The sequence below is a fragment of the Clostridium sp. UBA1652 genome (assembly GCF_002320975.1).
GTDB lineage: Bacteria > Bacillota > Clostridia > Clostridiales > Clostridiaceae > Clostridium_T > Clostridium_T intestinale.
On sequence record NZ_DCLI01000048.1, the window covers coordinates 124477 to 171581 of the forward strand.

General features: G+C 29.8%; 54 protein-coding genes (1 of these 54 running past the window's edge). 4 read left to right on the top strand and 50 right to left on the bottom strand.

Annotated features, from left to right (window positions below; genetic code table 11):
* The 20 genes from B3N22_RS08815 to pta form a co-directional block, all read right to left on the bottom strand.
* Window positions 1–201, bottom strand: partial view of a ribonuclease HII gene (locus B3N22_RS08815; RefSeq protein ID WP_286906374.1) — the 5' end (the start) only. Its footprint begins 618 nt before the window's first position; 201 of the gene's 819 nt are visible here — the first part of the coding sequence; its start codon is at window positions 199–201; the stop codon falls past the left edge of the window.
* A 10-nt stretch (window positions 202–211) separates the two neighbouring features.
* On the bottom strand, window positions 212–1054 hold the full coding sequence (gene ylqF, locus B3N22_RS08820; RefSeq protein ID WP_021802121.1) for a ribosome biogenesis GTPase YlqF: 843 nt from the start codon (window positions 1052–1054) through the stop codon (window positions 212–214).
* Window positions 1055–1319: 265 nt separating this feature from the next.
* The gene (gene rplS / locus B3N22_RS08825; protein ID WP_021802122.1) at window positions 1320–1670 is read right to left on the bottom strand and encodes a 50S ribosomal protein L19; all 351 of its coding nucleotides are present in this window, start codon (window positions 1668–1670) and stop codon (window positions 1320–1322) included.
* Between the two features lie 122 nt (window positions 1671–1792).
* Window positions 1793–2503, bottom strand: coding sequence for a tRNA (guanosine(37)-N1)-methyltransferase TrmD (trmD, locus tag B3N22_RS08830; protein ID WP_073015967.1), 711 nt, complete (start codon window positions 2501–2503; stop codon window positions 1793–1795).
* Complete coding sequence (rimM, locus tag B3N22_RS08835) at window positions 2493–2990, bottom strand: ribosome maturation factor RimM (RefSeq protein ID WP_286906378.1); 498 nt, start codon at window positions 2988–2990, stop codon at window positions 2493–2495. The genes trmD and rimM overlap by 11 nt, the downstream gene beginning before the upstream one ends.
* Before the next feature lie 52 nt (window positions 2991–3042).
* Window positions 3043–3270 carry a KH domain-containing protein gene (locus B3N22_RS08840; protein ID WP_021802125.1) on the bottom strand — a complete coding sequence of 76 codons (228 nt, stop codon included), beginning with the start codon at window positions 3268–3270 and terminating at the stop codon, window positions 3043–3045.
* Window positions 3271–3314: 44 nt separating this feature from the next.
* Window positions 3315–3563, bottom strand: a complete 249-nt coding sequence (gene rpsP, locus B3N22_RS08845; protein ID WP_021802126.1) for a 30S ribosomal protein S16 — start codon at window positions 3561–3563, stop codon at window positions 3315–3317.
* A gap of 31 nt (window positions 3564–3594) precedes the next feature.
* A complete protein-coding gene (gene ffh, locus B3N22_RS08850) occupies window positions 3595–4968 on the bottom strand; it encodes a signal recognition particle protein (RefSeq protein ID WP_073015965.1) in 1374 nt (457 codons plus the stop codon).
* A gap of 10 nt (window positions 4969–4978) precedes the next feature.
* Window positions 4979–5317, bottom strand: coding sequence for a putative DNA-binding protein (locus B3N22_RS08855; protein ID WP_073015964.1), 339 nt, complete (start codon window positions 5315–5317; stop codon window positions 4979–4981).
* A 78-nt stretch (window positions 5318–5395) separates the two neighbouring features.
* Window positions 5396–6304 (bottom strand): signal recognition particle-docking protein FtsY, encoded by a 909-nt coding sequence (ftsY, locus tag B3N22_RS08860; RefSeq protein WP_286906382.1) that lies wholly within the window; start codon window positions 6302–6304, stop codon window positions 5396–5398.
* A gap of 11 nt (window positions 6305–6315) precedes the next feature.
* A complete protein-coding gene (smc, locus tag B3N22_RS08865) occupies window positions 6316–9876 on the bottom strand; it encodes a chromosome segregation protein SMC (protein WP_286906384.1) in 3561 nt (1186 codons plus the stop codon).
* Window positions 9877–9886: 10 nt separating this feature from the next.
* On the bottom strand, window positions 9887–9982 hold the full coding sequence (locus B3N22_RS08870) for a DUF4044 domain-containing protein (protein ID WP_197283172.1): 96 nt from the start codon (window positions 9980–9982) through the stop codon (window positions 9887–9889).
* Window positions 9983–10124: 142 nt separating this feature from the next.
* Window positions 10125–11156, bottom strand: a complete 1032-nt coding sequence (locus tag B3N22_RS08875; RefSeq protein WP_286906386.1) for an elongator complex protein 3 — start codon at window positions 11154–11156, stop codon at window positions 10125–10127.
* Window positions 11149–11838, bottom strand: a complete 690-nt coding sequence (gene rnc, locus B3N22_RS08880; RefSeq protein WP_286906387.1) for a ribonuclease III — start codon at window positions 11836–11838, stop codon at window positions 11149–11151. Before rnc ends, B3N22_RS08875 begins: the two co-directional genes overlap by 8 nt.
* 98 nt (window positions 11839–11936) lie before the next feature.
* The gene (acpP, locus tag B3N22_RS08885; protein ID WP_021802133.1) at window positions 11937–12170 is read right to left on the bottom strand and encodes an acyl carrier protein; all 234 of its coding nucleotides are present in this window, start codon (window positions 12168–12170) and stop codon (window positions 11937–11939) included.
* 112 nt (window positions 12171–12282) lie between these two features.
* Window positions 12283–13275: a phosphate acyltransferase PlsX gene (gene plsX, locus B3N22_RS08890; RefSeq protein WP_286906390.1), complete on the bottom strand. Its 993-nt coding sequence runs from the start codon at window positions 13273–13275 to the stop codon at window positions 12283–12285.
* Between the two features lie 53 nt (window positions 13276–13328).
* Window positions 13329–13511, bottom strand: coding sequence for a 50S ribosomal protein L32 (gene rpmF / locus B3N22_RS08895; RefSeq protein WP_021802135.1), 183 nt, complete (start codon window positions 13509–13511; stop codon window positions 13329–13331).
* A gap of 2 nt (window positions 13512–13513) precedes the next feature.
* Window positions 13514–14020 carry a YceD family protein gene (locus B3N22_RS08900; RefSeq protein ID WP_286906392.1) on the bottom strand — a complete coding sequence of 169 codons (507 nt, stop codon included), beginning with the start codon at window positions 14018–14020 and terminating at the stop codon, window positions 13514–13516.
* Between the two features lie 96 nt (window positions 14021–14116).
* Window positions 14117–15307, bottom strand: a complete 1191-nt coding sequence (locus B3N22_RS08905) for an acetate kinase (RefSeq protein WP_286906394.1) — start codon at window positions 15305–15307, stop codon at window positions 14117–14119.
* A 23-nt stretch (window positions 15308–15330) separates the two neighbouring features.
* Window positions 15331–16332, bottom strand: coding sequence for a phosphate acetyltransferase (gene pta, locus B3N22_RS08910; protein ID WP_073015957.1), 1002 nt, complete (start codon window positions 16330–16332; stop codon window positions 15331–15333).
* A gap of 209 nt (window positions 16333–16541) precedes the next feature.
* Here pta and B3N22_RS08915 point away from each other — a divergent pair, with 209 nt between their 5' ends.
* Entirely contained in the window at window positions 16542–17774 is a 1233-nt protein-coding gene (locus B3N22_RS08915; RefSeq protein ID WP_286906403.1) for a nucleotidyltransferase, read from the top strand.
* A 40-nt stretch (window positions 17775–17814) separates the two neighbouring features.
* The gene (gene ylbJ, locus B3N22_RS08920) at window positions 17815–18852 is read left to right on the top strand and encodes a sporulation integral membrane protein YlbJ (protein ID WP_238904464.1); all 1038 of its coding nucleotides are present in this window, start codon (window positions 17815–17817) and stop codon (window positions 18850–18852) included.
* On the opposite strand, the gene B3N22_RS08925 is transcribed toward ylbJ, so the two are convergent.
* The 6 genes from B3N22_RS08925 to B3N22_RS08950 form a co-directional block, all read right to left on the bottom strand.
* Window positions 18842–19381 (bottom strand): ATP synthase subunit B family protein, encoded by a 540-nt coding sequence (locus B3N22_RS08925; RefSeq protein WP_073015954.1) that lies wholly within the window; start codon window positions 19379–19381, stop codon window positions 18842–18844. The two genes, ylbJ and B3N22_RS08925, sit on opposite strands and share 11 nt — an antisense overlap.
* Before the next feature lie 12 nt (window positions 19382–19393).
* Window positions 19394–19876 carry a pantetheine-phosphate adenylyltransferase gene (coaD, locus tag B3N22_RS08930; protein ID WP_073015953.1) on the bottom strand — a complete coding sequence of 161 codons (483 nt, stop codon included), beginning with the start codon at window positions 19874–19876 and terminating at the stop codon, window positions 19394–19396.
* Between the two features lies 1 nt (window position 19877).
* Entirely contained in the window at window positions 19878–20435 is a 558-nt protein-coding gene (rsmD, locus tag B3N22_RS08935) for a 16S rRNA (guanine(966)-N(2))-methyltransferase RsmD (protein ID WP_073015952.1), read from the bottom strand.
* A 66-nt stretch (window positions 20436–20501) separates the two neighbouring features.
* Entirely contained in the window at window positions 20502–22535 is a 2034-nt protein-coding gene (recG, locus tag B3N22_RS08940) for an ATP-dependent DNA helicase RecG (protein ID WP_286906405.1), read from the bottom strand.
* 45 nt (window positions 22536–22580) lie between these two features.
* On the bottom strand, window positions 22581–24215 hold the full coding sequence (locus tag B3N22_RS08945; RefSeq protein ID WP_286906406.1) for a DAK2 domain-containing protein: 1635 nt from the start codon (window positions 24213–24215) through the stop codon (window positions 22581–22583).
* 14 nt (window positions 24216–24229) lie between these two features.
* Window positions 24230–24577, bottom strand: coding sequence for an Asp23/Gls24 family envelope stress response protein (locus B3N22_RS08950; protein WP_021802146.1), 348 nt, complete (start codon window positions 24575–24577; stop codon window positions 24230–24232).
* A 192-nt stretch (window positions 24578–24769) separates the two neighbouring features.
* Between B3N22_RS08950 and rpmB the strand changes: the two genes are divergently transcribed.
* Window positions 24770–24961, top strand: coding sequence for a 50S ribosomal protein L28 (rpmB, locus tag B3N22_RS08955; protein ID WP_021802147.1), 192 nt, complete (start codon window positions 24770–24772; stop codon window positions 24959–24961).
* Between the two features lie 81 nt (window positions 24962–25042).
* Here rpmB and spoVM read toward each other — a convergent pair whose 3' ends face one another.
* The 23 genes from spoVM to B3N22_RS09065 all read right to left on the bottom strand — a co-directional run bounded on the left by spoVM (window position 25043) and on the right by B3N22_RS09065 (window position 45288).
* Window positions 25043–25126: a stage V sporulation protein SpoVM gene (spoVM, locus tag B3N22_RS23700; protein WP_139259290.1), complete on the bottom strand. Its 84-nt coding sequence runs from the start codon at window positions 25124–25126 to the stop codon at window positions 25043–25045.
* A gap of 49 nt (window positions 25127–25175) precedes the next feature.
* A complete protein-coding gene (locus B3N22_RS08960; RefSeq protein WP_286906407.1) occupies window positions 25176–25811 on the bottom strand; it encodes a thiamine diphosphokinase in 636 nt (211 codons plus the stop codon).
* Window positions 25811–26464 carry a ribulose-phosphate 3-epimerase gene (rpe, locus tag B3N22_RS08965; protein WP_286906408.1) on the bottom strand — a complete coding sequence of 218 codons (654 nt, stop codon included), beginning with the start codon at window positions 26462–26464 and terminating at the stop codon, window positions 25811–25813. Before rpe ends, B3N22_RS08960 begins: the two co-directional genes overlap by 1 nt.
* On the bottom strand, window positions 26458–27327 hold the full coding sequence (gene rsgA / locus B3N22_RS08970; RefSeq protein WP_073015947.1) for a ribosome small subunit-dependent GTPase A: 870 nt from the start codon (window positions 27325–27327) through the stop codon (window positions 26458–26460). Before rsgA ends, rpe begins: the two co-directional genes overlap by 7 nt.
* 373 nt (window positions 27328–27700) lie before the next feature.
* A complete protein-coding gene (pknB, locus tag B3N22_RS08975; RefSeq protein ID WP_286906409.1) occupies window positions 27701–29614 on the bottom strand; it encodes a Stk1 family PASTA domain-containing Ser/Thr kinase in 1914 nt (637 codons plus the stop codon).
* Between the two features lies 1 nt (window position 29615).
* Complete coding sequence (locus B3N22_RS08980; protein WP_286906410.1) at window positions 29616–30332, bottom strand: Stp1/IreP family PP2C-type Ser/Thr phosphatase; 717 nt, start codon at window positions 30330–30332, stop codon at window positions 29616–29618.
* 17 nt (window positions 30333–30349) lie between these two features.
* The gene (rlmN, locus tag B3N22_RS08985; RefSeq protein ID WP_286906412.1) at window positions 30350–31381 is read right to left on the bottom strand and encodes a dual-specificity RNA methyltransferase RlmN; all 1032 of its coding nucleotides are present in this window, start codon (window positions 31379–31381) and stop codon (window positions 30350–30352) included.
* Window positions 31382–31389: 8 nt separating this feature from the next.
* On the bottom strand, window positions 31390–32706 hold the full coding sequence (gene rsmB, locus B3N22_RS08990; protein ID WP_286906414.1) for a 16S rRNA (cytosine(967)-C(5))-methyltransferase RsmB: 1317 nt from the start codon (window positions 32704–32706) through the stop codon (window positions 31390–31392).
* A gap of 7 nt (window positions 32707–32713) precedes the next feature.
* Window positions 32714–33397 (bottom strand): zinc metallopeptidase, encoded by a 684-nt coding sequence (locus tag B3N22_RS08995; RefSeq protein ID WP_073015942.1) that lies wholly within the window; start codon window positions 33395–33397, stop codon window positions 32714–32716.
* Window positions 33398–33409: 12 nt separating this feature from the next.
* A complete protein-coding gene (gene fmt, locus B3N22_RS09000; RefSeq protein WP_286906417.1) occupies window positions 33410–34345 on the bottom strand; it encodes a methionyl-tRNA formyltransferase in 936 nt (311 codons plus the stop codon).
* A gap of 11 nt (window positions 34346–34356) precedes the next feature.
* Window positions 34357–34800, bottom strand: a complete 444-nt coding sequence (gene def / locus B3N22_RS09005) for a peptide deformylase (RefSeq protein WP_021802156.1) — start codon at window positions 34798–34800, stop codon at window positions 34357–34359.
* A gap of 9 nt (window positions 34801–34809) precedes the next feature.
* Window positions 34810–37011 (bottom strand): primosomal protein N', encoded by a 2202-nt coding sequence (priA, locus tag B3N22_RS09010; protein ID WP_286906438.1) that lies wholly within the window; start codon window positions 37009–37011, stop codon window positions 34810–34812.
* Between the two features lie 51 nt (window positions 37012–37062).
* A complete protein-coding gene (gene coaBC / locus B3N22_RS09015; RefSeq protein WP_286906420.1) occupies window positions 37063–38253 on the bottom strand; it encodes a bifunctional phosphopantothenoylcysteine decarboxylase/phosphopantothenate--cysteine ligase CoaBC in 1191 nt (396 codons plus the stop codon).
* A 2-nt stretch (window positions 38254–38255) separates the two neighbouring features.
* On the bottom strand, window positions 38256–38474 hold the full coding sequence (gene rpoZ / locus B3N22_RS09020) for a DNA-directed RNA polymerase subunit omega (protein ID WP_073015937.1): 219 nt from the start codon (window positions 38472–38474) through the stop codon (window positions 38256–38258).
* Window positions 38455–39093: a guanylate kinase gene (gmk, locus tag B3N22_RS09025; protein WP_073015936.1), complete on the bottom strand. Its 639-nt coding sequence runs from the start codon at window positions 39091–39093 to the stop codon at window positions 38455–38457. The genes rpoZ and gmk overlap by 20 nt, the downstream gene beginning before the upstream one ends.
* Window positions 39093–39362 carry an extracellular matrix/biofilm regulator RemA gene (gene remA, locus B3N22_RS09030; RefSeq protein WP_021802161.1) on the bottom strand — a complete coding sequence of 90 codons (270 nt, stop codon included), beginning with the start codon at window positions 39360–39362 and terminating at the stop codon, window positions 39093–39095. Before remA ends, gmk begins: the two co-directional genes overlap by 1 nt.
* A 14-nt stretch (window positions 39363–39376) precedes the next feature.
* Complete coding sequence (locus B3N22_RS09035) at window positions 39377–40258, bottom strand: YicC/YloC family endoribonuclease (RefSeq protein WP_238904622.1); 882 nt, start codon at window positions 40256–40258, stop codon at window positions 39377–39379.
* Window positions 40259–40417: 159 nt separating this feature from the next.
* The gene (locus B3N22_RS09040; protein ID WP_286906423.1) at window positions 40418–41800 is read right to left on the bottom strand and encodes an NCS2 family permease; all 1383 of its coding nucleotides are present in this window, start codon (window positions 41798–41800) and stop codon (window positions 40418–40420) included.
* 283 nt (window positions 41801–42083) lie between these two features.
* Complete coding sequence (locus tag B3N22_RS09045; protein WP_286906424.1) at window positions 42084–43694, bottom strand: putative bifunctional diguanylate cyclase/phosphodiesterase; 1611 nt, start codon at window positions 43692–43694, stop codon at window positions 42084–42086.
* Between the two features lie 18 nt (window positions 43695–43712).
* A complete protein-coding gene (locus B3N22_RS09050; protein ID WP_021802165.1) occupies window positions 43713–43886 on the bottom strand; it encodes a Spo0E family sporulation regulatory protein-aspartic acid phosphatase in 174 nt (57 codons plus the stop codon).
* A gap of 131 nt (window positions 43887–44017) precedes the next feature.
* The gene (locus B3N22_RS09055; RefSeq protein WP_286906426.1) at window positions 44018–44572 is read right to left on the bottom strand and encodes a hypothetical protein; all 555 of its coding nucleotides are present in this window, start codon (window positions 44570–44572) and stop codon (window positions 44018–44020) included.
* Window positions 44573–44673: 101 nt separating this feature from the next.
* Window positions 44674–44865: an aspartyl-phosphate phosphatase Spo0E family protein gene (locus B3N22_RS09060; RefSeq protein WP_021802167.1), complete on the bottom strand. Its 192-nt coding sequence runs from the start codon at window positions 44863–44865 to the stop codon at window positions 44674–44676.
* Window positions 44866–45036: 171 nt separating this feature from the next.
* Window positions 45037–45288 carry a phage holin family protein gene (locus tag B3N22_RS09065; RefSeq protein WP_073015931.1) on the bottom strand — a complete coding sequence of 84 codons (252 nt, stop codon included), beginning with the start codon at window positions 45286–45288 and terminating at the stop codon, window positions 45037–45039.
* A gap of 194 nt (window positions 45289–45482) precedes the next feature.
* Here B3N22_RS09065 and B3N22_RS09070 point away from each other — a divergent pair, with 194 nt between their 5' ends.
* Window positions 45483–45731 (top strand): hypothetical protein, encoded by a 249-nt coding sequence (locus B3N22_RS09070; protein WP_073015930.1) that lies wholly within the window; start codon window positions 45483–45485, stop codon window positions 45729–45731.
* Window positions 45732–45938: 207 nt separating this feature from the next.
* Here B3N22_RS09070 and B3N22_RS09075 read toward each other — a convergent pair whose 3' ends face one another.
* Window positions 45939–46964, bottom strand: a complete 1026-nt coding sequence (locus B3N22_RS09075) for a sugar ABC transporter substrate-binding protein (protein ID WP_286906428.1) — start codon at window positions 46962–46964, stop codon at window positions 45939–45941.
* Between the last annotated feature and the right edge of the window lie 141 nt (window positions 46965–47105).

Below are 47105 nucleotides of genomic sequence, written 5' to 3' on the forward strand. Positions count from 1 at the left end.
TATTTCCACTATGTGGTTTTCACATCTTTTTAGAAGTCTACTTCCTAAAGAAGATACATTTTTTCTTTTGGCCTTTATAAGAGCCTCCATAAGAAACTTAAATTCTTCATTATTATAATAATCTTTAATTGATATATCTTTTAATGAATCATTTATACTTTTATATGGAAGTTTATCTAAATCTTCATTAAATAAAAACATTTTTACTCCTTTAAGGTAACTCTAAAGTTATATTACCTATTTTTCCACCTCTAAATTCATCTAATAATATTACAGAAATTCTATTGTAATTTATTTCTCCACCTGAGATTATACATCCTCTTTTTCTAGCTATCATATCCATATTTTCTAGAGGGGTTTCTTGTAGATTCTCAAGCTTATATCTTAGTTTTAGATTTTCAGGATAGTTAGTTTGAAGTCTTTCTATTAATTTAAGTGCAAGTTCTTCAATATCCATAATTTCATCTTTTATAGCTCCAGTAAAAGCTAAATTTAAAGCAACTTCTTCATCCTCAAACTTAGGCCATAAAACTCCTGGTGTATCCATAAGTTCTACCCCAATAGATGTTTTAATCCATTGTTTACTTTTTGTTACCCCTGGTCTATCACCTGTTTTAGCTATATTATTTTTTGCCATTTTATTAATAAATGTAGATTTTCCAACGTTAGGAATTCCAACAACCATTACTCTTGTAGTAATTTTTACTAAACCCTTAGCTCTTAATCTAGCGTGTTTTTCTTTTAGAAGTTCATCTAAAGCAGGTTTTATTGATCGTATCCCTTCGCCTTTCAAAGAATTTAAGGCAATTGCTTTTGTATTTCCTTTGGATAAAAATTCAATCCATTTTTTAGTTAACTGAACATCTGTTAAATCACTTTTATTAAGTATTATTAATCTAGGTTTATCTTTACATAAAACATCTATATCTGGATTGGCAGAAGCTCTAGGTATTCTGGCATCTCTTATTTCAACTACTACATCTACAAGTTTTAAATTTTCTTTTATTTCTCTTTTTGTCTTTACCATATGCCCTGGGAACCAATTTATAGCCATGATATCATCTCCTTTTTGTTAAAATCTATCTTTTATGTTTTAATATTAAAATGTATCTTCTTTAGTATTATCTAAACTCATTAAATTCTCTTATATTCTTAAGAATATAAGAAGATATATTTTTAGCTATATAACTATATAACTATATATAGTGTTCATGCGGGTTTAGACCATTTATTCATAATTCACAATTATTTTCATGAATATTTTAAATTCTTTTTATAAATAAAAAAATGGAACTCTAAAGCCCCATTTTTAAGTTCAATTATTTCTTTATTAACTCTTTAACTTTAGCAGCTTTACCCACTCTGTCTCTTAAGTAGTAAAGTTTCGCTCTTCTTACTTTACCGTATCTTACGATTTCAACTTTTTCTATGATTGGGGAGTTAATTGGGAAAGTTCTTTCAACTCCAACTCCATAAGCTAATCTTCTTACTGTGAAAGTTTCTCTAGTTCCACCGTTTTGTTTCTTTATAACAGTTCCTTCGAATACTTGTATTCTTTCTCTGTTACCTTCTTTAACTTTTACGTGAACTTTTACAGTATCACCTATACTGAAGTTTGGTAAATCACTTCTTAATTGTTCTTGTTCTATTAATCTAATTATTTCGTTCATGTGCATTCCCTCCTAAATATTAATTTGACGTTCTTAACAAATTATTTTGCCAGAGGACCGCCCGTACTAGCACAACGATAATTGTAACATATGAAAATACAATGTGCAACATAATTTTACAATCAGTTTTCTTTTAAAAGTTTTATATCCTCTTTTGATAAAGTTATTTTTTTAAACATATCTGCTCTTCGCTCTTTGGTTATTATTAAAGACTGCTTTCTTCTCCATTTTCGAATGTTTTCATGATGTCCTGATATTAATACGTCAGGTACCTTTTTTCCTTCAAATACTTCTGGTCTAGTATATTGAGGATACTCTAATAATCCATCATAAAAAGACTCCTCTTGATAACTTTCCTCTTTTCCAAGAACTCCTGGAATAAGTCTTACTATGCTATCTACAATAGGAATACAAGCCATTTCTCCACCAGTTAAAACAAAATCTCCAAGGGATATTTCCATATCTATATAATCATAGACTCTCTCATCTATCCCCTCATAATGTCCACATAAGAAAATAAGTTCACTCTCTTTTGATAACTCTTTAGCTAGGCTTTGATTAAATGTTTTTCCTTTTGGTCCTAAAAAAATCACTTTACCATTATTGCTTTTTTTTGTTTCTATTATGGAAGATACTATTGGTTGAGGTGCCATAACCATTCCAGCACCTCCACCATAAGGATAGTCATCAACTTTTTTATGTTTGTTTAAGCTATAATCTCTAATATTTATTGGCTTTATAGATAATATTTCTTTCTCTTGAGCCTTACCTATTATAGAGTGATTAAAGATATTAAACATATCAGGAAATAAAGTTAATATATTAATCTTCATCTTGCCATTCCTTCACAGGTTTAATGACTATCTTTTTATCTTCTACATTAATGTCTAATACTATTTCCTTAAGCACAGGAATTAATAATTCTTTTATCCCCTTAACCCAATAAACATCGTTACTTCCTGTTTTTATTACATCATAAACCTCACCTAATGGAGTTTCATCTGTATCAAATACAGAACAGCCTATTAAATCTGCTATAAAATAAGTATCCTTAGGTAGTTTAACAGCATCTTCTCTAGATACCTTAAGATACTTCCCTTTAAGTCTAATAGCGTCATCCATAGTATCTACGCCTTCAAGCTTCAATATAACACGATCTTTTTGGAATTTATAACTAATTATTTGTACATCTTTGTTATCTATAATAACTTTTTTTAGTTTTTTAAATCTCATAGGATCATCAGTTAATGGGAATACCTTAACTTCTCCCTTAACCCCATGAGTATTTACTATTTGACCAACATTTAAAAATTGTTCCAAGGATATTCCTCCTTAATTAAAAATAAAGAGCTAGGCCAATACCTAACTCTTATTAAATAATTTCTACTACTACTCTTTTGTTTTCTTTAACTGCTGCTGCTTTTACAACTGTTCTTATTGCTTTGGCTATTCTTCCTTGTTTTCCTATAACTTTACCCATGTCTTCTGGGGCAACCTTAAGTTCAAGGATAAGGGATTGCTCACCGGCAACCTCCTTAACTTCAACAGCATCTGGATTGTCAACTAAAGACTTGGCGATAATTTCTACTAAATCTTTCATATTGACTGCTAGGGATATCCTTAGCAGAGTTCACCTCCCAGATATTATTTGTTAATTCCTGCTTTAACGAATAACTTTTTAACTATATCAGTTGGTTGAGCACCATTACCTAACCATGCAGCTGCTTTATCAGCATCAATTTTGATTTCTGCTTCTGGTTTAGCTACTGGATTGTAGTATCCTATTTCTTCGATGAATCTACCATCTCTTGGACTTCTTGAGTCTGCAACTACTACTCTATAGAAAGGAGCTTTTTTTGCACCCATTCTTCTTAGTCTTATTTTTACTGCCATGCTTTTCACCTCCTTTAAAAGTTAAGGTATACTATTTCAAAAAGGGAAGATTTCCAAATAGTCCATTTTTGCCTTTTTTACCTTTTTTCATATTTTGAGTTAAACCCTTAAATTGCTTCATTTGTTTTCTCATAGCTTCGAAACCTTTAAGAAGTTTATTAAGTTCTTGTATGCTTGTTCCTGAACCATTTGCTATTCTCTTCTTTCTAGATGAAGAAGATGAAACAAGCTGTGGATTTTTTCTTTCTTTTGATGTCATGGATTGAATTATAGCCTTAGATCTAGCCATTTGCTTTTCTCCAGCTTCCAAATCAACTCCTTCAAGTTGTTTAGAATTCATTCCAGGTATCATTTCTAAAACTTTATTTATAGGACCTAACTTATTCATTTGTTCCATTGCCATTAAGTAATCTTCAAAGTTAAAGTCCGAAGTTAACATTTTCTTTGATAAAGCTTCTGCATCTTCAGTGTCTATAGCTGCTTGAGCTTTTTCTATAAGAGATAATACATCTCCCATTCCTAATATTCTTGATGCCATTCTGTCTGGATAGAATACTTCTAAGTCGCTCATTTTTTCCCCAACACCAACAAATTTAATTGGTTTTTGAGTCATACTTCTTATAGAAAGTGCAGCTCCACCTCTTGTGTCACCATCAAGTTTTGTTAAAATAACTCCTGATATGTCTAAAGAGTTATTAAAGGTTTCAGCTACATTTACTGCATCCTGTCCTGTCATAGAGTCTACTACTAATAATATTTCATTAGGTTTTACCCCTGACTTTATATCTTGTAGTTCTTCCATAAGAGTTTCATCTATATGAAGTCTACCAGCTGTATCTATTATAACTATATTATTACCATTTTCTCTTGCGCTCTTTATACCAGCTTTAGCTATGTCTACAGGACTTATCTTGTCTCCCATAGTAAACACTGGAATATCTATGCTTTTACCTACAACCTCAAGTTGTTTTATAGCTGCTGGTCTATAAACATCACAAGCTACTAATAGAGGTTTTTTATTTTTCTTTCTTAAGGATAAAGCTAACTTACCACACATGGTAGTTTTACCTGCCCCTTGAAGTCCTACAAGCATAATAACTGTTGGACCTGCATCAGCATAAGATATCTTGCTTTCAGCTGTACCCATTAGTTCTGTTAATTCATCATTAACTATTTTTATCACTTGTTGTCCTGGGGTTAAACTTCCTAAAACTTCTTCTCCAACACATTTTTCACTAACTTTTGATATAAAAGATTTTACTACCTTAAAGTTAACATCTGCTTCTAATAGAGCAAGCTTAACTTCTCTCATGGCTTCTTTTATATCTTTTTCATTTAATTTTCCTTTTCCTCTTAGCTTTTTTAAAGCGTCTTGCAACTTTTCTGATAAACCTTCAAAAGCCATGACAAACCTCCTATAGACTATTTATATTCTCAAAAATTTTACCCATATAATCTATGATTTCATCTGATGCATTAAATTTCTCTTTTAGATCTTTTATAGCATCTTTAGTTATGTTAATTCTTGAATTATTTTTACTCATCAATTGAAGCTTTTTCTCATATTCCAATAAAATTTTATAACATCTTTTTATTAAATCATGAGTAGCCTGCCTTGAGGTTTCATTTATCTCAGATATCTCCGAAAGAGAAAAGTCTTCATTATAATAAAGATCCATTATATTCTTCTGCTTTGGAGTCAATAAATTGCCGTAGTGATCTAGCAGAATAGAAACTTCAAATCTGTCTTCCATATAACCACCTTACCTACCTAAATGATAATAACAGATAAAAATAATGGTGTCAAGTATTTTTACTTAACACCATAAAATTTAAAATAAAGCTTCAACAAAACCTTCAGCATCAAACTCTTGAAGGTCGTCAATCCCTTCACCTACACCAATATACCTCACTGGTACGTTTAAATGTTGTTTAATAGAAATTACAACTCCACCTTTAGCTGTTCCATCTAATTTAGTTAATATTATGCCATCAATAGGGCATACCTCTTTAAATTGTTTAGCCTGAATAACAGCATTTTGACCTGTGGTTGCATCTAATACTAAAAGAGTTTCCCTTTCAGTATCTCCCATTTCTCTATCTATAACTCTGTTTATCTTTTCAAGCTCATTCATAAGATTTTTTTTGTTATGAAGTCTTCCAGCTGTATCTATTAATAATCTATTTACTTTTCTAGATTTCGCAGCTTGTAGAGCATCATATACAACTGCTGCTGGGTCAGATCCTTCTTGATGTTTAACAATCTCAACCCCTGATCTTTTGCTCCATATTTCTAACTGGTCTATAGCTGCTGCTCTAAAAGTATCTGCTGCTGCTAATAAAACCTTTTGTCCTTCATTTTTCATTTTAGATGAAAGTTTTCCAATAGAAGTAGTTTTTCCTACTCCATTTACACCTATAATTAAAATTATTTTATTATCAGGTTCTTTTTTATCTTCAACATCCTTAAGAAGCATATCTCTAATAACTTCTTTAAGAGCTGGTCTAACCATCTGTGGATCTGCAATTTTTTCTTTTCTTATTTTTGCTCTTAGCTCTTCTATAATATCCATTGTAGTTTCCATACCTATATCTGAAGTAATTAGTATCTCTTCTAATTCCTCATATAAATCTTCATCAATGGTTACAGCCAGGTTTAATACCTCATTTATTTTATCTGTAAAATTATCTCTTGTTTTACTTAATCCTTGTTTTAGTTTGTCAAAAATTCCTCCAAACACTGTGGATCCTCCTATCTGCCTTGTAAATTTACTGAAACTATTTTAGATATTCCTTTTTCCTCCATAGTAACCCCATACATTATGTCTGATGCTTCCATAGTACCCTTTCTATGAGTAACTACTATAAATTGAATGTTTTCAGAGAACTTTCTTAAAAATTCTGCATATCTATATACATTTGCATCATCTAAAGCCGCCTCTATTTCATCTAATATACAAAATGGAGTTGGTTTCATCTTAAGTATACCAAATAATAATGCGATTGCTGATAAAACTTTCTCTCCACCAGACATAAGATTTATATTTTGAACTTTTTTTCCTGGGGGCTGAACGTTAATTTCTATATTTGAAGTTAATTCATCACCTTCTCCAAGTATAAGTTCTGCACTTCCACCTTTAAATAATTCTCTAAAGGTTTCACTAAAATATCCATTTAATATCTTAAAGTTCTCTATAAATACTTCTTTCATTTTTGAGGTCATATCACTTATAACTTCTAATAAGTCTTCTTTTGCTTTTTCTAAATCTTCTTTTTGACTACTCATAAAAGTATATTTTTCTTTAACTTCTTTATATTCTTCAATAGCACCAACATTAACAACCCCAAGAGCTGTAATTTGACTTTTCAATGTTGTTATTTCTCTTTTATGGTCAACTTCGTTTATAACATCATTAGCTTTTTCAAAAGCTTCTGCATAAGTTAATGAAAACTCCTCATTTAATCTGTTATAATAATTTTCTTTTTCTATATCATATTTAGCTTTACCCATCTCTAATTTATGATATTCATTTTCTGATTTTTGAAGAATTTGATTTAATTCATCAACTTCAGTTTGTACCTTGTTCATATTTTCTTTTATAGAAATTCTTTTGATTTCACTTTGCTTCCATATTTCTTCAAACTTTTCTACTAAAGACCTTAAGTTCTCTATTTCTTTAGCGTTTTTTTCTATATCTTCATTAGATATTTTTTTAGTAGCTATCCCATTTTTTATAGAGGTTTCTATTTCACTTATTCTATTTATACAGGAATTTTGTTCTTCTTCTAACCTATTTAATTCTCTAAGTTTACCTGATATAAATTCTTCTAAAGAAGCCTTTTTTATTCTATTATCAGTTATTTTATCACGATTTTCAGTTATTGAAGCCTTTGCATCTTTTAAGTTTTCTTCAATTGATTTTATTAAAACCTTATTATCTTCCTTACTTTCAGAAGTTTTAATAATAATCTCTTTTATAACTTTAAAATTATCATTTAGTTCTAACTGTTCTTTAATTAATCCCTCATATTTAACTTCTATATCTTCTATTGAACTTTTTAATTTTAGTTCTTCATTTTGAATGTTTTTAATTTCATTTTGAAGTTTTGCAATTTCTATATTATTAAAATGAATTTGATCTCTTTTATTTAAATTATCCTCATCTAGTTTTTTAAGATTCTCTCTTAATGAAATCAGTTCAGTTTTAAGCTTTTCTGATTCCTCTTCTAAAGATGCATATTTTATCTTTAACTCTTCAAGTTCTCTTTTTCTGCTTATTATAGAACTATTTTTCCCACCATAGTTTCCACCTGTTAATGCTCCACCTGGATTAACAATTTCTCCAGTTAAGGTAACTATCTTATAAGAGTAGGCGGTTTCCTTTGCAACCCTTAAGGCTCCATCCATAGTATCTGTTATTATAGTTCTTCCTAAAGAATAATTAATAGCATTATCGTACTTTTTATCATAACTAATTAAGTCAGAAGCTAATCCAATATAGCCTTGAATTTTAGTTATTTTTTCGTTTATTGAAGCCTTTTTTCCCTTTATTATGGACAAAGGTAAAAAGGTGGCTCTTCCTAGTTTGTTATCCTTCAAATAATTAATTAATCTCTTTGCTATAACTTCATCTTCAGTAATAATATTAGAAATGGTTCCTCCTAAGGCAATTTCAATGGCTGTTTCTAAATTTTTAGGAACAGAAATAATTTCACCAAGGATTACACACTTATCGCTTAAATTCCCAATACTACCTTTAGACATATGCTCCATAAGAAGCTTTACAGATTTATTATATCCTTCAAAATGCTTTTCTAAATTATTAAGCATTTTATAAGTTGCATCAGTTCTATTTATCTCTATGTTTATTTCTCTATACTTTTTTTCATTTGCATTTAAATTTCCTTGAAGTTTTGTCATAGAGTTTTTATTTTGTAGTATTTCTTTATCTAAAATTTCTGTTTTTTCCTTAAACTTTTCTACTTTTTCATTTATCATTAGTCGAGTAGAATAATTAATAGCTATCGAACTATTTAAATTTTCTTTATCTGTTTTAAGGTTAACTATCCTTTCCTTAATTGTTTCAATAGAATTCTCTATTATATTACTTTCTTTTTCTAGTTCTGCAACTTTTTTATAGGTATCAATTTCCTGTTGTTTTAAATTATTTACCTTATCTTCTTCTTTAGATATTTCTTCTAAAAAAACGTTTGTTTCTTTATCTAAATTCTTTATAACTTCTTCTATTTTTGATATATTTTCTTTTTCCTTACTTATCTCTTCTAAAAGTACAGCCTTACTTTTTTTAAGTTCTTCACTTTTTTCTAAAAGACTTATCTTTTCTTTATTATTATTTTCTATAAGTTCTTCTATGTTTGTAATTCTTTCTTTTAAAATCCCAATTTCTGAATTAAGTTCCCCTATTTTCTCTTTTCCTTGAAAATACTCAATTCTTTCTTGATTTGTTTGACTATCTATCTTCTCAATTTCATTTTGATAAATATTTAATTTACTTCTTTTATCTTTTATTTCTTCTCTTAAAGAATTATTTTTCATTTCTATATCATATATATTTTCAGCATATACTTTTATATTTTTTTCTATGTTATTTATATGATATATGAGTAAGTCAATTTCTTTTTCCTTTAGTGAATTTGAAAAATCAATAAACTTTTCAGCCTTTATACATTCTATCTCTAAAGGCTCTATACGTTCCTCATAAGTAGATATTATGTCATTAATTCTAATTAAATTCTCATCTGTATTAGCTAATTTTTTTTCTGATTCATCTCTTCTAGATTTAAACTTAACAATACCAGCTGCCTCTTCAAGTAAAGATCTTCTCTCATCAGCTTTACCACTTAAGATTGCATCAATCTTACCTTGTCCAATTAAAGAATACCCTTCTTTACCTATACCAGTATCCATAAATAAAGTAGTTATATCCTTTAACCTGCATTGAGAGTTATTAATAAGATACTCACTCTCTCCAGATCTATATATTCTTCTTGTAATAGTTACATCTGAATAGTCTAAAGGTAATTCCTTATCATAATTATCTAAAGTTAAAGATACTTGTGCTACTCCTACAGGTTTTCTATAATGGGTTCCTGCAAAAATAACATCCTCCATCTTACCGCCTCTTAAGGTTTTAATACTTTGCTCACCTAAAACCCATCTAACAGCATCAGAAATATTACTTTTACCACTCCCATTAGGGCCAACAACAGCAGTAACCCCTTTATCAAATTTTAATTCTGTTTTGTCTGCAAAGGATTTAAATCCTCTTATTTCTAACGACTTTAAAAACATATAGCACTCCTTACCTTAAAACCATTGGAAGTAAACCAATTAAGAAAGTAATAATAATAAAAATAACTAATATATATTGAGCTTTTTCTCTAGTTTTCTTTTTCATTATAAACACTCCATTCTTTAATAAGTTTAAATTAATCTAATAAAAAAGTAAATATTAAACAATAGTATTTAAGCCCTTTGGCTAACCATAGGGCTTAAATTTCTAAATTTGTACCTTTCTACGTTTGTAAATTTCTAAATTTCTAAATTTCTAAAAGTTCATTAAATTTCTGAGCTTTAATAAAAAGGGTTCCCCTTTTTATATTTTCATTAACAGTTACATTTATATTTTTAAATTCTTTTTTCATTTCATTGAAATATGTTTTTTTATTTGAATAAAGTTTAGATAAATCTCTTGGATTTATTTCTATAGTTATATCCGATCCCATTTCATGCTTCTTAGAAATCAGCTTATCTTTTATCATCTTGCTTTCTACAAGCTCTCTAAAGGCTGGATGGAATGGACCTGCTATCATATCTTTTCCCTCAGTAATATTATCGGTAGGTTGTAGACCTATTCTTATAACTTGAACATTATTATTTTTATAATGTTCATAAACTTTTCCTATTACTTCAACAGCATCCTCTAAAGAATATGGTTTATAGATCCCTCTATTATACATAAGCTCCATAGGAGTATCTTTTATAACTAAGGCTGGATATATTCTTGCAATATCAGGTTTCATCTCTGTGGATTTCAAAACAGATTTAATATCCTTTTTAAAAGTATCATGAGGTAAACCTATCATAAGTTGATGCCCTAAAGTAAATCCATATTCCTTTATTAATTTAGAGGCTTTTTCAACATCACAAACATCATGACCTCTTCCGGAATATTTTAAAACCTCTTCATCTAATGATTGAACTCCTAGTTCAATAATATCTACTTCGTACTCTTTTAAGTAATCTAATATGTATGTGCTTATATAATCAGGTCTTGTACTTAATCTAATATATTTTATGTAACCTTTATCCTTATAACCCTTAGCTACACTAAGAAGTTCTTTTTGCTTCTCCTCTTTTATAGCTGTAAAAGTTCCTCCAAAAAAAGATACTTCAACTGTTGAGTTTTTATAATCTATAGTTGTTAGATATTCATCTATTATAGAAACAGCAGTTTCTCTAGTAACTTGTTCTTCCTTACCTGTTATCTTTGACTGATTACAAAACACACAATCATGAGGACAACCTTCGTGAGGAACAAATAGTGGGATTATATAATGTTTTTTACTCATGGTCATCCCCCAAAACACTTAAAGCATGTTTAGCTGCATTTTGCTCTGCCTCTTTTTTTGAATAACCCTCACCATACCCCATGTCTTCACTATTAATAAGAACCTTAGTGAAGAATTTTCTCCTGTGAGGAGGCCCTTCAAATTTTATAAGATCATAACTTATATCAATTTCACCCTGTTTTTGAAGAAGTTCTTGCAACTTTGTTTTAAAATCTAAAACAATTTCATTTTTAATAGCCTTTTCTATTATATCGTTAAAATTATTAAGAATGAATTCTTTAGCAAATTCTATTCCCTTATCTAGATATATAGCAGCTATTACCGCCTCTACACAGTCTGCTTGCAATGCTGTTCTTTCTCTTCCGCCAGTCATCTCTTCCCCTTTACTCATCTTGATAAAGTTTGAAAGACCTAAACTTTGTGCTACTTGAAATAAAGAATTTTCGCATACAATTAAACTTCTGATTTTCGTTAACTCACCTTCACTTTTGTCTTTGAACTTTTTATACAAATATTCAGTAATAGTTAGCTGTAAAACAGCATCTCCTAAAAACTCCAGTCTTTCGTTGTGTTCAAAATTCTTATACTGGTGAGCGTAAGAAGAATGGGTAAATGCTGTGTCTATAAGCCTCTTGTTTTCAAAAACAATTCCATTTCTAACTTCAAAGTCTCTTATATTCATAAATATCTCTCCTTGAAGTTTATTCTTCAATTTGCTGAATTAACAAATTCAAGAATAAACTAGATTAAAATTAAAATCCCGCCATAGCGGGATATTGTTTATTCTTCAGTTTGTGATTTAATATAATCTACTACATCACCAACAGTTACAAACTTTTCTGCTTCTTCGTCTGGTATTTCCATTTCAAGCTCATCTTCTAATGCCATAATTAGCTCAACTATATCAAGTGAATCTGCACCTAAGTCTTCTATAAATGATGATTCTTTTGTTATATCGTCTCCATTAACACTTAGCTTATCAGCTATAATTTCTTTAACTTTATCAAACACCATAAATATCACCTCCACTTCTGTCTATTTAGATAATATTATATATAGATTTACACGTCAATATTCTATATTTTAAATATGATTTTTTTTGCTAATAATTAAGTAAATTGCTTTATTATTTCTGAATTTCTAATTTAATCTTATTTAAAATATCATTTTCACAGAAAATTTTCCCTTGCCTAATAGCATTTTTGAAGGCTCTGCCATCAGAACTTCCATGAGCTTTTATACATACACCATCAACACCTAAAAAAGGTGCCCCACCTTCTTCTTTATAATCAAAACGTTTTTTAATTGTTTTAAACACTGGTATTAAAAATACTGCTCCTATTTTACTTAACAAAGATGAGTTTATTTCATCCTTTATTATTCCTAACAAAGTGGATGCAACCCCTTCATAAGTTTTAAGCAATGTATTTCCAACAAAGCCATCACAAACTAGGACATTTACATCTCCTTTTGAAGCTTCTCTTGGTTCAACGTTTCCTATAAAGTTAATAGACATATCTTTTAAAAGAGGATATGCAGCCTTTGTAAGCTCATTTCCTTTTCCTTCTTCTGTTCCTATATTGACTAATCCTACTGAGGGCTTAGTTACACCCATAACATTTTTATAGTATATTTCTCCCATTAAAGCAAATTGAGGCATATAATGAGGTTTTGAGTCTACATTAGCTCCTGCATCTACCACCATAAAACGTCCATTTTTGCCTGGCATAATAGGTGCAAGTACAGGTCTCTCTATCCCTTTTATTCTTCCTACAATCAATGTACAACCTGCTAAAAAGGCTCCTGTACTCCCTGCAGAAATAATTCCATCACACTCTCCACTTTTAACCAAGTTAAGAGCTTTTACTAAACTAGAATTTTTTTTCTTTCTAAGAGCCATAACCGGATGTTCATCTGGTGTTATGACTTCAGTACAATCAACAATTTTAAGTCTCTTCTCATCATAGGTATAATTAGATAATACTTCTTTTATTTTTTCTTCTGGTCCAGTTATGTATATTTGTTCTATGTCTTTAAATTCGTTTAAAGCCTCAACTACACCTTCAACAACTGCTTTAGGAGCATTGTCTCCGCCCATACCATCAACAACAAATTTCATAAATTACACCTCTTTTATTTGTATATAAAGAAAAGAAAGTCATATGACTTTCTTTAGTTTTCAGAAGCAACAACTTCTTTTCCTTTGTAATATCCGCATTTTTTACATACTCTGTGAGCAAGTTTCATTTCATGACATTGTGGACATTCAACTATTCCAGGAGCACTTACTTGGAAAGTTTGCGCTCTTCTTGAATCTCTTTTAGCTCTATAAGTTTTTCTAGCTGGATTTCCCATTATTACACCTCCTTATCAGTGAAAAAGCTTTTTAAGACTTCTAGTCTAGAATCAACTTCCAAATTCTCGCAATTACATTTATGATGATTTAAGTTAATTCCACAACTGTGACAAAGACCTTTACAACTCTCACTGCAAAGTCTCTTAATAGGCAAGGTTGATATAATACTATTTATAACTACTTCAGCGATATCTACGACATCACCTTCTACAAGGATAATATCCTCAGTCTCTATAGTAGATTTATTTGTAAACTTTTCATTTAAAGTAGTATCTACCTCAAATGAAAAGTTTTCTAAACACCTTGAACAAGAATCTTCTAAAACAGTATTAACCTTTAGGTTAAGTTCTAAAATATCCTCAAATGCCTTCATTTCACCACGAATACTTATATCTTTTAATGGAGTTATTAAACCACCCTCAAATTCAAAAGGTTCTTGATGAATTTCACAGTTAATTTGTTTTTTCTTTTCTCTCTTACTAAAGATTTCTGAAAGTTTAATTATCATAACTTCACCCACACTCCTTAGTAATATATTTCAACATAACCACAATTTATTATATAGAGGCAACTAATAAAAGTCAAGTAGCTTAAGGTAAATATTTTATACTAAAGCTAATGTATCTTTAGCTATCATAAGCTCTTCATTAGTTGGGATAACAAAAGCCTTAACTTTAGATCCTTCTTTTGTTATCTCTGCAAATTTTCCTCTAACCTTATTTTTATCTTTATCAAAATCTACTCCAAGGAAGTCAAATCCTTCTAGTATACTTTCTCTCATTTCAACTGAGTTTTCTCCAACTCCTGCTGTAAATACTATAGCATCTACACCACCCATAATAGCAGCATATGAACCTATATATTGTTTAACTCTATAAACAAACATATCTAAAGCAATGTTAGATCTATGTTCTTTTTTATTCCATGCAGCATCTTCTACATCTCTAAAGTCAGAACTAACTCCTGATACTCCTAAAACTCCTGATTTTTTGTTTAGTATATCATCAACTTCGCTAGCTGAATATCCTAATTCTTTTATTAAGTAAGTAACTACAGCTGGATCCATATCCCCAGTTCTTGTTCCCATAACTAATCCTTGAAGAGGAGTAAATCCCATACTTGTATCTACAGATTCACCATTTTTAACTGCAGAAACAGAAGCTCCATTTCCTAAGTGACAGTTTACGATTTTTAATTCTTTTATGTCTTTTCCCATAGCTTCAGCAGCCTTCATTGATACATACTTATGTGATGTTCCATGGAAGCCGTATTTTCTTATATGATGATCTTTATATAATTCATATGGAAGTGCATAAAGATATGCTTTTTCAGGCATAGTTTGGTGGAATGCAGTATCAAATACTCCAACCATTGGTGTGTTTGGCATTAAAGCCTTACATGCATTTATTCCTATTATGTTTGGTGGGTTATGAAGTGGTGCTAATTTTGCACATTCTTCTAATTGTTTCATTACATCTTCATCTATAACTACAGATGCAGCATATTTTTCTCCACCATGAACAACTCTATGTCCTACAGCTTCTATTTCATCCATAGATTTAATTACACCATGATCTTTATCAACTAATGCAGCAAGCACAAGTTTTATTGCATCTTGATGATCTTTCATAGCTTCTTCAACTATATATTTTTCTCCATTAGCTTTTTGAGTTAATATAGATCCTTCTATCCCTATTCTCTCAACTAGACCTGTAGCTAAAGCTTCTTCTTTTTTCATGTCTATAAGTTGATATTTCAACGAGGAACTTCCACAGTTTATAACTAATATGTTCATTTTATTTCTCCTTTATTTCACTATTATTTTGTACTTTGAGCTTGAACAGCCGTTAATGCAACAACATTTACTATATCTTCTGAGCTACATCCTCTAGATAAGTCATTTATAGGTTTTGCAAAACCTTGACAAATAGGTCCTATAGCTTCAGCATTAGCAAATCTTTGAACTAATTTATATCCTATATTTCCAGCTTGTAAATCTGGGAATATTAATACATTAGCTCTACCTGATACCGGACTGTTTGGTGCTTTTTGCTCTGCAACTTTTTGTACTATAGCTGCATCTAATTGCATTTCTCCATCAATTAATAAATCTGGTCTTAACTCTTTTGCTTTTGCAGTTGCATTTCTTACCTTATCTACAACTTCATGATCTGCTGACCCCATTGTTGAAAATGATAGCATTGCAACTCTTGGATCTATTTTGCAAAGATTTTTTGCTGTATCAGCTGTAGCTATAGCTATAGCTGCTAATTGATCCGCGCTTGGGTTTGGGTTAACTGCACAGTCTGAGAATAATAACATTCCTTCTTCGCCGTATTGTGAACCTGGTACCATCATGATAAAGAAACTTGATACTACTGAAACTCCAGGTGCAGTTTTTATTATCTGAAGACCTGGTCTTAATAAATCTCCAGTTGTGTGTACTGCTCCTGAAACCATCCCATCTGCATCATTTAATTTTACCATCATAGTTCCAAAGTATAATGGATCTCTAACTATCTTATCAGCTTTCTCCATTGTCATACCTTTACTTTTTCTAATCTCGTAGAAAGCAGTAATATATTCATTTAGTTTAGATGAAGTATCTGGATCTTGTATTTCAACACCCTCCAAATTAACTCCTAAACTTTCGGCTTTCTTATTTATTTTATCAAGGTTGCCTACAAGAACAACATCAGCAAGTCCTAGCTCATGTATTCTTTGAGCTGCAACTACTGTTCTATCCTCGTCTCCTTCTGGAAGCACAATTCTCTTTCTATCTGCCTGTGCTAATCCCCATATTTTTTCCATAAGTTCCATGTTCATTTCTCCTTTCAATAGCCACACTGTACTACACACTTACTAATATACTCCTAATTGGCAACACATTTCAACATATAAACATCAAAAAACCCCTATAAACCATATAGTTTAACTATTGTCAAAAGTATCAATTTTCAAACAATTTACTTCTCTTTTGTATTTTAGCCATTATTTAAGGTATAATACATTTTGAGAGAGGTGGATAAATGAACATTGCAGGTATAATAACAGAATACAATCCTTTTCATTTAGGACACAAGCTCCATTTAGATACAACTAGAAGTTTATCTCATTGTGATGGGGTTATTTGTGTTATGAGTGGTAATTTTATGCAAAGAGGTGAACCAGCCTTCATAGATAAGTGGACTAGAGCGGAAATAGCTTTAAGAAATGGCGTAGATTTAGTTATAGAACTTCCTACTGTATTTGCTTTATCTTCTGCAGAATTTTTTGCCTTTGGCTCAGTTTCATTATTAGATTCTTTAGGAGTTGTAAACTCAATATGTTTCGGAAGTGAAAGTGGCGATGTTTCTATCTTAAAAGAGATCTCTTCACTACTTACCGATGAGTCTCTAGAGTTTAAAAGCCTTCTAAAAGAAAAACTTAAAAAAGGTGAATCTCTTACAACTTCAAGAAGCAAAACTGTATTAGAAATTTTGTCTAAATCTAATGGTAGCATTAACTTAGATGAATTAGATAAAATACTTAATTCCTCAAATAATATCTTAGGAATTGAATATATTAAAGCTATAAATCGCCTTAACAGCAGTATAACTCCTCTTACTTTTAAACGTAATGGAGGTAGCTATAACTCCAAAACCCTAGATAATAATATTTCCTCAGCAACTTCCATAAGAGAGTTTCTTAAAGCTCATGGAAATATAGAAGATTTATATAATCACCTACCTTCTGAAACTTATAAGATGCTCCATAATTTATTTAAAGAAAATTATGATTTTGTAGATAAAGAAAAAATATTTTCTTTCCTAAAATACAAATTAACAACATCTTCTAATAGATTAAAAGATATCCCCGATGTTAAAGAAGGTTTAGATAATAAGATTTCAAAGGAATTTATACAAGCTAAAACTTTAGACGGTCTTATTATGAATGTAAAAAGCAAAAGATATACTTACACTAGAATCAGTAGAATACTTTCTCAATTCTTTTTAGGTTTTGAAGAATACCCTATAGAGTCTCTAAGAACATCAAGGCCTGATTATGCTAGAGTACTGGGGCTTAATAAAAGAGGTGCAGAAATCCTTAAAGAGATAAAAAAACACTCTGACTTAGAAATAATTAATAAAGTACCTAAATACCCAAATATTATGCTTTCTATGGATATTAATGCGACCAATGCCTATAGCCTTATATGTAAATCTATTAATTTTAATGATGACTATAAAAAATCACCTATAATAATTATGGATAATTATTGACTTTACTTAATATAAATACTATATAGCAGGAGGTAATCTTATGTATAGTGTTTATATTTTATTTTTTATAATTATCCTTCTTTGTATTTCTTTAGTAATACAAATAAAAGGAAAAATAACCTTATTTCCAACTATTTTGATTTCAATATTAATATTATATTTTCTTTTAAATCCTAAATCTTGTATTGATGCATCATTATCTGGAGCTAAACTATTTGTACAGGCAGTTCTCCCTACCATATTGCCTTTTATGGTTTTATGTAACCTCCTTATAGCTTATGGTGGTATTGACATCTATAGCAAGCTTTTAGGTCCTTTATTATGTTCGCCATTAAAACTTAGCAAAAATGCTAGCTTTCCATTAATAGCGAGTATAATTTGTGGGAACCCCTTAGGGGCAAAGTATTCAACAGATGCCTACGAACAAAACTATTATGATTACGACGAGTATACTAAACTGATTTCTATAGCTTCTAACACTGGTCCATTATTTTTAATAGGTTCCGTTGGCAATGTAATGCTTGGAGATAAAAACCTTGGTTATATCCTTTTAATAAGTGGATATTTATCAATGTTTTTAATGGCATTAATAACTTCTGATAGCAAAAAAACTCTAAAAGAAAAAAAGCTAGTCCCTCAAAATAAAGTTATTAAAAACTTTGGGACTAACTTAAAAGATTCAATTGAAAATGCTGTATTAACTTCTATTAACGTAGCTGGTTATATCATGATATTTTCAGTAATAATATCTATTTTCAATAATTCTACATTTTTTAATGAAAGCATAAAAAATATAAGTTCCCTTTTTAATATTTCTTCCGACCTCATAAAAGGGCTACTTTTAGGAATGATTGAAATTACTAATGGTTCCAGTATCATAGCTAATAGTACCTTATCAACAATATCAAAGGTATCATTAATAAGTTTTATATGTTCTTTTAGTGGTTTATCTGTTATGGCACAAGTAAGCTCTTTTTCTTCAAAATATAAAGTTTCTATGACAAGATTTTGTATGTATAAATTACTTCAAGGAGTAATATCCTTGTTTATCACTTATATAATCTTTATTATTTCATAGTTCTAAGTTCTTTTATATTTTCCTTTATAGTAGTTCCTATACCATCTAAAGAAGTATCAAGAGACACAGCAAAGCCTTCTACGGATGTTTTTAAGGCATTCATTAAGGCTTCTTTTCTTGTTTCTAATTGCCTATCTACGTCGCATAAAAGCTCATCTGCATAATCTCTTGCACCAAGTCTTATAGACTTAGCTTCTCTTTGCGCTTGAGCGATAATCTCTTGAGCTTTAACCTTTGCTTCTCTTACATAATCATGATTTTCTACATTTTTTCTCATAAGTTCAGAGGTTTCTTTTCTAGCCTCTTCAAGCTCTTTACCAGCTTCTTCTAATATTCTTTCCCTCTCATTAACAACCCATTGTGCTTTCTTAAACTGATCTGGAAGATAGTGAACTATTTGCTCTATAACATCTAAAACTTCTTTTTTATCCAAAACTACTTTACCTGTGATAGGCACTTTTGCAGAATTTTCCACCATATCTTGAAGATATTCTAATAATTCAACAATATTAACATCCATCTTCTCCATCTTTACACTCTCCTACTCCCTTTTAATTTTTAATAAGATATCCTTTATTATTTCATCTGGAACTAATCCTTCAATACACCCACCAAATTTAGCTACTTGTTTTACAGCTGTAGAACTTAAATATGAATACTTACCCGAAGTCATCATAAATACAGTTTCTACTTCTGGATCTAGTTTATTATTCATAAGAGCCATCTGAAACTCATACTCAAAATCAGCAACTGCTCTTAATCCTTTTAAAATAACACGTGCATTTTCATGTTTCATAAAATCTATTAATAAACCTTCAAAACATTTCACTTCAACATTAGGTATATGTTTAGTTACTCTCTTAATTAACTCTACTCTTTCGGAATAATCAAAAAGTCCCTTTTTTTCAACATTAACCAAAACTCCAACTATTAACTTATCAAAAACTTTAGCGCCTCTTTCTATAATGTCTAAATGTCCTTTGGTTATAGGGTCGAAGCTGCCTGGGTAGACCCCTGTTCTCATGTTACTCCTCCACAAACTTATAGAAACATACTGTTGTATTTCCATACTTTCTTTCATTTATTAGTTTTATATCTTTATAGCCTTGACAGATTTCCTCACTGGTATCTATTTTAGTGACTACAATACCATTATCGTCTAGCATATTTCTTTCTTTAACTATCTCTAGTGCTTTTGGAATCATATCTTTTAAATAAGGTGGATCTATAAATATAATATCAAAAACTTTCTTTTTATCCGCTAAGTGATTTAATGCAGAATAAGCATCAGTATTTAAAGCATGACAAAAATCTTCAAACCTTAAATTCTCTATATTCTTTTTTAATATAGGAAATGTTACAGGGCTTTTATCTACTAAAAACACCTCTTTAGCTCCTCTACTTGCCGACTCTAATCCTAAGGATCCAGTTCCTGCAAATACATCAACTACAGTTGCATCAATTATGTAACCTTGTATCATATTAAACATAGCTTCCTTAATTCTGTCTAAAGTTGGTCTAGTTTCATCTGTTGCGGGAGAAAGTAATTTATGTCCTCTTCTTTTTCCTGCTATAATTCTCATATAATAACCTCCTCCTAATTACTTCCTTAACATTTTATCATATAGCTTTATAATCTACAATTTAATTTAATTAAAACAAATGTATTTAGAACTTCTTTTCAAATTTTTAAGAATTTCGTTACATAAATTTGTATATTCAGGTTCTGTAGAAAGAACTGCTTTTTTTGCTTCCATGTTAGCATATTTAAGAATATCCATATCCTCAACTATATTAGCAAGAACTAAACCATCTTCACCACTTTGCCTAACTCCAAACATCTCTCCAGTTCCTCTTATTTTAAGATCCTGCTCAGATATATAAAACCCATCATTACTTTTAACCATTATTTCCATTCTTTTTTTAGTAACAGGATTATTGGCTTTTCCTATAAGAAAACAATAGGATTGATATTCTCCTCTTCCTACTCTTCCCCTAAGCTGATGAAGCTGTGCTAATCCAAATCGCTCTGAATTTTCTATTATCATTATCGAAGCATTAGGTACATTAACTCCAACTTCAATTACTGTTGTTGATACAATTATCTTAGTTTCATTATTTTTAAAATCTTGAATTATATCCTCTTTTTCTTTTGAAGTCATCTTTCCATGAAGCATTTGGACTTTAATGTCCTTAAATATGTCACTTGCCAGTTCATTATATACCTTTTCAACAGAATTTAACTTAATTTCATCATTTTCATCTATAAGAGGACATACAACATAACACTGACGCCCCTTTAATATTTCTTCTCTAACTCTATTATAGGCAAGCATTCTATTATTATCGGAGAAAAATTTTGTTTCTATAGCTTTTCTTCCTGGAGGAAGCTCATCTATTATAGAAATCTCTAAATCTGAATATAAATATAATGCAATAGTTCTTGGTATAGGAGTTGCACTCATAACTAAACAATCAACTTCCTGCCCCTTATTTATAAGCCTACTTCTTTGCTCTACTCCAAATCTGTGCTGTTCATCTGTAACTATAAACCCAAGATTACTAAACTCAACATCATCTTGTATTAAGGCGTGAGTTCCTATAACCATAATAGGTTTATCTTCTTTTATTTTTTCCTTTATTCTAAGCTTCTCTTTATTAGGTGTGCTTCCTGTTAATAGCTCTATTTCAACATCAAAATCTTTAAAAAGTTTCGTTGCTTCAACATAATGCTGTTTTGCAAGTATTTCCGTTGGTGCCATTAACACAACCTGATAGCCATTTCTATAAACATTAAACATAGCAATTAAAGATACTATGGTTTTTCCACTACCTACATCCCCTTGGATTAACCTATTCATAGGTGATGGCTTTTTCTGATCTAATAAAACCTCTCTTATAACCTTACTTTGTGCATTAGTTAAGCTATATGGTAAAGACTCCTTTAAATGAGCTAGTTCCTCTGACATTTTAAACTCAATTCCTTTAGAAGATTTTTTCAGATGATATTTAAGCATCATAAGCTTTAAGGAATAAGTGAAAAGTTCTTGAAACTTAAGCCTTATTATGGATTTTCTTAAATCCTCTTTATCATTCGGAAAATGTATATTTCTAATACTAAAATCTAAGGATTCTAGCTTATATTTTGAAATAATCTCTAAAGGTAGGTTTTCCTTAATATCAATAGATTTAAATATTTCACTTATAAGTTTTATTATAACTTTATTATTAAGATCACCTTTTAAGGGATATACAGGTATTATTTCAGCCTTTAGAGCTTCTACAGGAGTTATTATAGGATTTATTGTCTCAAGGCACCCATTTACCTTTTTATATCTTCCCATAAGATTATATGAGTTTCCAAGTATAAAATTCTTTTTTATATAGGGTTGATTAAACCATATTCCAGTAATTTTTATATCATTATAACTAAACTCTATAGTTGTCATTCTTTTTCTGCTTTTAGACATATAATCACTTTTAAAAGCTACAACCTTACATGTTAAAAGCTGTTTTTCTTTTTCATCAATCTCTTCATATTTACTATTACCATTTATGAATTCATAATCTCTAGGAAAATATAAAAGCAAATCTAGAAGTGTATAGACACCACATTTATTCAGTTTTTCCTTTAATTTAGGCCCAACACCCTTTAAAGAAGAGATTTCACTATATAAATTCATTTTTACCTCCACTTTACAAAGAAAAAAGCGACTAAAGTCGCTTTTTTACTCAACAGAAATTATATAATAGTATAAAGGCTGACTTCCTTTATAACATTGAACATCTAAATCTTCATATTTAGCTTCTAACTCAGCTGCAAATTTCTCTGCATCCTCGTCCTTAACATCTTCACCATAAAAAACAGTTATAAGTTCTGAATCTTCATCAACGATGTTATCTATAACATTCTTAGTTACAGAAGTTACCTCATCTCCAACTTCATTGATTTTACCTTCAACTAATCCTAATATATTACCTTCTTTAATTTCTATTCCATCCATCTCTGTATCTCTTACAGCGTAAGTTACAGATGCAGACTTAACTGCGCTAAGTGAATCATTCATAGAATCTACATTTGATTCAACCTCTCCATCTGGATTAAACATTGTTATAGCAGTAATACCTTGAGGTATAGTTTTAGTTGGGATAACCCTTACATCTTTTTCTGATATTTCAGCTGCTTGTGTAGCTGCCATTTGTATATTCTTATTGTTTGGCAATATGAATATATGATCAGCATTTATCTTTTCTATAGCTTCAATCATATCTTGAGTTGATGGATTCATTGTTTGACCACCCTCAATAATATAATCAACACCTAAATCTTTAAAAATATCACTAATTCCACTTCCCATAGCTACTGAAATAAAGCCATATTTTTTCTTTTCAGCTTCTTCTTCAACAGCTATCTCTGTAGGCTGATATCCTTCTGTTAATAAAGCTCTATGTTCTTCTCTCATATTATCTATTTTAATCTTAGATAATTCTCCAAATTGAACCGCATGTGATAAAACAGCTCCTGGATCGTTTGAGTGTATATGAACCTTTATAACATCTTCATCTCCAACAACTATCATTGAATCACCTAAAGAAGTTATCTTATCTTGTAACTGTTTCGCTTTTGAGCCATCACCTAATACTATAAATTCAGTACAGTATCCAAACTTGATGTCTTGATCTACAAGCTCTTGTGCTCTTTTAACTTCTCCAGCTTGAACTTTAGTTACATTTCCTATTTTAGCTTCTATGTTTTCATCAATAGCTTGATACATTCCCTTTAGGATTATTAACAATCCCATACCACCTGAGTCAACAACTTTTGCTTGTTTTAAAGCTGGTAACATATCAGGAGTTTTATTTAACATATCTTCTGATTCTTTACATACATCTTTCATAAGTGCAGTTATATCTACATTAGTATTAGAAACTGCAGCTTCTCCAGCTGTTCTTATAATAGTTAATATAGTTCCCTCTGTTGGCTTCATTACAGCCTTATAAGCTGATTTAGCACCTTCTTGAATAGCTAATGAAATTTCTTTTGAAGTTACTTCTTCCTTTCCTTCTAATCCTCTAGATATACCTCTAAGGATTTGTGAAAGAATTACTCCTGAGTTACCTCTAGCTCCCATAAGAGCTCCTTTAGCTAACTTTTTTGATACTTCGCCTATATTGGTTGAATTTATATTTTCTATTTCCTTTACGGCAGCTTTAAAAGTCATTGACATATTAGTTCCTGTGTCTCCATCTGGAACTGGGAATACATTAAGTGAATTTACATATTCACTTTGCTCTTCTAGTTTATTACTTGCATTTACAACCATATTGTAAAATTGCTGCCCATTAATCTTAGTGTACTTCATTGTAACTTTACCTCCTAGACTCTAACTGCTTGAACGTTAACAGTAATAGAAGAAACCTTTAATCCTGTATAGTTTTCAACATTATATTTAATTTTTTGGATTATGTTATTTGATATAGTAGATATATTGGTTCCATATTCTATCATAACAAAAACTTCTATGTTAAGTTTTTCTTCTTTAAAAGCTATTTTAACACCCTTGCTTAAATTCTCTATTCTTATTAATTCCCATAGTCCTTCTGTAGCATTCTTGGAAACCATTCCTACTACACCATAACATTCCATAGTTGAAAGACCTACTATCTTTGAGATTACTTCTTCAGAGTAAGTCACATTCCCATTATTATTGATTAATCCTAACATGGTAATTCCTCCTAAATCTTTATCCATATAATCTATTCTATATTAATTGATAGCAATATTCAAGATTTTCATTTTCTAGCTTTTATCTCTTCATTTAATTATATATTTTACTTGCATAATTTATACATAATATGTTAGAATAATAAGGTCTTATTTAAAGCCTATCTTCATAAAGCAAGGAGGTGCTTTCGTATGTCAAGAAAATGTGAAGTTTGCAATAAAGGTGTAATTGCTGGAGCGCAATATAGCCATTCTCATAGAGCTTCTAAGAGAACATGGGCTCCAAACATAAAGAAAGTTAAAGCTATAGTTAACGGAACTCCTAAAACTGTTCATGTATGCACTAGATGCCTAAGATCAGGAAAAGTTCAAAGAGCTATATAGCCTTACAAAGCGTCTAAAGACGCTTTTTTCTTTTTCTCTAAATAAAAAAAGAAAAGACCCCTAGGGGTCTTATGTAGTTTATTATTTCTTTCTATAGAAAATTCTTATTATTTTTGATACAAACTTAGGTAATTTTATTGCAACTATTTTCATTTTTCCTCCCATATATAATAGCTTCCTGTTTTATTATATGAAAGTTTAGGTAAATTGGTTACTAATCATTTGTATAAAAAACTAAAACTTTTCCACTTTTAAATGTTATGGATATATCCCCATCTATAAACTCGTTAGATACAGTTCTTCCAGTAAATCCATCAAATCTATAATCAACTAAAGGATATTTCGCTCCTCTAATATTAAATTTTTCGACTACAGTATTATAGAAATTAAAAGAAATGGTTTGTCCTTTTTTTCCTTTTAATATGATATCCTTATCTACTAGAAATATTCTATTATTATCATCTAGGATTTCACATTTAATCCCTAAAGCTAAAGCTTTATCTAAAAGTCCTAAATTAGCTAAAACATGATCTAATCTAGTTCCTGTGAATCCTAAAAGCACAATTTCTGTAGCTCCAAGTTCAATAGCTTTTTCAAAAGCAAGTTCACTATCTGTAAAATCCTTCTCAGGATTAAATTCAAACATCTCAATCTTTAAATCTCTTAGCTTTTTATAAACTTCCTTATCTATAGAATCAAAATCTCCCATAATATAGTTTGGAAAGATTCCATTTTCTATTAAAACTTGGCAGCCTCTATCTGCTCCTAGAATTAAAGATGAGGTTACAACTTGTTCCATCAAAAGTTCCCTAGAAGGTGCTTTACCTCCAGAGACAATTAAAATTTTCATTACTCTAAACTCTTTCTAAGAGCTGCTATATTTTCTTCAACTTTTCCATCCTTAAATACAGCTGAACCTGCAACTATAACATTTGCCCCTGCATCTACTACCTTTTTTATATTAGAGACGTCAATTCCTCCATCAACCTGTATAAGTAGGTCTTTGTTGTACTTCTCACTTAATTCCTTAACTTCAGCAATTTTATCTAAAGAATACTCTATAAATTTTTGTCCTCCAAAGCCTGGATTTACTGACATTATAAGTACCATATCTAAAGCTGGAATAAGATCCTTTATCATGCTTACTGGAGTGCCTGGATTTAAAACAATCCCTGCTTTTATTCCCTTACTTTTTATATATTGAATAGTTCTATCTACATGTCTATCTGCTTCATAATGTACTGTAATTAAATCTGCTCCTACAGCTATAAAATCATCTATAAATCTACCTGGTTCCTCAATCATTAAATGTACATCAAAAGTTTTTTCTGTATATTTTCTTATTGATTTTATTACAGGTAATCCAATGCTTATGTTAGGAACATAGTTTCCATCCATTACATCTATATGTATAAAATCTGCTCCAGCTTTATCTATAGCTACTATATCCTCTCCAAGTTTTGCGAAATCTGCTGATAATATTGATGGTGCTATTTTTACCATTTATTTTTCCTCCCGTTTGTTACTTCTTCTAAAGTTTTTATATAAAAATCATATCTTGATTTATTAATATGACCTTCCTCAAGGGCTCCTTTAACAAGACATCCTGGTTCCTTATGATGAACGCATCCTGTAAACTTACATCCATCGTTATATTCATTAAACTCAGGAAAATAATATTTTAACTGATCTCTTTCTATAAAAGATATATCTAAGGTTGAAAATCCCGGTGTATCAACAATAAAACCTTCTGCTGCCTCTAAAAGCTCGCTATGTCTTGTAGTATGTTTTCCTCTACCTATTTTTTCACTAACTTCACCAGTTTCCATTAACTTTCTTTTACCTAAAACATTTATTAAAGTTGATTTTCCTGCTCCAGAAGGACCACAAAGAACAGTAACATTGTCATTTAATTTTTCTTTTAATTCATCTATTCCTTCTTTAAACTTAGCCTTAATAAATATGACTTCATAACCAATATTATTAATTTTATCTTTTAAAACTTCTTTCTCTTCTGCAGATATTAAATCACCTTTATTTAAACAAACCACAGCTTTTATTGAATTATACTCACATAACAATAAAAACTTGTTAAGTAAATCAAAATTTAAATCTGGATTCTTTATAGCAAAAACCACAAAAGCTTGAGTAACATTTGCAACTGTTGGTCTAGTTAACTCAGAAGTTCTATCATAAATCTTTTCGATTACCCCTTCTTCGTTATTAACCTCAATTTCTACCCAATCCCCTACCATCGGCTTTTGTTCCTTATGACGGAATATACCTCTAGCCTTACACTCAAATGTCCCTTCATTAGTTTTTATATAATAAAAACCGCCAATACCTTTAATAATAATTCCCTTCATATATCCTCCAAAATTTTTATTTACATACTTATAATAAACACTTTTAGGTATAAAATGCAAATAAATTACTCATTTATTTGAAAACTTTTCTTAAATTCTTACACTTCTGACCTGTAGGAGTTTCTTCTCAAACTACATTAGATTCCTTTTTTCTTGAATTCTTCTTTTCTTGAATTCTCTATAAAAATACAGACGGCTCCTGCCGAGCCGCTGTATTTTTATAGTGGTTTGTTTTTGTCTATAATTTATGTCTTCAACTTCATTGTTATCTTTAATTTATTTAAAATTTTAGATTTTAAAATATAAAAAGGTATTGCTGAAAATAATTTTTATAATTATTTTGCAATACCTTTTACTTAAAATTTATTCAATCTTATGATGTTGCTGGAGGTGTTGTGTCAGATTTTTTAGTATATATTGTTACTGTCTCGCCTTTTTTAGCTTTAGTTTTACTTAAACGTTCAACAATATCACCATTTTGATTGTCAGTTTTTGGTTTTATCTCTTTAGATTCCATATAATCAGCTGCTTCTTGAACAGTTTTTCCAACAAGAAAACCTAGTTCAATGTCAGGATTATCATCTTTGTATTCTCCTATGGTAATAGTTATTGTAGAACCCGCATCTACAGGGTTACCTTCTCCTACACTAGTCGCTATAACTTTGCCATCCTCATTTTTGTTTGTGGTGTCTTTTGTAATAGTATCTGCTTTTAGTCCCACACTATTAAGAGCATTTATAGCCTCTTGCTTTGACAATCCTTTTAGTTTTGGCACATTTACAGGTTTCTTTCCTTGACTTACATATAAAGTGACTTTTGTATCTTCTGTTATCTCAGTATTTCCTACAGGATCTTGTCTTGTTACTTTACCATTTTCTACATTATCAGAATATTCTTTAATAACTTCTTTAATTTTTACCCCTGCATTATCTAAAAAGGCTCTTGCTTGATTTTCGTCTAATCCAGTTACATCTTGAAGTTTTTTCTTTGTTTCTTTTCCACTTACATAAACTCTTATAGTTTCACCTTTTTTAACAGTATCACCTTCATTTTTGTTAGCTTTAACTACTGTTCCTTCTGGTTCAGTGCTTTTTTCTTCTCCAGCTACTAGCATTTCAAGTCCCATATCTTTAAGAGTTTTTTCAGCATCATCTTGTTTTAGCCCTATTACCTTAGGCATTTTAAGATCTTCTGCTTTTTTATTATTTGTTGTAAGGAAATAAGTAGTAATAGCTGCTCCAGCTAAAATAAGCACAGCTACAAGGGCTAATATAATTCCTAACTTAGTTTTATTTTTCTTTTTCTTGGAGTCATCCTCTTCTTCGTCCCAGTCATCTTCGTCTTCTTCCCAATCATCATTACTTTTAGAAGTTGAGTTTTTTACAGCTGCAACATTTGCTGGGTTAACTGATGGCATAACTCTTGTAAAATCATTCTCTGTAACAGGTACTGTACCTATTATAGTATTAGGATCATTTTTTATTTTATCTAAATCTACTATCATTTCTTTTGCAGATTGATATCTTTTTATCTGTTCTTTTTCCATCGCCTTTAATATAAGTTTATTTAAGGACTCTGGTACTGCTGAATTTATATTCTTAGGAGGTACAACCTCTTCTTGTATATGCTTTAAGGCCACAGAAACAGGTGACTCAGCGTCAAATGGAACTCTTCCAGTTACCATTTCATATATAACCACACCTAAAGAATATAAATCGGTTCTACTATCTATATAGTTCCCCTTAGCTTGTTCTGGAGAAAAGTAATGAGCTGACCCTATTACATTTGATGTATTAGTAATAGTTGAAGAGTTAGTTGATTTTGCTATTCCAAAATCAGTAACTTTTAAACTTCCTTCTTCAGTAACTAATATATTTTGAGGTTTAATATCTCTATGAATGATGTTATTTTTATGTGCACAATCTAAAGCTTTAGCTATTTGAGTAGAAAAATTCAAAGCTAAATCATATGGAATTCTACCTTTTTCTCTTATTAGTTCTTTTAAGGTTTTCCCCTTAACATATTCCATTACTATATAATTATAATCATCTTGAGAACCTACGTCTAAAACATTAACTATATAAGGGTCATTTAAGTTAGCAATTGCCGTTGCTTCCTTTTTAAATTTATCTACTATATCCTCATTATCTATAAATTCATGCTTTAATATCTTTACTGCAATAAAACGATTTAGCTTTTTATCTCTAGCTTTATAAACTAAAGACATTCCACCCTCTCCTATTTTCTCTTGCAGTTCATATCTGTCTCCTAATATGATATTCTCCATATTATAACTCTCCTCCAAACACTAAAACTGTAATATTATCTCTGCCTTCTCTTTCATTTGCTAGTGTAACTAGCTGTTTAGCTGCCTCTTCATTATCATAGTTATTTAAAATATTTTCTATTTCATCATTAGTAACTTCATTTAATAATCCATCTGAGCATAGTAAATACTTGTTCTTCATTACCTTAGGTAATTTAAAGATATCTACCATAACCTCTTCATAAGCTCCAACTGCCCTTGTTATTATATTCTTCCTTGGGTGAGTTGATGCCTCTTCTTCTGTTATACTTCCACTATCAAGGAGTTCTTGTACTAGTGAGTGATCCTTTGTAACCTTAATAAGCTTATGGTCTTCTAGCATAAAGCAAGCACTATCACCAACATTAGCTACGTATAAATTTGATTCTGTTATTAAACATGCTGCTATAGTTGTTCCCATACCTTTAAACTCTTCATCTTTATTTGAAACACTAAAGACTTTTTTATTTGATGCTTTAATTGCATTTTCTAATATACAATCTTCTTTAAAGGTATCCCAATTATCCTTAATATACTCCAAAATGATTTCAGTAGCTAGCTTACTTGCTATTTCGCCAGCATTGTGTCCACCCATGCCGTCTGCTACTATAAAAAGTTTATACTCGTCTGTTTCATGGTAGTCAGCATAGTCTTCATTGACTGGTCGCCTTTTCCCGACATCGCTAATTAATCCAATCATGAGAATTCCCCCTCATTTTAATTACTAATCTCCAGATAACTTCTTCGTAATTGACCGCATGCAGCATTTATATCAGCTCCCATCTCTCTCCTTACAGTAGCCTCTACACCATATTTCCTTAAAGTTTTCTCAAATATGTCTATGTCTTCTTTTGTTGATTTTCTGTACTCTTTTTCTTTAATCTTATTTACAGGAATAAGATTAACATGACAAAGTTTTCCCTTTAACAAGTTTCCTAAAGCTTTTGCATCTTCTTTGGAGTCATTGATTCCTTTAACTAAAGAATACTCAAAGGTTATTCTTCTGTTAGTCTTTTTTATGTAATATTCACAAGCTTCCATAATCTCACTTATGGAATACTTATTTGCTATAGGCATTATCTCTTTTCTTTTTTCATCTGAAAATGCATGTAGAGAAATCGCTAATGTAACATTTAATCCTTTATCTGCAAGTTCATATATTTTAGGTACTATCCCACAAGTGGAAAGAGTTATATGTCTTTGCCCAATATTTAGCCCATATTCTGCATTAACTATTTCTAGAAACTTCATAACATTATCGTAATTGTCTAAAGGTTCTCCACTCCCCATTAGAACTATGTTAGAAATTCTTTCTTTCATTATATTTTGAGCTAGTAAAACCTGTCCAAGCATTTCTCCTGGTGTAAGGTTTCTTATTCTTCCATCTATTGTTGAGGCACAAAATTTACATCCCATTCTACAACCTACTTGTGTTGAAATACATATGGTGTTTCCATGGTTATATTTCATAATAACACATTCAATTAGATTGTTATCTTTTAGTGAAACTAAGAGCTTTTTTGTTCCATCACTTGAAGATGTATATTCTTCAACTATTTTAGGTAGAGATAAATCAAAACTCTCTTTTAACTTACTTTTCAATGGACTTGGGATGTTTTTCATATGTTCAAAATCATAAACCTCTTTATATATCCATTGAAATATTTGTTTTGCTCTAAAAGAATTTTCTCCTATTTCAACTAATTCCTCTTTAAACTCTTCTAGATTAAAATCTAATAGGTATTTCATTTTTACACCTACCTTTTCTTAAGCTTAGCCATATAGAATCCATCCATGAATTCATTAGGTAATATTGTTAAAGTTCCATCTTCATTATAAATAAAATTAGGTAAATTCCCAATAAATATCTTTTCAACTTCACAGTTTTCATGTTTTCTTAAGAATTCTTTAACATTATATTCATTTTCTTCTTTATTTAATGTGCATGTGGAATAAACCATTACTCCACCAGACTTTAAGTAACTCCAGGCATTTTCCATTATATCTATCTGGATATCTCTTATATCTTTTAAGTCTTTTATTGTTTTTTGGTATTTAATTTCTGGTTTTTTTCTAATAATTCCAAGCCCTGAGCAAGGAACATCTAATAATATTCTATCTGCTGTATTTACTAAGTCCTCATTTAGCTTAGTAGCATCCTGCTGTCTAGCATCGATTATATTTATTCCTAATCTCTTTGCATTTTCTCTAATTAAAGAAAGTTTATTTTTATGAATATCAAAGGATAAAACCTTTCCTTTATTATTTAATAGTTCTGCTATATGGGTAGACTTCCCCCCTGGTGCAGCGCATAAATCCATAACTGTCATATTTTCTTCTAAATCTAGAAGTGGAGATACAAGCATTGCACTTTCATCTTGAACTATTATTTTTCCTTCTTTAAAAAATTCATTATTTTCTATAGAACTACCTCGATCTATTGAGATAGCTTCTGGCGATATATATCCTTCACTTACCTTGTAGCCCTTTTTTTTTAGATTATCAAAAACTTCTTGATAATCCCCTTTTAAATTATTAACTCTAACAGTTAACTTAGGTGTCATATTAAGCCCTATTAGGATTTCTTCTGCTTTTTCATTTCCATATTGCTTTATAAAGAAATCTACCATCCATAAAGGAAATGAGTATTTAAAGGCTAGTTTTGAGTTCAATTTCTTAAACTCTGGCTCTTTATCTAGATTTCTTATAAAATTCCTAAGTACTCCGTTAACAAACTTAGAGGTAGAAAGAGAAAATTTCTTTGCAATTCCTACTGCTTCATTAACAGCTGCATATTCTGGAACTTTATCTAAGTATTTTAGCTGATAGATAGAAGATCTTAAAATATTTATAACTCTTCTATCTATCTTATTAACATCTTTTACATACAAGGATATTATGCTGTCTATTGATTCTTTATACTTAATTGTTCCATAAACAATCTCTGTAATAAAGCCTCTATCTTTTTGTTCTAGTGAAGCATCCTTGAAAGCATTATTCAAAGCTAAGTTTGAATATGCTCCTTTATTTAGCACTTCATCCAATACTTTTAGTGCAATTTTTCTACTATTCATTTTTACCTCAATCATCCGATCTATTTGCTATATATAAAAGTCTTACTAATTGCATAATAGCTGTAGCCGCTGCTGCAACATAAGTCATAGCTGCTGCCTTTAAAACTTTTCTTGCCCCATTAACTTCATCGCCTATTAATATTCCTCTTGTATCTAATAAAGTTATGGCTCTTTTAGAAGCATCAAACTCTACTGGTAGAGTTACTAATTGAAATATTACTACTCCAAGGAAAAATATTATTCCTAAGTATATTAAATTAGTCATAGAGAAGAAAATCCCTATAAGTATTAATATCCACGAAAAATAGTTACCAAAGTTCGCAACTGGAACAATAGCATTTCTAAATAATAGTGGAGCATACTTTTCGTTATGTTGAATAGCATGCCCTACTTCATGAGCTGCAACCCCTATAGATGCTACAGATGTGTTTCCATAAACATCTCCTGATAATCTTAACACTCTAGCTCTAGGGTCATAGTGATCGGATAAAGAGCCTGGAACCTGCTCTATTCTTACATCAAAAAGCCCAGCAGCATCTAATAAACTTCTAGCAACGTCAGCACCAGTTAGCCCGTTAAAGCTCCTTACTCTTTTATACTTTTGAAATGTTGATGTTACCATTCCTTGTGCCCAAAGAGAAAGTATTATTGCTGGTAACAAAATAATCATTGTTGGATCAAACCAATACATAAATATCACCTCTTATTTTCCTATTATAATATTTTTCTCGATCTCATTTCCATTTAAATATTGACTTATGTCTAGTGGCTTTCCATTTGGAAATTGAACTCTTTTTATAAGAAGTATTCCTTTTCCACAAGAAACCTTTATTCCATCTTTAGTTACATCTATTATCTTACCTATATCTTCTGAAGTTTTATCTTCATCTATTACTTCACTTTTAAAGATTTTCATATTTTGTTCTTTATAAGTTGTATATGCTATAGGCCATGGATTTAGTCCTCTAATCATGTTATGAATTTCTAAAGCAGTTTTATTCCAATCTATTTTAGCAATTTCCTTATTTAACATAGATGCATAGGAACTTAAGCTACCATCTTGCTTCATAGGAATAATTTCATTATTAGTATAACCTTTAATTGTATCTAATAATAGTCCTGCTCCTCTATCCATTAAAATATCATGAAGTTCACCAGATGTCATATAAGGTGTTATTTCCACCTCATCTTTTAACAACATATCTCCTGTATCTAATCCCACATCCATAAGCATTGTTGTATTTCCTGAAGTTTTTTCTCCATTTATAACTGCCCAGTTTATAGGAGCAGCACCTCTAAACTTAGGTAATATAGATGCATGAAGATTTATACAAGCATATTTAGGTATTTCTAGTATTTCCTTAGTTAATATTTGACCATAAGCGACTACAATTATGTAGTCTGGAGTAATATCTTTAAGTGCTTTTATATGTTCTTCATTATTTTTTATTTTCTCTGGTTGATATACTTTAATAGAATGTTTTAAAGCCTCTTCTTTAACTGGGGAAAAGGAAAGTTTTTTTCCCCTTCCTTTTGGTTTATCAGGTTGAGTGAAAACTGCCTCAACCTGATGATTTTCTATTAAAGCTTTTAGAGAAGGCACCGCAAAGTCTGGTGTTCCCATAAAAACTATTTTCATCTATTTCCCTCCTACTTACTTTTAATTTTATCTGTAAATAATATACCATCTAAATGGTCATTTTCATGGCATATAGCACGTGCTAACAGCCCTTCTGCTTCTAAAGTGAATTCCTCACCTTTTTCATTTAGAGCTTTAACTTTTATTTTTTCTGGTCTCTCAACTTCATCCTGCTCATTTGGAATAGATAAACATCCTTCGATATCACATACAGCACCTTCTGTACTTAATATTTCTGGATTTATAAAAACTAATGGACCTTCTCCTATATCTATAACAAACAACCTTTTTAGTATACCTACTTGTGGTGCTGCTAGCCCAATTCCATTTGCAGCATACATGGTTTCAAACATATCTTTAATTAATGTAGTTATTCTATTATTAACTTCATCAATTTTTCTACTTTTTTTTCTTAATAGTTCATCTCCGACTATCCTTATGATTCTTTTAGCCATAATTTCCTCCTATATTAAACTGTTTGGGTTTATATCAATAGATACTCTTATTTCATTATATACATTAGAGTAGATTTCATAAACCCTATCTTTGATAAATTTACATGTTTCCTCAGGTAAATCACCTTTTAATACTATCTGCCATCTATAGTTCTCTTTAATTTTTGATATTATAGAAGAACAAGGTCCAAGCATTTCTAAGTCATATTCTCCTAGAGTTTTATTAAGATGATTACCAAGTTCTTTCATAAAGTTTTTTAATAGCTCCTCATTTTTTGATGAACAATGGATAAGAAATATCTTTCCAAAAGGAGGGTAATTAAAATCTTTCCTCATTACTATTTCTTCCTTAAACAAGGCTTCATAGTCATTATTCATTGAGTGAATAATTGAATAATGTTCAGGAGTATAAGTCTGTACTATAACTTCCCCTTCTTTATCTCCTCTACCCGCTCGTCCTCCCACTTGAGTTATAAGCTGAAAAGTTCTTTCAGCCGATCTATAATCAGGAAGGTTTAAGGACATATCAGCGGCTATTACACCAACTAAAGTAACATTAGGAAAATCTAAACCTTTTGTTATCATCTGAGTTCCTATTAAAATGTCTGCTTCTCCATTTTTAAAGGAATTATATATCTTTTCATAAGAATTTTTATTTCTAGTAGTGTCAACATCCATCCTCAAAACTCTTGCTTTAGGGAAAAGTCTCTTTATTTCACCTTCAATTTTTTCAGTGCCTGCGCCAAAATATTTAATATACTTACTACCGCATTTAGGGCAATTATTATCTATTTTTTTAGCAGTTCCACAGTAATGACATATTAGGTATCCATTATTATGATAGGTCATAGATATGTCACAATGATGACATTTATACACATACCCGCATTGCCTACAAGACACGAAAGTCGAATGTCCTCTTCTATTTAAAAAAATAATACTTTGATTTTTATCCTTAAGATTCAAAGATATTTTTTCATATAATTCCCTAGAAAACATGCTTTTATTATTATTTTTAAGTTCCTGTCTCATATCTATAATCTTCATCTTAGGCATTTTTTTACTTGCAACTCTATTTTTAAGTTCAATTAATTTATATTTGTCAGTTAAACCATAATAATAACTTTCTACAGAAGGTGTTGCAGATGCAAAAACTACCTTACATTCACTTATCTCACTAAGATATTCTGCTACTTCTCTTGTATGATATTTAGGGTTCTGTTCGGATTTATACGTTCCCTCATGTTCTTCATCAACAACAATAAGTCCTAAATTTTTAAAAGGAAGAAATATTGCACTTCTTGCTCCTACAACTAGTTTAACTTTTCCTTCAGATACCCTGTGCCACTCATCAAATCTTTCTCCTTGAGATAATTTGGAGTGAAATACTGCTACCGAATTCCCAAATCTTCCTTTAAATCTTTCTATCATTTGAGGGGTCAATGAAATTTCTGGAACCAATATCAAGGTGCTTTTTTCTTCCTCAAGCATCTTTTTAGCTAATCTCATATATACTTCTGTTTTTCCACTTCCAGTTACCCCTTTTAGTAAAAATAACTTTTCTTTTGAAAAAACTATATTATTAAATGCATTTTGCTGCTCTTCATTTAACTCAAAAGTATCATAAAAGTCATATTCTCTATTATCTAATCTATTGACTTTTTCATCTAATTTAATAAGATATTTTTCAGATATCAGTTTATTAATCATATAAGAAGAGTAATTAAAGTCATTTATTAACTGACTTTTCATATACTTACCATTATTTATTTTTATAAAATCTACTATTTTTATGTATTCATCTTTAGATTCTAATTTGCCATCAAGTTCTTTATTAAAGCATATAACTTCTTTCTTTTTTTCTTTTACCCCTCTCATTATTCCTGTAGGGATAAGAAGCCTTATACTTTCTATTTTTTTACATAGATATCTATTAACCAGAAATTCAAATAGTAGAAGACTTTCGTTTTTTAGTATAGGTTCTTTATCTAAAATATTTATTAAAGACTTAATATTATTAAATCCACTTTCATTATTCTCCTGAATACCTATAACAAAACCTTCATAAAACCTATTTCCCATGCCAAAAGGAACTAGAACTCTATGTCCTAGCTTTATATCATTAACAAACTTTTCTGGAATTTTATATGTAAATAACTTATCTACACTAACTGCATCATTATTTATAACAACTTGAGCAAACAACTTCATCACCCTTTATAAAAAAACTCCCTATGGTTACATAGAGAGCTTAAATATTTACTAACCCTTAATTTTTATAATTTCATCAAATAGTTTCTTTGCTACTTCCAGTTTAGTCATCTTATCAAGTACAGTTTTCTCTCCTGTTTTTGAAATAAATATAACTTTATTATCATCAGATCCAAATCCAGTTTCTTTAGCTGTAATATCATTTCCAACTATTAAATCTAGATTTTTTTTGATTAATTTTCTTGTAGCATTTTCTTCTAAGTTATTACTTTCAGCTGCAAAGCCTACTAATATTTGCGAAGTTTTCTTTTCACCTAGAATACTAAGTATATCACTATCTCTAGTAAATTCCAAGTTTAAATTCCCTTCACCTTTTTTAATTTTCTGCTCTGAATAGGTTAAAGTTTTATAATCTGCAACAGCTGCTGACTTAATAACTATGTCAGTTTCATCAAAATATTTTAAAACTTCATTTTTCATTTCTTCATTAGTAGAAATCTTTATAGTCTTTACTCCATATGGCGGCTTTATATTAGTAGGTCCAGAAATCAAAGTAACTTCTGCCCCTCTATTTCTTGCTTCCTCAGCTATAGCATAACCCATTTTTCCAGTACTTCTATTTGTAATAAATCTTACTGGATCTATTGGTGATATAGTTGGTCCAGCTGTTATTAACACCTTTTTACCTTCTAAATCGCTAGTTTTATATAAAGTTTTTAAAACAAACTCATAAATATCTTCAACATCTGCAAGTTTTCCAGCTCCCACATCCCCGCAAGCAAGCCTACCGGAAGCAGGTTCAATAAATTCATATCCAAAACTTTTTAGTTTTTCAATATTATTTTGCACAATAGGATTTTCATACATATTTGTATTCATAGCAGGCGCAAAAACTACTGGTGCTTTTGTGGCCATAATTGTAGTTGATAACATATCATCTGCAATTCCATTTGCTACCTTTCCTATTATATTTGCTGTAGCAGGTAATACAAGCATTAGATCTGCTTTTTTAGCTAAAGATATATGTTGAATTTCCCAAGCCTTAGGCTCATCAAACATATCTGTAGTAACCATATTTTGACTTAAAGATTGGAAACTTAGTGGGGTTACAAATTTTTGTGCTGATTCAGTCATTATTACTCTAACTTCAATATCTTTTTTTCTTAACCTAGATATTACTTCAAGGGCCTTATATACTGCTACCCCTCCTGAAACTCCAATAACCACACATTTATTATTCATTTTTATTTATAACCTTCTTTTATTTGTTCAAAACTTATTGTACCTTCATTAACTTCGTTAATAGCAATAGTTAGTGATTTTTTAGAATCAACCTTAATAGTTGGTTCTTGACCGTCTATTAATTGTCTAGCTCTTTTTGAAGTAACAATAACAAGTGAATATCTATTATCTACCTTTTTCAATAAATCTACTATTGATGGATTAATCATAGAGTTGCTCATGGATTACGCCCTCCTTAGAATCTAATATATTTTCTTTTATTCTGTCTACTCTACATTTTTCAGCAGTAAGTATTGCTTCAATCTTTTTAACTGCTTCTTCTACTTGGTCATTAACTACTGCATAATTATATTTTGATACATAATTAATCTCTTGATACGCAGATTTAAATCTAGTCATAAGAGATTCTGTAGTTTCACTACCTCTTTTTATTATTCTTTGTTTTAATTCTTCCATAGATGGAGGAAGAATAAACACAAAAATACCTTCTTTTGAGTTTTCTTTTACTTTAAGTGCTCCTTGAATATCAATTTCTAATATAACATTTTTACCACTTAAAAGCATTTCTTCAACTTTAGATTTTGGAGTACCATAAAAGTTACCATAAACTTCAGCATACTCTAAAAAATCATCAGCTTCAATTTTTTTCATAAATTCAGATCTATCTATAAAGTAATAATTAACTCCATCTATTTCTCCATCTCTAGGATTACGTGTAGTTGCAGAAACAGATATGTATAAATCATCATTTTTATCTAATAATTCCTTACATATAGTACCTTTTCCAGCTCCTGACGGTCCAGAAATTACTATTAACAAACCTCTAGTAACCTCTGTCATTATTCATCAACCTCATCTACAACCTCATCCTTAGCTGATAATCTATGAGCCACTGTTTCTGGTTGTACAGCTGATAATATAACGTGATCTGAATCAGTAATTATAACTGCTCTCGTTCTTCTTCCGTATGTAGCATCTATTAACATACCCCTATCTCTTGCCTCTTGTATGATTCTTTTGATTGGGGCAGATTCTGGGCTAACTATAGCAACTAATCTATTAGCAGAAACTATGTTTCCAAACCCAATATTAATTAATTTAATACTCATTTCTTTCCTCCTAGTTACTCAATATTTTGAGTCTGCTCTCTTATTTTCTCTATTATATTTTTTATATTAATAACTATGTTAGTTATTTCAATATCGGATGATTTTGAAGCTATAGTATTTGCTTCTCTATTCATTTCTTGAATTATGAAGTCTAGTTTTCTTCCAATAGGTTCACTTAAATCAAATGTTTCAACCACTTGATTTATGTGGGAATATAGTCTAGTTATTTCCTCATCAATAGATGCCTTGTCAGCAAAGATAGCTATTTCCATCGCTATTCTACTATCGTCAATATCAACTATGTTCTTTAGCTCTTTAAGTCTATCTTGCAATTTTATCTTATAACTTTCAACAATAGTACCTGATTTATCTTCTACTCTCTTAACTAGCTCTTTTATTTCTCTAGTTTTTAAGATAATATCTTCCTTTAGCTTAGCTCCTTCTTTTTCCCTCATATCTACCATCATAGTAACAGCATCATGAAGTAGAGGTTCAAGACATCTCCATAGTTCTTCTATGTTTTCTTCTTTTTCTTCAACCATTATAACATCTGGAAATCTAGCAATTAATGAAACAGATATATCATTTTTTACATCGTATCTATTTTCTATCTCTAATAAGGATTTAAAATAGCTATCAGCTAAACTCTCATTAAATTTAGTAACTTGATCTCCTTTATGATAATTTTTTAAATTCACGAATAAATCAATTTTACCTCTATTTAAACTCTGAGATAATATTCTTCTTATTCTATCTTCAAAACTTATCATAGACTTAGGCATCCTGATATTTATATCTAAATATCTGTGATTTACACTTTTCATTTCTAGAGTAAATATTTTATCGCTACCTTCAGCGCTAGTGGATCTACCAAATCCAGTCATGCTTCTTGCCATTTTTTATCCCCCTTAAGAGTTTGTTTATTAAGCTATATTAAGATAATATACCCTTATGACACCTTAGGTCAATGGTTTGTTAACAGAAAGTTTACAATTAAATTCGTAAAAAATTGACCATCACAAAATGTAATGGCCAATCAAATAACTTACTAAGTATTATACTGCAGTAAAATAATGAAGTGTTAATTTTATTACAAATATTATAGCAAGTACTATCATAACTGGTGAAACTTTTTTCTTATCTTCTTTTTTAGAAAATAAATTCACTAAAACATTTATAAATACATAAGCTAAAACACCTATAGTTAAACCATCACCTATGCTGTAAGTCATTGGCATTAAAGCAATAGTTAAAAATGCTGGTATTCCTTCTGATAAGTCATCAAACTCTATTTCCTTAACTGCTCCCATCATTAAAAATCCAACATAAATTAGTGCTGGCGCAGTAGCAGCAGATGGTATAGCTATAAATAATGGTGAGAAGAACATAGCAATTAAGAATAATACTCCTGTTACTATAGAAGTATACCCAGTTCTTCCTCCTTCACTGATTCCAGTTGAACTTTCAACATATGTTGTTACTGTAGATGTACCAACTAAAGCTCCTGCTGTAGTACCTATAGCATCCACTAATAAAGCTCTTCCTGCATTAGGTAAGTTTCCATCTTTATCTAACATCTTAGCTCTTGATGCAACACCAACTAAAGTTCCAACTGTATCAAAAAAATCTACAAATAAAAATGTAAATACTATAACAACAAAGTTTAAAATGTTGTTTGGATCCATCATGTAGCCAAAGTCAACTTTACCAGCTATTGGTGCAATTGATTCAAACTTAAAGATACCTTGTGGCAAGAATATATTAAATGCAGCGGCACCTTCTGGATTAATTAATGCATATCCCCATGCAACCACTGTAGAAACTACTATTCCTAGAAGCATTGCTCCTTTAATATTTTTCTTTTGTATAATAACGATAGCTAATAGTCCTATACAGGTAACAACAACTGAAGGTGTTGTAAAACTTCCCATTCCAACTAATGTAGAGTCATTTTTCACAACAATGCCACTACCAGTAAAACCTATAAATGCTATAAATAATCCAATACCAGCAGTAACTGCATGTTTTAGATTAGTTGGTATACCATTTACAACTGCTTCTCTTACTTTAAATAAAGATAAAAATATAAAAATAATTCCTTCAACAAAAACGGCTGTTAATGCTATTTCCCAAGATATTCCCATTGTAATACATACTGAAAAAGCAAAATAAGCATTTAAGCCCATACCTGGTGCTAAAGCAAAAGGTAAATTTGCATATAATCCCATAAAGATAGTTGTTACACCAGCAGTTAAACAAGTTGCTGTAACTAATGCTCCTACAGGCATTCCTGTTGCACTTAAAATAGATGGGTTAACAGCTATTATGTAAGCCATTGTTAAAAATGTTGTAATTCCAGCTATTATTTCTTTTTTGAAATCAACATTCTTATTTGTAAAAATAGGAAGAAACTTTTCCTTTAAAGTCAATTTTTCCATTATTAATCCCCTTTTCTTAATATATTGTGTTTCCACACATAATATGACAAATTAGTCTATTTAATTTGTGTGAGAAACAAAATCAACGAATATTATTATATATCAATTAGTTTAAATTAGTCAATACTCAAATTTTAACCACTTCGCTCAAGCTTAATATTCGCACTTTTTAATTAATGTCGAATTATATATAGACAAATTAAGTTTTTATTATGAAATTTTAAAATTAATCTTTTGAAAAAAATAAAAAGACTACTAAGTTAATTCTTGCAGTCTCTCAAAATCATTTTAGACAATTAATGTTTGTTATAATATGTATACACTCATCCTTTGGCACAGGTTTACTAAAATAATACCCTTGCCCAAAATCACATTGATTATTCTTCAAAAAATCTAACTGTTCTTTTGTCTCTATTCCCTCAGCTACAATTTTTAACTTTAAATCCTTTATAAGATTTATTACAGACTCTACAACTATTTTATCTTGATCACTTGAAAAAATATTATTTATAAACTCTTTATCAAGCTTTACCATATTCATAGGTAACTTTTTTAGATATGTTAATGAGGAATATCCTGTCCCAAAATCATCAAGAGATAATTGTAATCCCATAGACCTCATTTTTCTAAGTACTTTTATAGCTTCTTCTAAATTAGTCATTATTGCCGTTTCTGTAATCTCTAATTTTATACTTTTACTATCTATTTTATATAAATCTAGCAGCTCAGCTATATAATCTACTATATCATCATTTATTAGTAATTTTCCTGATATATTTATTCCTATAACTAAACCACTTACTCCATTTTCTCTCCACTCTTTTATTTGCTCAAAAGCTGACTTTAATACCCACCTACTTATTTGGTCTATATACCCTATCTCTTCAGATAAAGGTATAAAATTCATGGGAGATATAAAACCCTTATTCGGTTTATACCATCTTATTAAGGCTTCAAAACCATAAACGGTATTGTCTTCTAATCTTATTATAGGCTGATAATACAACATAAATTCATCCTTACCAATAGCATGTTTCATTTCATTAATTAAATTAATTTTTTCCAAAATTCTTTTTTCCATATCATGATTATAAAAAGTATATCCATTTTTACTTCTACGCTTTACTTCAAACATAGCTGTATTAGCATTTTTAAGAAGTTCATTAAAGTCACTTCCATGGTCTTTATAAATAGCTATTCCTACGCTATAGGAAATAAAAAACTCTTGACCCTCCAGTTTCCAAGGTCTTCTGAGTATATTTAAAAGCTCTTCTATTTTATAAACAACATCAACATTCTTTTCAATATTGGTAAAAAGAATTGTGAATTCATCTCCACCAAACCTAGATGCAAAATCCTCTTCTTTAACTTGATATTTCAATATATTTGATATATATATTATAAGCTTATCTCCTAAGGTGTATCCTAAAGTATTATTTATGTTTTTAAAATCATCAATATCTATATATACCAAAGCAAACTTGTTGTTTTTTATATTTTTATTATCTATTAACTCATTAACTGTAAGTTTAAAAAAAGCACTATTAGGTAGATTACTTAAGGTATCATAATAAGCTAATTTATCTAATTTTCTATTACTATTATTCAGTTCAACAAAAGCTTTCTCTAATAACAATATTTTTTTAGCAATTAAAATATAAATTACGCACATAGTAATTAAGACATATATCCACCCTTTATATGTTTGTATTGCCCAATAAACTCTATTATCTTTTGCCAGTTTTTCTAATAAGAAGTCTGATGTTTTAATCCAGAATACTCCTAATATTAAATAAACTAATGCTATTTTCAAGGCTTCTTTTCTTGGGTTTATTCCAGCTCCTAAGTCTTTATATTTTTTTACTTTTCTTAAGTTAAATGAATTTTTAAACATTTCGTCACCTATTCAGAATTAAATCTTTACGTTATGAACCAAATTATTATATTTATTTAACGCTTCATTTAAAAGATTACTAGCATAAATTACTTCTTCATCTATTAAATTATTTTCCTTTATCTCTATTAAATGCTCAAGTCTTTCTCTTAATATATCTATATGAATAGATATAATTTCTTCTTTTTTCACTTTAAACACCTCCTAAATATAATTTTATCCATAATTGAATTAAATACTCACATATATTAAATTATAAAAAAATAGACTAAAAGTACTTTTTTATAGTACTCTTAGTCTATTTATATAGGTAAATGTTTTCATTAGGATGCTGAATTTATTAAACTTGCATTTAATTTTTCTTGTAATAAATCTTTAGCTACAATAATTAGTTTTATATCTTCTCCTTCTTTAAAAATAAAATCAAATCCCAAATCTCTTATATTATTTCTTAATTCTTTAAATTCTTTACTTGGATACTTATCAAGTATTTTTAATCTATATGTTAACACCTTTTTCTTTAAATGTTCTACTATATCAACCATATAAAACGTAATGTTCATTTTTAAATTAATATTTTCATGAAACACATTATATATACTTATTTTATCTATTATGTTTTGTAATACTTCCATAATATTATTACTATCATATAATTCTATAAATATTTTCTTAAGTTCAGAATAACATAAAGGATTATGTGTGTATTTATTATTCATAAAAACAACCTCTAAATTTTCTTTACTCTCTTCATAATAACTACTTAATCCAGAATTGCAAAATATTTTCTCCCAAATCCCTGCTGTAGGTACCAGTATATCACCTGTTGATAATATATCAGCTATTTTTGAAATTGCTATTGTACTTAGATTATCCATAAATAACACCTCCAAAATTAATTAGTTTATTCACCTTAACAAGTTAATTATACCATATTATGTATATAAAAAAATAGCCCCTAAGGGCTAAGAAGGTATCTTTATTTTACCATATTAATTTTAGTATAAAATCCAGTATATGCTAGCCATAGCCTCATCCGTTGTTCTATAGTTATCAATTTATCAAGCTCTTCACTTATAATTAAAACTCTATAATCATTAATCCCAAATATCTCTATAGCTTTATTTAGTTCAAATCTTTTTTTTTCTATTAAAAGAAGTATTCTTCCCATGTTTTCCTCCTAAGTTTTTACTATAAACTTATTTATAGGTTTAATACTTATATACATTCTCACTACTATATTATTCATCTCTTTAATATTTGAACATTATTTATGTCAATTATAATAATATTTTTATAAAGAACTAAAATTCCATAGTTTAAGGGAGGATATACTCCCCAATTATTCATCTTTTTTAAATTGTTTAACCAATTGATTAGCATAAACAGCTGCACCAACTACTAATATCCCTTGTACAAATCCTTGTACACTAAATCCTATTAAAGCAATTGCACCAGCTATTCCTATTGGCAATAATATCAAAGGTATATATTTATCTTGTATCTTTTCAGTTCCCTTAAATATCATTCCTAAGACATATAATGCAGGCACTAAAATAAGTGCATTATCTGTAATTAAACTTACAAAATCCATATTAGACTCACCCCTTAAATCTTAAAGTGAAAAGTTTATAATAAGGTATATTCTTTAGTAAAAAAATTTCCTTAATAATTATATATTCAAGTTTAATTAATTTGTTGCTTAAAATTGAACTCAATTCTATATTTAACATATTAAATATATACTAATACTATAAGCCTTATTATTAGTTAGAGGAGTGTCTATAATTGGAAGATAAAGATTTACTTGAATTGCTAGATAAGATCTATTCTGAATTAGATTTTGGTTATAAAACAATTAGTGAAGATATAGATAATTTAAAAGATGATCAGTCTAATAATACTAAATTATTAAAAAATTTGGATCCAAAAATAAAACAACTTATTAAAGTAAAAGAAAAATTTAAAAAGCAATTAGATGAGTTAAATGATAAAATTGAGGCTCTTTCAAGTCCCTCAAAAAGCAAAAAAAAATAGTATAAATTTATATATTTCGACTAAACTATAGATGTATCATCTTCCTAAAAGTAACTTTACTAATTGGCATGTATTTCGTTTCAAAGCATTGGTATCCTCTCGATACGCAAATATATAAATTACCCCTTTTGTAGCGTCATATTTGTTGAAGCTTAGGCTTCTTCAAATATGACTTTCTATAATAAAAAAGTCTAACAACTTAATATCTTATATAATATAATTTTTATAATATCCTGTTTCATTAAGAATAGAGTATACATTATTTTTATCAACTAATATTGGATTAGTTAGTATTGAAGGAACATTTATCTTTCCATTATTAACTGACTTATACGTGATTTTCTGTTCACCTTTTATTAATTTAATTGCGGCATTTATAGCAACCCAGGCTAATTCATTAGTATCTTTAAGTACTGTCATGGATTGAGTACCTTCAATAATCCTCCTAATTGCAGAAATGTCTGCATCCTGACCGGTTACAGCAACTTTTCCAGCCAAATTTTCTTCGTCCAAGGCCTCTATTACAGCTCCTGCTATTGCATCGTTCGGAGCCAAGACAGCATCAATATTATTTTCATATTGAATTAAAGAATTTTTTACAATATTATAAGCGTAATCAGGACTCCATCTTTCTACCTTTTCTTGAGTGATAATTTTTATATTCCCTGTATAAACTAAGGGCATAATATACTCCATTGCCCCTTCTATAAAAACCTCTCCATTTGGTTCCCCTAATAAAATAATGTAGTTACCTCTAGGTACTTTTCCTATAAGATATTTACCTTGGAGTTCTCCTACTCTCATAAGGTTAAAGGAAACAAATAAATCTATATCACTATTCATTGCAAGTACATCATACGATATTACCTTAATACCTCTCTTTTTAGCCTTCTCAATGGCCTCTGGTTCTCCTTCTCCATTTATTGGACATATAATTAATACGTCCACCTCTTCTAATATTAATTTGTTAATTGCTTCAATTTGCTTATCCATTTCAAAATCGTTATACTCAAATATCAAACTTAGATCTCTTATCTTTCCTTCTTTCTCCATAGCAGATTTATCTCTTTTCCATCTTTCTTCTCGCTGATTAGGTAAAATAATACCAACACGTTCATTATCTCTATTTTTTTTATTCATAAAATTACATTCTCTTAATTGTTCTATACCTAATTCTCTTAAATCTATATATTTAAATGAACCATTTAAGGTTTTTGAAATAAAACTTTCCATACTATTCCCCTGTTAATTATTTTATATATAATTAAAATATTCTTTTAAGCCTTTTTAAGATACTTTTTATTTTTTCTTCACAACAAATTGACCACAAGACATATCTCTAAAAAAGTTTATAAAGTCAAGTACCACCGGCTC

Excerpts from the sequence above, each read along its gene's own strand:
- ylqF (WP_021802121.1), bottom strand. The coding sequence starts at position 1,054 with ATGGCTATAAATTGGTTCCCAGGGCATATGGTAAAGACAAAAAGAGAA.
- rplS (WP_021802122.1), bottom strand. The coding sequence starts at position 1,670 with ATGAACGAAATAATTAGATTAATAGAACAAGAACAATTAAGAAGTGAT.
- trmD (WP_073015967.1), bottom strand. The coding sequence starts at position 2,503 with ATGAAGATTAATATATTAACTTTATTTCCTGATATGTTTAATATCTTT.
- B3N22_RS08840 (WP_021802125.1), bottom strand. The coding sequence starts at position 3,270 with ATGAAAGATTTAGTAGAAATTATCGCCAAGTCTTTAGTTGACAATCCA.
- rpsP (WP_021802126.1), bottom strand. The coding sequence starts at position 3,563 with ATGGCAGTAAAAATAAGACTAAGAAGAATGGGTGCAAAAAAAGCTCCT.
- ffh (WP_073015965.1), bottom strand. The coding sequence starts at position 4,968 with ATGGCTTTTGAAGGTTTATCAGAAAAGTTGCAAGACGCTTTAAAAAAG.
- B3N22_RS08855 (WP_073015964.1), bottom strand. The coding sequence starts at position 5,317 with ATGGAAGACAGATTTGAAGTTTCTATTCTGCTAGATCACTACGGCAAT.
- smc (WP_286906384.1), bottom strand. The coding sequence starts at position 9,876 with ATGTTTTTAAAGTCGTTAGAAATAAGAGGATTTAAATCCTTTGCAGAC.
- B3N22_RS08870 (WP_197283172.1), bottom strand. The coding sequence starts at position 9,982 with ATGAAAAAGAAAACTAGAGAAAAAGCTCAATATATATTAGTTATTTTT.
- B3N22_RS08875 (WP_286906386.1), bottom strand. The coding sequence starts at position 11,156 with ATGAGTAAAAAACATTATATAATCCCACTATTTGTTCCTCACGAAGGT.
- rnc (WP_286906387.1), bottom strand. The coding sequence starts at position 11,838 with ATGAATATAAGAGACTTTGAAGTTAGAAATGGAATTGTTTTTGAAAAC.
- acpP (WP_021802133.1), bottom strand. The coding sequence starts at position 12,170 with ATGGTGTTTGATAAAGTTAAAGAAATTATAGCTGATAAGCTAAGTGTT.
- plsX (WP_286906390.1), bottom strand. The coding sequence starts at position 13,275 with ATGAAATTTGTTGTTGATGGTATGGGCGGAGACAATGCTCCTAAAGCA.
- rpmF (WP_021802135.1), bottom strand. The coding sequence starts at position 13,511 with ATGGGAAATCCAGCTAGAAAAACTTATAGAGCTAAAAGAGATTCAAGA.
- B3N22_RS08900 (WP_286906392.1), bottom strand. The coding sequence starts at position 14,020 with ATGATAATTAAACTTTCAGAAATCTTTAGTAAGAGAGAAAAGAAAAAA.
- B3N22_RS08905 (WP_286906394.1), bottom strand. The coding sequence starts at position 15,307 with ATGAACATATTAGTTATAAACTGTGGAAGTTCCTCGTTGAAATATCAA.
- pta (WP_073015957.1), bottom strand. The coding sequence starts at position 16,332 with ATGGAACTTATGGAAAAAATATGGGGATTAGCACAGGCAGATAGAAAG.
- B3N22_RS08915 (WP_286906403.1), top strand. The coding sequence starts at position 16,542 with ATGAACATTGCAGGTATAATAACAGAATACAATCCTTTTCATTTAGGA.
- ylbJ (WP_238904464.1), top strand. The coding sequence starts at position 17,815 with ATGTATAGTGTTTATATTTTATTTTTTATAATTATCCTTCTTTGTATT.
- B3N22_RS08925 (WP_073015954.1), bottom strand. The coding sequence starts at position 19,381 with ATGGAGAAGATGGATGTTAATATTGTTGAATTATTAGAATATCTTCAA.
- coaD (WP_073015953.1), bottom strand. The coding sequence starts at position 19,876 with ATGAGAACAGGGGTCTACCCAGGCAGCTTCGACCCTATAACCAAAGGA.
- rsmD (WP_073015952.1), bottom strand. The coding sequence starts at position 20,435 with ATGAGAATTATAGCAGGAAAAAGAAGAGGACATAAATTACTTTCTCCC.
- recG (WP_286906405.1), bottom strand. The coding sequence starts at position 22,535 with ATGAATTTATATAGTGAAATCTCTTCTTTAAAGGGTGTTGGGCCTAAA.
- B3N22_RS08945 (WP_286906406.1), bottom strand. The coding sequence starts at position 24,215 with ATGAAGTACACTAAGATTAATGGGCAGCAATTTTACAATATGGTTGTA.
- B3N22_RS08950 (WP_021802146.1), bottom strand. The coding sequence starts at position 24,577 with ATGTTAGGATTAATCAATAATAATGGGAATGTGACTTACTCTGAAGAA.
- rpmB (WP_021802147.1), top strand. The coding sequence starts at position 24,770 with ATGTCAAGAAAATGTGAAGTTTGCAATAAAGGTGTAATTGCTGGAGCG.
- spoVM (WP_139259290.1), bottom strand. The coding sequence starts at position 25,126 with ATGGGAGGAAAAATGAAAATAGTTGCAATAAAATTACCTAAGTTTGTA.
- B3N22_RS08960 (WP_286906407.1), bottom strand. The coding sequence starts at position 25,811 with ATGAAAATTTTAATTGTCTCTGGAGGTAAAGCACCTTCTAGGGAACTT.
- rpe (WP_286906408.1), bottom strand. The coding sequence starts at position 26,464 with ATGGTAAAAATAGCACCATCAATATTATCAGCAGATTTCGCAAAACTT.
- rsgA (WP_073015947.1), bottom strand. The coding sequence starts at position 27,327 with ATGAAGGGAATTATTATTAAAGGTATTGGCGGTTTTTATTATATAAAA.
- pknB (WP_286906409.1), bottom strand. The coding sequence starts at position 29,614 with ATGGAGAATATCATATTAGGAGACAGATATGAACTGCAAGAGAAAATA.
- B3N22_RS08980 (WP_286906410.1), bottom strand. The coding sequence starts at position 30,332 with ATGATTGGATTAATTAGCGATGTCGGGAAAAGGCGACCAGTCAATGAA.
- rlmN (WP_286906412.1), bottom strand. The coding sequence starts at position 31,381 with ATGAAATACCTATTAGATTTTAATCTAGAAGAGTTTAAAGAGGAATTA.
- rsmB (WP_286906414.1), bottom strand. The coding sequence starts at position 32,706 with ATGAATAGTAGAAAAATTGCACTAAAAGTATTGGATGAAGTGCTAAAT.
- B3N22_RS08995 (WP_073015942.1), bottom strand. The coding sequence starts at position 33,397 with ATGTATTGGTTTGATCCAACAATGATTATTTTGTTACCAGCAATAATA.
- fmt (WP_286906417.1), bottom strand. The coding sequence starts at position 34,345 with ATGAAAATAGTTTTTATGGGAACACCAGACTTTGCGGTGCCTTCTCTA.
- def (WP_021802156.1), bottom strand. The coding sequence starts at position 34,800 with ATGGCTAAAAGAATCATAAGGATAGTCGGAGATGAACTATTAAGAAAA.
- priA (WP_286906438.1), bottom strand. The coding sequence starts at position 37,011 with ATGAAGTTGTTTGCTCAAGTTGTTATAAATAATGATGCAGTTAGTGTA.
- coaBC (WP_286906420.1), bottom strand. The coding sequence starts at position 38,253 with ATGAATAATAAATGTGTGGTTATTGGAGTTTCAGGAGGGGTAGCAGTA.
- rpoZ (WP_073015937.1), bottom strand. The coding sequence starts at position 38,474 with ATGAGCAACTCTATGATTAATCCATCAATAGTAGATTTATTGAAAAAG.
- gmk (WP_073015936.1), bottom strand. The coding sequence starts at position 39,093 with ATGACAGAGGTTACTAGAGGTTTGTTAATAGTAATTTCTGGACCGTCA.
- remA (WP_021802161.1), bottom strand. The coding sequence starts at position 39,362 with ATGAGTATTAAATTAATTAATATTGGGTTTGGAAACATAGTTTCTGCT.
- B3N22_RS09035 (WP_238904622.1), bottom strand. The coding sequence starts at position 40,258 with ATGGCAAGAAGCATGACTGGATTTGGTAGATCCACTAGCGCTGAAGGT.
- B3N22_RS09040 (WP_286906423.1), bottom strand. The coding sequence starts at position 41,800 with ATGGAAAAATTGACTTTAAAGGAAAAGTTTCTTCCTATTTTTACAAAT.
- B3N22_RS09045 (WP_286906424.1), bottom strand. The coding sequence starts at position 43,694 with ATGTTTAAAAATTCATTTAACTTAAGAAAAGTAAAAAAATATAAAGAC.
- B3N22_RS09055 (WP_286906426.1), bottom strand. The coding sequence starts at position 44,572 with ATGGATAATCTAAGTACAATAGCAATTTCAAAAATAGCTGATATATTA.
- B3N22_RS09060 (WP_021802167.1), bottom strand. The coding sequence starts at position 44,865 with ATGGGAAGAATACTTCTTTTAATAGAAAAAAAAAGATTTGAACTAAAT.
- B3N22_RS09065 (WP_073015931.1), bottom strand. The coding sequence starts at position 45,288 with ATGGATTTTGTAAGTTTAATTACAGATAATGCACTTATTTTAGTGCCT.
- B3N22_RS09075 (WP_286906428.1), bottom strand. The coding sequence starts at position 46,964 with ATGGAAAGTTTTATTTCAAAAACCTTAAATGGTTCATTTAAATATATA.